The organism is Corynebacterium sp. LK2537 (genome assembly GCF_040946485.1).
GTDB lineage: Bacteria > Actinomycetota > Actinomycetes > Mycobacteriales > Mycobacteriaceae > Corynebacterium.
On record NZ_JAYWLQ010000008.1, the window covers coordinates 1 to 57671 of the forward strand.

51 protein-coding genes, 1 tRNA gene, 1 other RNA gene and 1 pseudogene (1 of these 54 running past the window's edge) are annotated in these 57671 nt (G+C 66.9%); 15 read left to right on the forward strand and 39 right to left on the reverse strand.

The annotated features are described in order from the left end of the window. Positions 1-128: 128 nt before the first annotated feature. From VVS03_RS10000 to VVS03_RS10030, 7 genes are all read right to left on the reverse strand, one after another. Positions 129-1037: an arsenic resistance protein gene (locus VVS03_RS10000; RefSeq protein WP_368534488.1), complete on the reverse strand. Its 909-nt coding sequence runs from the start codon at positions 1035-1037 to the stop codon at positions 129-131. A gap of 111 nt (positions 1038-1148) precedes the next feature. Beyond that, positions 1149-1904, reverse strand: a complete 756-nt coding sequence (locus VVS03_RS10005; RefSeq protein ID WP_368520229.1) for an ABC transporter ATP-binding protein — start codon at positions 1902-1904, stop codon at positions 1149-1151. Then, positions 1901-2953: an iron chelate uptake ABC transporter family permease subunit gene (locus tag VVS03_RS10010; protein WP_368534487.1), complete on the reverse strand. Its 1053-nt coding sequence runs from the start codon at positions 2951-2953 to the stop codon at positions 1901-1903. The genes VVS03_RS10005 and VVS03_RS10010 overlap by 4 nt, the downstream gene beginning before the upstream one ends. After that, on the reverse strand, positions 2943-3920 hold the full coding sequence (locus tag VVS03_RS10015; protein ID WP_290225274.1) for an iron chelate uptake ABC transporter family permease subunit: 978 nt from the start codon (positions 3918-3920) through the stop codon (positions 2943-2945). The genes VVS03_RS10010 and VVS03_RS10015 overlap by 11 nt, the downstream gene beginning before the upstream one ends. 103 nt (positions 3921-4023) lie before the next feature. Then, positions 4024-5052 carry a siderophore ABC transporter substrate-binding protein gene (locus tag VVS03_RS10020; RefSeq protein ID WP_368521504.1) on the reverse strand — a complete coding sequence of 343 codons (1029 nt, stop codon included), beginning with the start codon at positions 5050-5052 and terminating at the stop codon, positions 4024-4026. Positions 5053-5296: 244 nt separating this feature from the next. Continuing rightward, the gene (locus tag VVS03_RS10025) at positions 5297-6712 is read right to left on the reverse strand and encodes an amidohydrolase (RefSeq protein ID WP_368521503.1); all 1416 of its coding nucleotides are present in this window, start codon (positions 6710-6712) and stop codon (positions 5297-5299) included. Continuing rightward, on the reverse strand, positions 6712-8385 hold the full coding sequence (locus tag VVS03_RS10030; protein WP_368521502.1) for an AbgT family transporter: 1674 nt from the start codon (positions 8383-8385) through the stop codon (positions 6712-6714). The genes VVS03_RS10025 and VVS03_RS10030 overlap by 1 nt, the downstream gene beginning before the upstream one ends. A gap of 328 nt (positions 8386-8713) precedes the next feature. On the opposite strand from VVS03_RS10030, the gene VVS03_RS10035 reads away from it, so the two are divergent. Continuing rightward, entirely contained in the window at positions 8714-9238 is a 525-nt protein-coding gene (locus VVS03_RS10035; protein ID WP_368521501.1) for a hypothetical protein, read from the forward strand. 108 nt (positions 9239-9346) lie between these two features. On the opposite strand, the gene ssrA is transcribed toward VVS03_RS10035, so the two are convergent. The 5 genes from ssrA to ftsE all read right to left on the reverse strand — a co-directional run bounded on the left by ssrA (position 9347) and on the right by ftsE (position 12413). Continuing rightward, positions 9347-9724, reverse strand: a transfer-messenger RNA (tmRNA) gene (gene ssrA, locus VVS03_RS10040). A gap of 66 nt (positions 9725-9790) precedes the next feature. Then, the gene (locus VVS03_RS10045; RefSeq protein WP_368521500.1) at positions 9791-10153 is read right to left on the reverse strand and encodes a DUF488 domain-containing protein; all 363 of its coding nucleotides are present in this window, start codon (positions 10151-10153) and stop codon (positions 9791-9793) included. A 62-nt stretch (positions 10154-10215) separates the two neighbouring features. After that, positions 10216-10719, reverse strand: coding sequence for an SsrA-binding protein SmpB (gene smpB / locus VVS03_RS10050; protein WP_070769505.1), 504 nt, complete (start codon positions 10717-10719; stop codon positions 10216-10218). A 97-nt stretch (positions 10720-10816) separates the two neighbouring features. Further along, positions 10817-11719: a permease-like cell division protein FtsX gene (gene ftsX / locus VVS03_RS10055; protein WP_368520220.1), complete on the reverse strand. Its 903-nt coding sequence runs from the start codon at positions 11717-11719 to the stop codon at positions 10817-10819. A gap of 4 nt (positions 11720-11723) precedes the next feature. Continuing rightward, positions 11724-12413, reverse strand: a complete 690-nt coding sequence (ftsE, locus tag VVS03_RS10060; protein ID WP_368520219.1) for a cell division ATP-binding protein FtsE — start codon at positions 12411-12413, stop codon at positions 11724-11726. A gap of 230 nt (positions 12414-12643) precedes the next feature. Between ftsE and VVS03_RS10065 the strand changes: the two genes are divergently transcribed. Next, a complete protein-coding gene (locus VVS03_RS10065) occupies positions 12644-14299 on the forward strand; it encodes an AbgT family transporter (protein ID WP_368520218.1) in 1656 nt (551 codons plus the stop codon). Between the two features lie 121 nt (positions 14300-14420). Here the strand turns inward: VVS03_RS10065 and prfB are convergent, their stop codons facing one another. Continuing rightward, the gene (gene prfB, locus VVS03_RS10070) at positions 14421-15527 is read right to left on the reverse strand and encodes a peptide chain release factor 2 (protein ID WP_368520217.1); all 1107 of its coding nucleotides are present in this window, start codon (positions 15525-15527) and stop codon (positions 14421-14423) included. Positions 15528-15596: 69 nt separating this feature from the next. Between prfB and VVS03_RS10075 the strand changes: the two genes are divergently transcribed. Further along, on the forward strand, positions 15597-16424 hold the full coding sequence (locus tag VVS03_RS10075) for an inositol monophosphatase (protein ID WP_368520216.1): 828 nt from the start codon (positions 15597-15599) through the stop codon (positions 16422-16424). After that, positions 16417-17199 (forward strand): histidinol-phosphatase, encoded by a 783-nt coding sequence (gene hisN / locus VVS03_RS10080; RefSeq protein ID WP_368520215.1) that lies wholly within the window; start codon positions 16417-16419, stop codon positions 17197-17199. The genes VVS03_RS10075 and hisN overlap by 8 nt, the downstream gene beginning before the upstream one ends. Positions 17200-17313: 114 nt before the next feature. Here the strand turns inward: hisN and VVS03_RS10085 are convergent, their stop codons facing one another. From VVS03_RS10085 to VVS03_RS10095, 3 genes are all read right to left on the reverse strand, one after another. Beyond that, positions 17314-18450, reverse strand: a complete 1137-nt coding sequence (locus VVS03_RS10085) for a S1 family peptidase (protein ID WP_368521499.1) — start codon at positions 18448-18450, stop codon at positions 17314-17316. A 155-nt stretch (positions 18451-18605) separates the two neighbouring features. Next, complete coding sequence (locus VVS03_RS10090) at positions 18606-19490, reverse strand: hypothetical protein (protein ID WP_368520213.1); 885 nt, start codon at positions 19488-19490, stop codon at positions 18606-18608. Then, a complete protein-coding gene (locus VVS03_RS10095) occupies positions 19491-19973 on the reverse strand; it encodes a hypothetical protein (RefSeq protein ID WP_368521498.1) in 483 nt (160 codons plus the stop codon). Positions 19974-20084: 111 nt separating this feature from the next. Here VVS03_RS10095 and VVS03_RS10100 point away from each other — a divergent pair. Further along, positions 20085-21111 (forward strand): annotated as a pseudogene (locus VVS03_RS10100) (amidohydrolase). Positions 21112-21129: 18 nt separating this feature from the next. On the opposite strand, the gene galK reads toward VVS03_RS10100, so the two are convergent. The 8 genes from galK to VVS03_RS10140 form a co-directional block, all read right to left on the reverse strand. Then, entirely contained in the window at positions 21130-22386 is a 1257-nt protein-coding gene (galK, locus tag VVS03_RS10105) for a galactokinase (RefSeq protein ID WP_409338186.1), read from the reverse strand. Further along, a complete protein-coding gene (gene galT, locus VVS03_RS10110; protein ID WP_368520211.1) occupies positions 22379-23512 on the reverse strand; it encodes a galactose-1-phosphate uridylyltransferase in 1134 nt (377 codons plus the stop codon). The genes galK and galT overlap by 8 nt, the downstream gene beginning before the upstream one ends. A gap of 72 nt (positions 23513-23584) precedes the next feature. Continuing rightward, complete coding sequence (locus VVS03_RS10115) at positions 23585-23896, reverse strand: hypothetical protein (protein WP_368520210.1); 312 nt, start codon at positions 23894-23896, stop codon at positions 23585-23587. Positions 23897-23919: 23 nt separating this feature from the next. Then, complete coding sequence (locus VVS03_RS10120) at positions 23920-25572, reverse strand: sodium:solute symporter family protein (protein WP_368520244.1); 1653 nt, start codon at positions 25570-25572, stop codon at positions 23920-23922. Between the two features lie 28 nt (positions 25573-25600). Further along, a complete protein-coding gene (locus VVS03_RS10125; RefSeq protein ID WP_368521497.1) occupies positions 25601-26587 on the reverse strand; it encodes an aldose 1-epimerase family protein in 987 nt (328 codons plus the stop codon). 182 nt (positions 26588-26769) lie between these two features. Next, positions 26770-26964: a hypothetical protein gene (locus VVS03_RS10130; protein WP_368534486.1), complete on the reverse strand. Its 195-nt coding sequence runs from the start codon at positions 26962-26964 to the stop codon at positions 26770-26772. Between the two features lie 311 nt (positions 26965-27275). Further along, positions 27276-27352, reverse strand: a tRNA-Met gene (locus tag VVS03_RS10135). Between the two features lie 172 nt (positions 27353-27524). Continuing rightward, on the reverse strand, positions 27525-30497 hold the full coding sequence (locus VVS03_RS10140) for a UPF0182 family protein (RefSeq protein WP_368521495.1): 2973 nt from the start codon (positions 30495-30497) through the stop codon (positions 27525-27527). A 123-nt stretch (positions 30498-30620) separates the two neighbouring features. Here VVS03_RS10140 and VVS03_RS10145 point away from each other — a divergent pair, with 123 nt between their 5' ends. Beyond that, positions 30621-31160 carry a PPA1309 family protein gene (locus VVS03_RS10145; RefSeq protein WP_368521494.1) on the forward strand — a complete coding sequence of 180 codons (540 nt, stop codon included), beginning with the start codon at positions 30621-30623 and terminating at the stop codon, positions 31158-31160. A gap of 77 nt (positions 31161-31237) precedes the next feature. Next, a complete protein-coding gene (locus VVS03_RS10150) occupies positions 31238-31900 on the forward strand; it encodes a beta-N-acetylglucosaminidase (protein ID WP_368521493.1) in 663 nt (220 codons plus the stop codon). Positions 31901-31950: 50 nt separating this feature from the next. On the opposite strand, the gene VVS03_RS10155 is transcribed toward VVS03_RS10150, so the two are convergent. Continuing rightward, the gene (locus tag VVS03_RS10155; RefSeq protein WP_368521492.1) at positions 31951-33021 is read right to left on the reverse strand and encodes a PDZ domain-containing protein; all 1071 of its coding nucleotides are present in this window, start codon (positions 33019-33021) and stop codon (positions 31951-31953) included. A gap of 81 nt (positions 33022-33102) precedes the next feature. Here VVS03_RS10155 and VVS03_RS10160 point away from each other — a divergent pair, with 81 nt between their 5' ends. After that, positions 33103-34584, forward strand: coding sequence for a zinc-dependent metalloprotease (locus tag VVS03_RS10160; protein WP_368521491.1), 1482 nt, complete (start codon positions 33103-33105; stop codon positions 34582-34584). A gap of 37 nt (positions 34585-34621) precedes the next feature. Here the strand turns inward: VVS03_RS10160 and VVS03_RS10165 are convergent, their stop codons facing one another. Beyond that, positions 34622-35173, reverse strand: coding sequence for a M48 family metallopeptidase (locus VVS03_RS10165; protein ID WP_368521490.1), 552 nt, complete (start codon positions 35171-35173; stop codon positions 34622-34624). Positions 35174-35288: 115 nt separating this feature from the next. Here VVS03_RS10165 and VVS03_RS10170 point away from each other — a divergent pair, with 115 nt between their 5' ends. Then, on the forward strand, positions 35289-36203 hold the full coding sequence (locus VVS03_RS10170) for a hypothetical protein (RefSeq protein ID WP_368521489.1): 915 nt from the start codon (positions 35289-35291) through the stop codon (positions 36201-36203). 48 nt (positions 36204-36251) lie between these two features. On the opposite strand, the gene VVS03_RS10175 is transcribed toward VVS03_RS10170, so the two are convergent. From VVS03_RS10175 to VVS03_RS10210, 8 genes are all read right to left on the reverse strand, one after another. Then, positions 36252-38327 (reverse strand): ATP-dependent helicase, encoded by a 2076-nt coding sequence (locus VVS03_RS10175; RefSeq protein WP_368521488.1) that lies wholly within the window; start codon positions 38325-38327, stop codon positions 36252-36254. Beyond that, positions 38311-39111 carry an NAD(+) diphosphatase gene (locus tag VVS03_RS10180; RefSeq protein WP_368521487.1) on the reverse strand — a complete coding sequence of 267 codons (801 nt, stop codon included), beginning with the start codon at positions 39109-39111 and terminating at the stop codon, positions 38311-38313. The genes VVS03_RS10175 and VVS03_RS10180 overlap by 17 nt, the downstream gene beginning before the upstream one ends. Then, positions 39111-40223 carry a TrkA family potassium uptake protein gene (locus tag VVS03_RS10185; protein WP_368520196.1) on the reverse strand — a complete coding sequence of 371 codons (1113 nt, stop codon included), beginning with the start codon at positions 40221-40223 and terminating at the stop codon, positions 39111-39113. The genes VVS03_RS10180 and VVS03_RS10185 overlap by 1 nt, the downstream gene beginning before the upstream one ends. A gap of 125 nt (positions 40224-40348) precedes the next feature. Beyond that, complete coding sequence (locus tag VVS03_RS10190; protein ID WP_368521486.1) at positions 40349-43621, reverse strand: ATP-dependent helicase; 3273 nt, start codon at positions 43619-43621, stop codon at positions 40349-40351. Further along, complete coding sequence (locus VVS03_RS10195) at positions 43608-46838, reverse strand: PD-(D/E)XK nuclease family protein (protein WP_368521485.1); 3231 nt, start codon at positions 46836-46838, stop codon at positions 43608-43610. The genes VVS03_RS10190 and VVS03_RS10195 overlap by 14 nt, the downstream gene beginning before the upstream one ends. 3 nt (positions 46839-46841) lie before the next feature. Further along, positions 46842-47621 carry a TIGR02569 family protein gene (locus tag VVS03_RS10200; protein WP_409338185.1) on the reverse strand — a complete coding sequence of 260 codons (780 nt, stop codon included), beginning with the start codon at positions 47619-47621 and terminating at the stop codon, positions 46842-46844. A gap of 52 nt (positions 47622-47673) precedes the next feature. After that, on the reverse strand, positions 47674-48729 hold the full coding sequence (locus VVS03_RS10205; protein WP_368520193.1) for a DUF3152 domain-containing protein: 1056 nt from the start codon (positions 48727-48729) through the stop codon (positions 47674-47676). 80 nt (positions 48730-48809) lie between these two features. After that, the gene (locus VVS03_RS10210; RefSeq protein WP_368520192.1) at positions 48810-49034 is read right to left on the reverse strand and encodes a DUF3107 domain-containing protein; all 225 of its coding nucleotides are present in this window, start codon (positions 49032-49034) and stop codon (positions 48810-48812) included. Between the two features lie 130 nt (positions 49035-49164). Between VVS03_RS10210 and VVS03_RS10215 the strand changes: the two genes are divergently transcribed. Further along, positions 49165-50511 carry a DEAD/DEAH box helicase gene (locus VVS03_RS10215; protein WP_368534484.1) on the forward strand — a complete coding sequence of 449 codons (1347 nt, stop codon included), beginning with the start codon at positions 49165-49167 and terminating at the stop codon, positions 50509-50511. After that, positions 50508-51761, forward strand: a complete 1254-nt coding sequence (locus tag VVS03_RS10220; protein ID WP_368521484.1) for a hypothetical protein — start codon at positions 50508-50510, stop codon at positions 51759-51761. The genes VVS03_RS10215 and VVS03_RS10220 overlap by 4 nt, the downstream gene beginning before the upstream one ends. On the opposite strand, the gene VVS03_RS10225 is transcribed toward VVS03_RS10220, so the two are convergent. Further along, on the reverse strand, positions 51758-52231 hold the full coding sequence (locus VVS03_RS10225) for a hypothetical protein (protein WP_368520189.1): 474 nt from the start codon (positions 52229-52231) through the stop codon (positions 51758-51760). The two genes, VVS03_RS10220 and VVS03_RS10225, sit on opposite strands and share 4 nt — an antisense overlap. A gap of 602 nt (positions 52232-52833) precedes the next feature. On the opposite strand from VVS03_RS10225, the gene VVS03_RS10230 reads away from it, so the two are divergent. Together VVS03_RS10230 and VVS03_RS11330 are read left to right on the forward strand one after the other, a co-directional pair. Continuing rightward, positions 52834-53094 (forward strand): WhiB family transcriptional regulator, encoded by a 261-nt coding sequence (locus tag VVS03_RS10230; protein ID WP_070769720.1) that lies wholly within the window; start codon positions 52834-52836, stop codon positions 53092-53094. A gap of 84 nt (positions 53095-53178) precedes the next feature. After that, complete coding sequence (locus VVS03_RS11330; protein WP_100227335.1) at positions 53179-53253, forward strand: 50S ribosomal protein bL37; 75 nt, start codon at positions 53179-53181, stop codon at positions 53251-53253. A 143-nt stretch (positions 53254-53396) separates the two neighbouring features. Here VVS03_RS11330 and VVS03_RS10235 read toward each other — a convergent pair whose 3' ends face one another. From VVS03_RS10235 to VVS03_RS10245, 3 genes are read right to left on the reverse strand one after another with little or no spacing between them, the layout of a single operon-like run. Next, complete coding sequence (locus VVS03_RS10235) at positions 53397-53663, reverse strand: anti-sigma factor (RefSeq protein WP_290225173.1); 267 nt, start codon at positions 53661-53663, stop codon at positions 53397-53399. Next, complete coding sequence (locus VVS03_RS10240; protein WP_368520188.1) at positions 53660-54247, reverse strand: sigma-70 family RNA polymerase sigma factor; 588 nt, start codon at positions 54245-54247, stop codon at positions 53660-53662. Before VVS03_RS10240 ends, VVS03_RS10235 begins: the two co-directional genes overlap by 4 nt. 39 nt (positions 54248-54286) lie before the next feature. Next, the gene (locus tag VVS03_RS10245) at positions 54287-54961 is read right to left on the reverse strand and encodes an SOS response-associated peptidase (protein WP_368521483.1); all 675 of its coding nucleotides are present in this window, start codon (positions 54959-54961) and stop codon (positions 54287-54289) included. Between the two features lie 20 nt (positions 54962-54981). On the opposite strand from VVS03_RS10245, the gene aroA reads away from it, so the two are divergent. Both aroA and rsgA read left to right on the forward strand, forming a co-directional pair. Next, a complete protein-coding gene (gene aroA, locus VVS03_RS10250; RefSeq protein ID WP_368521482.1) occupies positions 54982-56274 on the forward strand; it encodes a 3-phosphoshikimate 1-carboxyvinyltransferase in 1293 nt (430 codons plus the stop codon). Beyond that, positions 56267-57274, forward strand: coding sequence for a ribosome small subunit-dependent GTPase A (gene rsgA, locus VVS03_RS10255; RefSeq protein WP_368521481.1), 1008 nt, complete (start codon positions 56267-56269; stop codon positions 57272-57274). Before aroA ends, rsgA begins: the two co-directional genes overlap by 8 nt. Here rsgA and VVS03_RS10260 read toward each other — a convergent pair. Then, positions 57271-57671, reverse strand: partial view of a DUF6912 family protein gene (locus VVS03_RS10260; RefSeq protein WP_368520184.1) — the 3' portion only. The gene runs 115 nt beyond the window's last position; 401 of the gene's 516 nt are visible here — the last part of the coding sequence; its start codon lies beyond the right edge, outside the window; it ends in the stop codon at positions 57271-57273. The two genes, rsgA and VVS03_RS10260, sit on opposite strands and share 4 nt — an antisense overlap.

Sequence of the window (57671 nt, forward strand, 5' to 3'; positions counted from 1 at the left end):
CGTTCAACCTTACTCACAACCGTAAACAAAGTCAAACACCGTCACCACCCGTTAACCTCTCGGCTACCTCGCGGCGACTCGAACTAATATAGCGCGTTCTTCGCCAAGACACCAAATCGCCTTTTGCCTTAATGTTTAGCCGCAGGTAAGCGGGCTATTTTCACTACTGCACTTAACGCCACTAACTCGACCACGGTCTGCATGATGATGGCCACCGGGACGAATGAAAATCCCTCCGGCAGGGCCAGGGCGAAGGGCATGATGACCAGTGAGTTGCGGGTCATCGTCGTCAGCATCAGCGCAATGCGGTCCTGCCTCTGGAAGTTCAGCGCCCGCCCCAGTGCCAGAGCCAGACCGACCGCGGCGAAGATGAGCAACACGTAACAAACAAGTGCCGGAATAAGCCGCGGCAGGTTCTCCCCCAGCCCCGGCGAATGCACCGTCGCAATGACGAAGAGGGTCAGGCACATGACCGGGACCATCCAGTCATCGGTGACTTTGCTTATTTTTTCCTTGGCGCGCGTCTGCTGCACTGCCCAGGCCAGGCCAAAGGGGATGACTATGAGGCCTATGAACGCCTGGAGCATGGGAGCAACCGGGAAGGGCACGTCCCCTCCCCCGATGACAAAGTGCAGGGCGACCGGGATGACGGCCATCTGTACCAAGAAGAGAAACGGGGTGCTGGTCGCGATGGCCGCCACGTTGCCTCCGGCCAGCCGGGTAAAGACCACCACGTAGTCAATGCAGGGCGCGAGCAGCACCATGACCACCGCGGTTTTCACCTCGAGGTCGTTAAGGAAAAGGGTGAGCACAGCGACGATGAGCGGCACGCCGAGGAAGTTGAGGGCCAGGGAGGCGCGCAGGTAGCGCCAGTGCGGGCGGACCTTCTCCAGCGGGATGGCCATGAAGGTGGCGAATAGCAATAGGGCCAGGGCGGGATATTCCAGCCAGCCCAGGGCCAGGCCGCTGAATGCTAGCCCGGCCGCGATTGCCAGGAGGTAGAAAGCCACCTGGTGGCGCTCGAGGAAACTGGTCATGGCCTTCAACCTACTAGCGCGGCCCCTCCCCCGCTGGCGGGGCACCGCCGGTAGTGCTTGCAGCACGTTTTTTCAGGGCCGTTTCCTGTCTAGTATCTGCCGCCCGTGGGGCTAGTAGTAGCAGGCCAGCAACCCGTCGGGGCCGTCGATGACCTGGATCGGGGTGTTGAAGATCGGGGTGAGGATCTCGTCCTTCATGATCTCCTCCGGGCTACCGAAGGCGACGACCTCGCCGCCCTTGACCGCGCAGATATTGTCCGAGTACTTGGCGGCGAAGTTAATGTCGTGGATGACCAGCACGATCGTGCGGCCGAATTCCCGCGCGGCCTGCTTGAGGTGGCGCATCATCTCCACGGAGTGGGAGATGTCCAGGTTGTTGAGCGGCTCGTCCAGCAGGACGTAGTCGGTCTCTTGGCACAGGACCATGGCCACATACGCGCGCTGGCGCTGGCCGCCGGAGAGCTCATCCAGGTAGCGGCCCTCAAACTCGCGCAGGTGGAGGAAGTCGATGTACTTGGAAATGATCTCCTCGTCTTCTTCGGTCAGGCGCCCCTGGGAATACGGGAAGCGGCCGAAGCCCACCAGCTGCCGGACCGTCAGCTTCGTGATGAAGTGGTTTTCCTGCCGCAGGATGGAGACAATGCGGGCTAGATCCTTCGACTTGGTCTTCCCGATGTCGTAGCCGGCGATCTCGATTGTTCCCTCGTCCATCTCCAGCAGGCGGCCGATCATCGTCAGCAGGGTCGATTTGCCGGCGCCGTTCGGTCCGACCAGGGAGGTGATGCCACCGGAGGGGATTTCCAGATCGACGGGACCGATGTTGGTCTCGCCGCTGTAGCTTTTCGCGACGTGTTTTAGGGAAATCACAGGCGACCCTTTCTCAAGATGACGAAGAGGAAGACAGTACCGCCGACCAACTCGATGATGATGGAGACCACGCCTTGGGCGTAGAAGACGTGCTGCATGATGAAATACGCCCCGGTGAGCACGGCAAAGGCAATGGCCACGGCCATCGGGAACAAGAAACGGTGATCGTAGGTCTCGGCAAACTGGTATGCCAGCGTAGCGACTAGGAAGCCTAGGAAGGTCATTGGGCCCACCAGCGCGGTGGTCACCGCCATGAGGATGGAGACCATGATGAGCGTGAAAATGGCGTTGGTCCGGTGGTTCACGCCCAGGTTGGTCGAGGCGTCGCGTCCCAGCGCGAGCACGTTGAGCCGGCGCGAGTTGAGGTACAGCGCGGCCGCGGCAACCAGCATCAGCGGGATGGCAACCGGGTAATAGTCCGAGTCGGCGTTGTTGACGGAGCCGAACAGACGGGCCGTGAGCACGTCGAATTCGGAGGGGGTCAGCATGCGTTGCATGAACGTTGACAACGAGCCCAACCCGCCGCCGATGACCACGCCGACCAGCAGCATCGCGTGCATGTTGTTGGAGCGGTTGGTCAGCAGCCACGAGTAGAGCACCAGCGACAGCAGGACCATGAGCGCGACCTGGACCAGGAACGTCGTGATGTTGCGGGCATTGGTCAGACCGGCCGCGCCGAGGAAGAAGATGGTCGCGGTGTTAATCGCCACGTACAAAGCCTCAAAGCCCATGATCGACGGGGTGAGGATGCGGTTGTTGGTCACGGTGTGGAAGGCCACCGTCGCGGTCGCCTGGCAGATGGCCACCACGACCATGGCGATGACGGCATCGGCGCGGCGCTCGGCGATGAGCCAGAATCCGCGCGTGCCGAAGTCCATCGGGTTATCCCACGCCAGCAACCCGGCGGCGAAGATACCGCCGGTGACCAGCAGCAGGAGCAGGATTACCCAGTACTTGCGGTGCGCGGCGGCGGACTGGAAAGCCCCGACGTCGCGCGCGACGGCAGTAGCCGGGGCGGAAGCAGAAGTAGAAACAGTCTTATTTACCACGGGTCGACCTCACAATCAGGACCACGAACACGACCGCGCCGATGATCCCCAGGATGACGGACACGGGCATCTCGAACGGGGAGATAATGGTGCGCCCCACCAGGTCGCAGACGGTGACCGTCGCGATGCCCAGCAGGCAGACCCACGGCAGGTTGGAGCGCAGGTCGTCGCCGCGGAACAGGCTCACGATGTTCGGGACGATAAGGCCCAAAAACGGCAGGGCGCCGACCACCACGGTGACCACGCCGGTGGCCACGGCGATAAGCCCCGTGCCGATGAGGATCATGCGGTTGTAGTTCAGTCCGACGTTGGTGGCGATCTCCTCGCCCAGCCCGGCCACGGTCAGCTTGTCCGCAAAGAAAAAGACCGCGATGAGCACGACGAGCACCAGCCACAGGACCTCGTATTGCCCCTCGTAGACCGAGGTGAACGAGCCCATAAACCAGATGCCCAGCTGCTGCAGGGAGTCCGTGGTCAGCGCCACGAAGGTGGAGACCGCGCTGACGACCGCGCCCAGCATGATCCCGATGATCGGCACGATCAGGGAAGAGCGCAGGGTCACCCGCCGCAGGAACGCGAAGAAGACCATGGTTCCCACGAAGGAGAAGACTACGGCGACCACCATCTTCTGCAGCACGGTGGAGCTAGGAAACAACACCATGGTAGTCAGCAGACCCAGCCCGGCCCACTCGGTGGTGCCGGTGGTGGTCGGCTCCACGAAACGGTTCTGGGTCAAAAGCTGCATGACCAACCCGCTCATGGCCATGGCGGCACCGGCCAACATCAACGCGATGGTACGCGGGATGCGGGTGGTGTTGAACATCTCCCCGCCATCCTCGTGGCCCAGGATGTCGTACTCGCCCACCGCCAGCGAGAGCGCTAGGAGCAGGAGGATGCCACCTACGCCGAGCAGAAGCTTCCAGTCGAAGAGCTTCGACCGAGAGCGCCTAGGTGTTGTTTCTTGCATAAGGTCCGATTCTTTTGTAGATAGCCGAAAGCCGGATAGGCCCTGCGCGGGTCAAGAAGCGCAGGAGCTATCCGGTTACTTGCGGGAAGTACCGTAGGAAGTACTAAGCATTCTCGAAAGCATCAGCCATTTCGTTCAGGATCTTGGTGTAGGTAATGATGGACTCGTTAGTGTAGGTGTCCTTCGGCGCGACGTAAACATTGCCGTCCTTGACCGCCTGCACGTTCTTCAGAGCCGCGCTGTTTTCCACCAGGTCCTTGCCCGGGGTGTAGTCCGGCTCCTCGGAGTTGATCGCACCGTCGCGGTCCAGGACCAGGATCCAGTCCGGGTTGGATTCCGCGATGGCCTCGACGGAGATGTCGTCGCCCTCGTGGTTGCTGCTACCGTCCTTCACGGTCAGAGCCGGGTCCAGGTCCAGCAGATCGAAGATGGGGCCCAGGGTGCGGCCGACGTGCGGAGCGATGTAGCCGATCTCGCCGCCGGAGGTGTTGACCGCCATGACGGTCTTTTCCGGATCGTAGGCCTGCTTGGCGCGCTCGATGGCGGCGTCCAGGTCGTCGATCAGCTTCTGGGCGTCTTCCTCGTGCTCGAAGACCTCACCCAGCGCAGTGGTGTGGCGCTTGAGCTCTTCGAAGAAGTCCTTGTCCTCGCGCGGCTCGAAGTCCACAACCGGGGTGTCCTCCACCAGCTTTTCGATATCGGCCTGGTGCTGGGAGAAGCGCTGGCCGTTCCAGACCAGGTCCGGCTCGGCGGCGACCAGGGCCTCGAGGTCCGGCTCGCGGTGGCTGCCCAGGTCCGCGGCGACGGTGTCCTTGTTGTAGGTATCCGCCAGGGTATCCGGGACGAGGTTCAGCGGCGCTGCGGAGAGTTCAACGCCCCAGTCGGCCAGGACCGCGAAGGCGCGGTTGTCGGTCACGGCCGGCTTCTCGACCGGCAGGGTCACCGTCTGCTCGCCGTTGTTGTCCTCCAGCTTCAGCTCGCCGGACTCCGAGGCAGCGTTGTCTGCCGCGGTGTTCTCAGCGGAGTTGGAGGAGCTGTCGGCGGAATTGGAGGAATCCTCCGCCGAAGAGCAGGCGGTCAGCAGCAGCGAGGCGGCGGCTACCGAGGCAACCAGGGTGCGACGAATCTTCATGGTTTGTCAATCATCCTTTTCGAAACGAATCCCTTGCGGAATTCCGGGACTATCTTTCCTAGGACAACCTAACTGAAGAAACCCTAACCTGACAAGACTTAGGCACAGCTAAGTTTCAGACAACCCTGTTCACCTGCGATTTACCTGAAATTTTTATAACAGGATCCCCTACCCCCAGGACACACCCCCACTTCGGGCCCCGCGGAGGCGCGGAGGACTGTCCCGCCCTTGCCGCGGCTCCCCATTATTGGGAACCCTCCGCGCGCAGCAGGCTCTCCACCGAGACCGTCCCCGAGGCCGCGAACTCCGCGTGGGCGTCCGCCCGCAGCTGCGGATCCGCGGCGTAGTCAAAGGCGACCTGGGCCAGGCCCACCGCGGAGTCGAGAGCGGCGCGCTCCGCGGACTCGGTGGCCGACCAGTGGGCGAAGGCCTCGGTGTGCAGGGCCACCTCCCGCGGGCTGACCTGCACCATGGGGTGGATGCCCGGCACCAGCTGGGAGACGTTGCCAAAGTCCGTGGAGGCCGCCAGGCTATCCGGGATGATCCCGGCGGGCAGCGGGGCGCGGCCGCGGCGCCGCTGGGTGGCAGACCACCGGGTGGCCAGCGCGGAGTTGTTGCGCACCGGCAGGGACATCGGGTGCGGATCCCAGGCGATCTCCACGCCGACTCCCGCCATCAGGGCCGCACCCCGCGCGATGTCGTCGACCCGGCGGGATAGCTCCAGCAAGGTCTCGGTGCGCAGCGAGCGCGCGTAGACCTCGACCACTGCCCTATCCGGAACCACGCTGGGCCGGGTGCCACCCTCGGCGATGACGGCGTGCAACCTGTCGCTCGGCGGCATCTGCTGGCGGTGCAGGCCCAGGCCCTGGTACATGAGGGAGGCGGCGTCGAGGGCGTTTTTGCCCATGAACGGCTGCGAGCTCGCGTGCGCGGCCGTGCCATGGAAGGTCACGGTCGCCGAGCGCCGCCCGACCCAGACGTGCTCGGCGATGTCGTAGCCGAAGCCGTGGATCATCAGCGCGGCGTCCACCCCGTCCAGGCTCCCGCCGCGGATCATGTACTCCTTGCCGGTGTGCCCCTCCTCCGCCGGGGTGCCCTGCAATTCGATGCACACGGGCGCGGCGGCATCGATAGCCCGCGCCGCCGCCAGGTAGGCGCCCACGCCGGCGGCCGCGATGACGTTGTGCCCGCAGGCGTGCCCGATGCCCGGCAGCGCGTCGTATTCGGCCATGATGACCACCCGCGGGTGGCGCCCGGGCTCGTAGCCGGGCGAGGTGACCTGGCTGGAAAAGGCCGTCTCGACTCCGTAGGCCCCGCGCACCACGCGGTGCCCGTGCTTTTCCAGGAGATCGCACAGCACCTGCTGGCTGCGGTATTCCTCGAAGGCGGTCTCCGGGTGCGCGTGTAGATCGTGGACGATGTGGCGGATATCGGCCGCCAGCTCGGTCTCCTCCACCGCGCGGCGCAGCCGCTCCCAGTAGTCGGGCACCGGGGCGGCCCGGCCTTGCCCGGCCGCTTCCTGCCGCTGCTGGGCGCGCTCGACCGCCGCGTCCACCTCGGCGGAGGTGGCGTCCAAGTAGCTTGTCGATGCCGCCTCCGGGGCTAGCCCCGGGCGCTGCGGCGGGCAGGAATCATGGCAGTTGTCTGAGTGAGCTGTCATTAGGACTCAATCATAATGCTATCGCCCGGCCCCAGCGGGATATCGGCGAAGAACCACATCCCCAGGAGGATGGCCCACACGAGGAAGAAGGGGATGACGAACGGGATAAGGCGCGACATCAGCGTACCCAGGCCCGCCTTGGGCTCGTAGCGCTGCAGCAGGCCCAGCATGACGATCATATAGGGGTTAAGCGGGGTGATGATCTGGGTGGCGGAGTCGCCCACGCGGAAGGCGGCCTGCACGAAGGCGGGCTCGTAGCCCAGCAGCGCAAACATGGGAACGAAGACCGCGGCCATCAGCGTCCACATGGACGAGCCCGAGATAATCAGCAGGTTGAGCAGGGAGGCTAGCACGATGAAGGCCAGGATGGCCGGGAAGCCGGTCAGCCCGATGGATTCCAGGAAGGCCGCGCCCTTGACCGCGGTGAAGGTGCCGATCCCGGTCCAGGCGAACAGGGCGACGAACTGGCCCAGGATGAAGGCCAGGACCAAAAAGCTCAGCATGTCCTTGAGCGCGCCCATCATCATGGTGACCACGTCCGCCATGCCCTTGATGGTCCCGACCACCGCGCCGTAGGTGATGCCGAAGACCCAGAAGTAGGCGCAGATGATGAACACGATGGAATCCAGCAGCGGGGACTTCGGCAGGAAGCCGCCCTCCCCGTTGCGCCACGGCGAGCCCGGGATGAGCACCGCGGCCAGGATCACCGCGGTTAGCACCAGCCCGGCCAGCAGCGAGAGCCACAGCGCCTTGCGCTCCTTCGGCTCCAGGTTCGCGGTCAGGGCGTTGCCCTCGGCGTCGCGGTCGCCGCGCTCCGCCGCGTCCGCGGCGTCCACCGACTCATCCTCCGGCACGTTTTGGGCCCGCATGCGCGGCTCCAGGATCCGGTCGATGATGTAGCCGGCCACCAGGCCGAGCACGACGGAGGAGGCCACGTTGAAGAAGTAGTTCGACAGCGGCGTCACGGTGGAATACCCCGCCCCGGGCAGGGTGTCCATCACCGCGTTGGTAATACCGGCAAACAGCGCGTCCAGGCTGGTGGGCACCAATGCCGTGGAATAGCCCGCGCCCACCGCGGCGAAACCGCCGATGAGGCCGGCGACCGGGTGGCGGCCGGCCGCCTTGAAGACCATGGCGGCCAGCGGCGGGACCACCACGAAGGCGGAGTCGCCCATGACCGAGGCGGTCACGCCGATGACGCCGACTGCGTACGGCAGCAGCGCCGGCCGCGCCGAGCCGAACAGCTGGCGGATCAGTGCCGAGAGCATGCCGGAGCGCTCCGCCACGCCCACGGCCAGCAGGATGGGCAGCACCGTCAGCAGCGGCGGGAAGCCGATGTAGTTCTCGGCCATCGTGGTGGTCAGCCACGCCAGGCCCTCGCCCGTAAACAGCCCGTTGACCTCGGAGACCTCATCCGAGCCCGGCACCTGGACCGCCACGTCCATCCAGGCCATCACGGTGGAGGCCACCCCGGTAATCAAGAACAGGATGACGAAGATGGTAAACGGCTCGGGCAGCTTGTTGCCCACGTACTCCACGCCAGACAGGAACCTATCCAGCAAGCCCCGCTTCCCACCGGATTCCCCGGCGGCACTTACCTCTCCGCCACCGACGTCGTCAGCAACAGCCTTACCGCGCAGGTCTTGGTCGTCATTAGAAATGGGGGTACTCATCGCAGCCCTCCTGCCTGTCTCGGCCCGTGACCTTGCCGTCACGGGATGTGTGCAGCCAGCATAATGTAACTCACAACACATGCACCTGTGTTGCAGATTACAACTTTGTAACGGCCCCACATTCCCGCCAGACTCCCCCACAACCGGACATCCCCACGCCCGCAACCGGACATCCCTCCGCCCGATACTGGACGTTTCCTGTCACCCCTACCCCCAACAATTGGGCAAACGGCCACGGCCGCCACCGCGGGCGCTATAAAAAAGTTGTCTAGACGTCCCTGGCAAGTACGCCATCGACAACCTGAACTAGCTTGAGGAAAGGATTACCATGAAACGATTCGTTGAGGCGAGCCTTCTCGCGTTATCAGTTCTTCTACTTTCAGCCTGCGGGTCGAGTGAATATGATTCCAACCGCGTGAGCACATCAACCTTGTCGTTCGAGCTGCCCGAGGGAGTTAGCGAAGTCGACGACTACGAGCCGACTGACGGGTGGACGGAGTCATACTCCGACAATCCCGACGATCCGACGATCATAATCCGGGTGGGTGACGATCTAGATAGGACCAGCGACGCGGATTCGACACTGGGAGTCATTCGCGGTGAAGCGATGACGAATGGAAGCTACGGTTCTGACTTCTCTGGCGAAGAGGCATCAAAGCTGGAAGTAGAAAATGCCGACATCGGTGTTGAGGCAACGTTCAACACCTCGGCGGGAAGCGAAACAGTCCACGGAGCATGGATGCTGCTGTCGAGTGATGACTCAGACAACGTATCGGGAATCGAAATCATCGGCACGGATATCTCGCCGAGCCAGGTAGACGAAATCCGCGACTCGCTGGAATATAACCCTTAAGACGGCGCCCCACCTCCGCGAGTGGAGATAACCCCCGGGTTGCCGCGTGTCCCCCACACGGCCGCAAAACAAAAGGACGCCCATTTTGTATCAAAATGGGCGTCCTCGTGGTGGAGCTGCCGGGAATTGAACCCGGGTCCTTCGTCATCTTGCCAGGGCTTCTCCGTGCGCAGTTCGCGCGGAATCTCTGCTCGGCCCTCCGGATCGGACGAACACGTCCGGATGATGGGCCCAGTCTCCAGTAGAGGTCCCATCCGGCCCTGAAGACGCAACCGGATGGCAAGTTCCTTAGTCGATGCCAGTTACTAGGTCAGGAACAAAACCTAGGCTGACAGACACGCATTGCTAATTAGGCAGCAAGTGCGTAGTCACGCTGAGAGTTCTTCTCTGCGTTTATTGAGTGCTACGACGCTTAACGGTGGTCTCTAGCCTGCACCGGCACGCTTCCCCTGGCTCAATGTACGAAGTCGAAACCAAATCAACCCCATTGCCTATAGGGCGGGATGCGTCCGCATTCCCTATAGGAAGAATTACTTTACTCGCCGACGTGTGCTAATTCAAGTGCTCGTCCAGCCACTCTTTGAGCACCACCGCGTGGTTTATCTCCCGGTCGTGGGCGGCGAAAAGCAGGCTGAGATCGCCGTCCTTCGCGACGTCGATGAGCTGTTGCAGTTCGTCAGCGTCGGAGTCGTCGAGCTCCGCACGGTAGCGCTGGCTGAATTCCTCGAAGCGTTCGGCGTCGTGGTTGAACCACTTGCGCAGCTCGCTGCTGGGAGCAACGTCCTTGAACCACTCGTCGTAGGCCACATCATCCTTGGCTACCCCGCGCGGCCACATCCGGTCCACCAGTACCCGGGTGCCGGAGGCAAGGCTGGGATCCTTTTTGACGTCGTGAACTTTGCAGGTATAAATCATGCCTTCCAGCCTAGACCTCCTGCGGCGGGTTGGCCCGTGGCGGAAGTCTTAGACGTCAATGCTTAGACGTTAATGCCCTTGACGCGGCGGCCGAGCTCGCGGGAGATCTCCCGGTCCTGGTCGCGACGCTTGATGTCCTCGCGCTTGTCATAGTCCTGCTTGCCCTGTGCCAGGCCGAGTTCCAACTTGGCCCGGCCGTCCTTGAGGTAGACCTTGAGCGGGATGAGTGTCTTGTTGCCGGAGCGCACCTGGCCGTAGAGCTTGTCGATCTCCCGGCGGTGCAGCAGCAGCTTGCGGGTGCGCTTGGGGCTGTGATTGGTCCACGTGCCCATGGAGTACTCCGGGATGTGGAGGTTGCGCAGCCAGACCTCGCCCTTGTCGATGGTGGCAAAGGCGTCGTTCAGAGAAATCTTGCCCTCCCGAAGGGACTTAATCTCCGTGCCCACGAGCGCAATACCGCACTCGTAGGTGTCCAGGATCTTGAAGTCATGGCGGGCACGCCGATTGGTGGCGAGGGTCGAATTGTTGTCGACCGCGCCCTTTTTCTTCTTGCCCTTCTTTGCCATAACCATCAAGCTTAACCGCCCAGGCTAGAGCGAACAAACCCGCCCGACGGCCACGCAACAGGCGGTGGCTTTCGGGCGGGGAAGTGGGGCGCGCGGGCTACTTCTTGACGTAGAGCCGCAGCGTGACTTGGGCGGCTAGGGCGGCAAAGGCCATCGCCACCACGCCGACAATCGGCAGGGCTATCCAGATGTCCTTGGTGTGCAGCGGGGCCAGCAGCTGCGCCTGGTAGAGGCTCTGCAGCGACGGGTCGACCACGTAGGACTTGGTCAGGAACAGGCCGATGCCGGCCACCACCACGCCGATGAGCGTGGACAGGACGGCCTCCAGCACGAACGGGGCCTGGGTGATCCAGCGGGAAGCGCCCACCATGCGCATGATGGACATCTCCGTCGAGCGGTTGTAAGCCGCGATTTGGACCATGTTGGCAATCAGGAAGATGGCCGCCACGGCCTGGACAGCGGCGACCAGGAAGGTCGCGTTACGGATGGAGTCCAGGTTGTCGGTGGCGCGGTCGACCTCCTCGACCTGGTCGACAACGGCGTCGACCTGCGGCAGGCCCCGGATGGCATCGATAGCCGCGGTCTCCGTGGGATCCACCAGGCGCACGTGCAGGGCGGCCGGCAGCGCGTCCGGGGAGGTCTCCTCCACCAGCAGCGGGTCGGTCTCCTGGAAGTACTCCTTGAAGCGCTCGTAGGACTCCTCCTGCGAGCGGAAGGTGACCTTCTCCACGCTGGAGTCGGCCTCCAGCTGGTCCTTGATCTCCTTGCATCCGGCCGAGGTGCAGTCCGTGTCGTTAGCGGAGATCTCTTCATCCAGTTGGACCATGACCTCGACCTGCTCGAGGTAGATGTCCTTAGTGTCCTGGGTCAGGATGGTTACCAAGACACCCGCGACCACCAGGCCCACGGACACGGCCGTGGTGATAATCAGCGCGATGGTCATGGTGATGTTGCGGCCCAACCCCTTGGCGGCCTCGCGGAAGACGAAATTTGTCTGCATGGTCTTAGAAGGCCTCCCCGTAAACGGCGTGGGTTTCGTCGCGCACGAGCTTGCCGTTGCTCAGCTCCAGCACGCGCTGGCGCGCCTCGTTCACGGCGCGAGCGTTGTGCGTCGACATGATGACGGTGGTGCCGCGGCGGTTGATCTTAGACAGCAGGGTCATGATCTCCGTCGCGGTCGCCGGGTCCAGGTTGCCGGTCGGCTCGTCCGCCAGCACCAGCTTCGGACGGTTGACGAAGGCGCGGGCCACGGCCACGCGCTGTTGCTCGCCACCGGAGAGCTCATTCGGCATGCGGTGCGCCTTGGAGCCCAGGCCAACCATCTCGAGGACCTCCGGAACGGCCTTGTCGATCCGGTGCTTCTTTTTACCGATGACCTCCAGCGCGAAAGCCACGTTCTGGTAGACGTTCAGCTTGGGCAGCAGCCGGAAGTCCTGGAAGACGTAGCCGATGGACTGGCGCAAGCGGTTGATCTCGCGGCCTTTCAGGGCGTTGACGTGGAAGTTGTCGAAGTGGATCTGTCCGGAGCTCAAGTTGGTCTCGCGCACCATCAGCTGCAGGAAGGTGGACTTGCCTGAGCCCGAGGGGCCGATAAGAAAGACGAACTCGCCGTCCTCAATGCGGAAAGACACGTCGTCCAGTGCCGGTCGCGTTGAGGTCGGATAGACCTTGGTTACGTTCTCGAAGGCGATCACGTTTGCAACTCTAGCAACAGGAGATAACAATTGAAACTCTTTTACCCGTCGATTGACCAAAAATTATGTGTCCCCAAGCCCGTGTACGCTATAGTGACGCACACCATAAGTTCGAATACCTGCCATGAAATCCGGGCGATCGTCTCGCGCGGCGCCGACCGGCCCCGCCTTGCCGTCGCACCCGGAAAAATCCAAGAGCCCCGGCTCTTCGACACAGAAAGTGCCGTTTTATGACAGAAACCGCTACCGAAGACCAGCCGAAGAAGACAGAATCCCCCGGGGGTTTTCTCGGCACCATCGAAAAGCTGGGCAATAAGCTGCCGGATCCCTTCTGGCTATTCGTCGTCCTCGCCGGAGTCGTCGCCGTCTCCTCCTGGCTCGGCTCCCTGGCGGGCATGAGCGCGGTGGATCCCCAGACCAATGAGACCATCGAGGTCGAGTCCCTGCTCACCCAGGAAAACATCTCGCGCATGGTCACGGATGCCGTCGAGAACTTCACCTCCTTCCCGCCGCTGGGCGTCATCCTCGCCGTCATGCTGGGCGTGGGCGTGGCCGAGCAGTCCGGCCTGCTGTCCGCCCTCGTGCGCGCGATGGTTGCCAAGGTCACCCCGGCGACGCTGACCTTCGCCGTCGCCCTGGCCGGCGTGACCGGCTCGGTGGCCTCCGACGCCATCTACGTCATCCTCATCCCGCTGGGCGCGATGTCCTTCCACGCGCTGGGGCGCTCCCCCATCGTCGGCGCCATGGTGGCCTTTGCCGCCTCCTCGGCCGGGTTTAACGCCTCGCTGATCCTCAACATCACCGACCTGCTGCTGGCGGGCATTTCCACCCCGGCCGCGCAGATGGTCGATCCGGACTACCACGTCAGCCCGCTGGCCAACATCTTCTTCGTCATCCCCTCGGCCATCGTCTTGGCCCTGATCATCACCGCGGTCACCGAGCTGTTTATTAACCGCAAGGCCCGCGAGCTGGTCAACCACGACCACATCAACTACGAGGAGGTCTCCTTCGACAAGGCCGCCGGCGGCCCGGACAAGTCCTCCGCTGACGACACTGAGGATGCCGGCGACGCCGACAGTGACTACGACTTCTCCGAGGACGAGGAAGCCCTGAAGCTGTCCCGCCAGGAGGCCAAGGGCCTGGCGTGGGCCGGCATCGCGCTGCTGATTTTCCTGGCCGGCTTCTTCGCCCTGCTGTTCATCCCGGGCTCGCCGCTGGCCGGCCCCGACGGGGAAGCCATGGAATCTCCGCTCATCTCCGCCATCGCGGTGCCCATCGCCCTGGCCTTCCTGTTGGTGGGCATCGTCTACGGCATCGTCGTCGGCACCATCAAGGACGGCTCCGACGTCCCGAACTTCATGGCCCGGGGCCTGAAGACCCTGCTGCCCATGCTGGTGCTCTTCTTCGCCGTCGCCCAGTTCCTGGCGTGGTTCGAGTGGTCCAACCTGGGCGTGTGGACCGCGATTACCGGCTCCGAGCTCCTCCAGCGCTGGGACCTGCCGCCGATCCTGATGTTCGCCGGGCTGGTCCTGCTGGTCGCCCTGCTCAACCTGCTGATTACCTCCGGTTCGGCGCAGTGGGCGCTGATGGCCCCGGTCATCGTCCCGATGATGATGTACGTCCACGTCTCCCCGGAGGTCTCCCAGATGCTGTTCCGTATCGGTGACTCCCCGACCAACATCATCACCCCGATGTCGCCCTACTTCGCCCTGGCTTTGACCTTCCTGCAGCGCTACTACAAGCGCGCCGGCGTGGGCACCCTGATGTCGCTGGCCCTGCCCTACTCCGTGGCCATGCTGGTCGGCTGGTTCCTGTTCTTCGTCGTCTGGTACCTGCTGGGCATCCCGCTGGGCCCGGGCGCACCCATGCACTACCCGGCCGAATAGCCACCACCGGGAACGAAAACCTCAAACGCCAGCCCCGCGCGGATGTTTTACGCAATCCGCGCGGGGCTGGCATCGTTAGTTCGCGGCCGCTGTGAGCCAGCGGCGCCGCGGTGGTAGGCGGCTAGTCCTCGCTGTCGTCGCGCTGGGCCATGCGCCAGCGGATGCCGGCCTCCAGGAAGCCGTCGAGGTCGCCGTCTAGGACCTTCTGCGGGTCGCCGACCTCGAAGCCGGTGCGCAGGTCCTTGACCATCTGGTACGGGTGCAGGACATAAGAGCGCATCTGGTTACCCCAGGAGGCGTTGCCGCCGGCGCCCAGCGCGTCCAGCTCGGCCTGCTCTTCCTGCCGCTTGCGCTCCAGCAGCTTGGCCTGGAGGACCCGCATGGCCGAGGCCTTGTTCTGGATCTGGGATTTTTCATTCTGGCAGGTCACCACGATCCCGGTGGGGATGTGGGTCAGCCGCACGGCGGAGTCGGTGGTGTTGACCGACTGCCCGCCCGGCCCGGAGGAGCGGTAGACGTCCACGCGCACGTCGGCGTCCGGGATATCGATGGAGTCGGTCTGCTCCACCACGGGCAGCACCTCGACCTCCGCGAAGGAGGTCTGCCGGCGGCCCTGGTTATCGAAGGGGCTGATGCGCACCAGGCGGTGCGCGCCCTGTTCGACCGAGAGTGTGCCGTACATGTACTCGCCGTGCACCACGAAAGTGGCGGACTTGATGCCGGCCTCCTCGGCATAGGAGATGTCGTAGACGTCGACCTTGTGGTCGTTGTGCTCCGCCCACCGGATATACATGCGCATGAGCATCTCCGCCCAGTCGGCGGCATCCACTCCGCCGGCGCCGGAGCGGATGTTGATGACCGCCTCGCGCTCGTCGTATTCGCCCGAGAGCATGGTGGTCACCTCGAGCGCCTCGATAGTCGAGCGCAGCGCAGCCAGCTCCTCGTCCGCCAGCGCGGTGTCGCCTTCTTCCTCGGCGAGCTCGTACATCACCGGCATGTCGTCGAGCCGGCCGCGGAGATCGGCGAGCTTGCGGAGCTTCGCCTGGGCGGCGGAGAGCTCCGAGGTGACCTTCTGCGCGTGCGCCGGATCGTCCCAGAGGCTCGGGTCGCCCGCCTGGGCTTCTAGTTCCCGGACCCGCGCGCTCAGCTCCTCCGGGTTCATCACCTTTTCGATGGTGGTTAGCGTCGTGGACAACTCGTCCAAAGCAGCAGTCTTATCCGGGTGCATAGCGCCCCAGTCTACCGCGCAGGGGTGTTCAATTAGCGATCGCCTGCCACAGGCGCGACAATAGGGGCTATGACTCAGACCCCGAGCTTGCCCGAGATGATCGACGCCATCGCCAAGACCTTCATGGTCGCGCACGCGGATGATTCCGACGCGCACCTGGCCCAGGCACTGGTCTACAACGCCGGCCGCCTGGCCTGGCGCATGCGCGATCAGGGCGTCAATATCGAACAGAAGACCTCCGTGTCCGACGTGGTCACGGAAGCCGACCGCGCCGCCGAGCGCTTCGTCGCCACCGTGCTGCAGGCGCTGCGCGGCGAGGACGGCCTAGTCGGCGAGGAAGGCACCTCCCAGGAGTCGACCTCGGGCCGCACCTGGGTCATCGACCCAGTGGACGGGACCTACAACTTCTCCTCCGGCTCCGACTACTGGTGCTCGGCGCTCGCCCTGCGCGACGCCGAAGGCACGGTGCTGGGCGCGGTCCACCGCCCGGCCATGGGCTACACCTGGTTCGGCGGGCGCGACTACCCCACCTCCCTGGACGGCAAGGAGGTCACCCCGCTGGCCGATGCCCCGGCCGAGCAGCTGTCCCTGGCCACCTACCTGCACCCGACCTCCATCCAGGACCCGGATATCCGCGCCGCCTGGCAGAAGGTGGCCTCCGGCTTCGCCACCGTGCGCATGCTGGGCGCGGGCTCGGTGGATCTGTCCAGCGTGGCGGACGGCACCTGGGGCGCGTGGATGCAGCACACCGTCGCCGAATGGGACTGGCTGCCGGGCAAAGCCCTGGTAGAGGCCGCCGGCGGCGCGACGAAGGAGATTTCGGCCGGCGGCGTGGTATGGTGCCTGGCTGGAAATAAACAGGCAGTGAAAGAAATGGAGCAGATGCTGCGTGGGTAAATACAAAGAGGACTTGGGGCTGGCCCTTGAGGTCGCTGGTCACGCGGACGCAGTGACCATGCACCGTTTCGAGTGCTCGGATCTGGCGGTCAAGTCCAAGCCGGACATGACCCCGGTCACCGACGCCGACCTGGCCTGCGAAAAACTCATTCGCTCGAAGCTGGCCCAGGCCCGCCCCAACGACGACGTCTTGGGCGAGGAATTCGGCGGCGAGGCCAAGTTCTCCGGCCGCCAGTGGGTCATCGATCCCATCGACGGGACCAAGAACTTCGTGCGCGGCGTGCCGGTCTGGGCCACGCTCATCGCGCTGCTGGAGGACGGCGAGCCGGTCGTCTCCGTCGTCTCCGCGCCGGCCCTGCGTCGCCGTTGGTACGCCGCGAAGGGCGGCGGCGCCTTCCGCGTTTTCGGCGGCGAGCCGAAGCGCCTCCACGTCAGCGGCGTGGGCGATCTGGCCGATGCCTCCGTGGGCATTTCTTCCCTGTCCGGCTGGCGGGACCGCGGCCTGCGCGAGAACGTCCTCGAGCTGACCGACGTGACCTGGCGCCTGCGCGGCTACGGCGACTTCTGGAACTACTGCCTCGTGGCCGAGGGCGCGGTGGATATTGCCGCCGAGCCGGAGGTTTCCCTGTGGGACCTGGCCGCCCCCTGCCTGCTGGTCACCGAGGCCGGCGGCAAGTTCACCAGCTTCGAGGGCACAGCCGGCCCGAATAACGGCTCCGCGCTGGCCACCAACGGCCACCTGCACAAGAAGGCACTGGGCTACCTGGCGCCCTAAGCGCGAGCCCACCGCCCGGCTTAACGCCTAAAGATACGACGAGGTCCCCGCCTGAAAATCAGGCGGGGACCTCGTTTGTTGTAGTGAGCGGCTAACCGGGATGGCGGTGCGGCCTTAGTCCTCCGGGAGGCTAAAGCCGGCGCCCACGCCACCGCGGCGGTTCAGATCCGCCAGGATGGCATCCATGTTGGTCGCCGCGGTCGGCACGTGCACGGCGCCCTGCAGCGGGGTGCGGCAAGCACCGTTGAAGCCCGGCGGGTTGATGCCGCCGGTGACGGAGCCGACCAGGCGGCCGCGGTTGAACAGCGGCGCGCCGGAGTCGCCCTGCATGGCGCAGACCTGGGTGAACTGGTACTGTGGGATGGTCGTCAGGGTCATACCGCAGGTATCCCCGGTGGCCAGGCCGCGCTTGCAGCTGATGTCGCCCGGCTTGACCTTGCCGCCCAGGCGGTTGGCGGTCACGCCGTTGTAGGAGCGGGAAACTTCCGCGTTAGCGCCGAACTCCACGACGGAGTAATCCAGCTCGGCGTTCTTGTCCACGATGGTGCCCGACGGGCCGACCTGCCAGGAGTCGGCTGAAGCCACGGACTGCCCCACCTCACCGCAGTGGCCGGCGGTCAGGCCGACCTTGCGGCCGGCGTTGTCCGTGCCGGCGGCGGTCAGGGTGCACATCGACTCATCGTTGACGTAGATGGGAGTACCCGGCCCGTAGAGAGACTTGCCCTCGGTCAGGGCGGCGTTGGACTCCTCCGGCACCTGCGGGGCGTCGAAGTAGGAACCCGGTACGCGGTGCAGGATGAAGTCCTTGGTGGGCTTGCCAGCCATCACCTTGGAGAACATATCGTTGCGCCACTGGTAGTTCGGGTCAACGTTCTGGGGCTTGAACTCGGGCTGCGTTGCCTGCCGGACGGTCTCCTCGAGCCCAATCGGGTTCGGGTTGGTGGCCGGCGCGTCAGCGTAGTCGTGCGTTTGGGGTGCGGTCGCCGCAGCTGCTGCCTGGTCCACTGCCTGCGGGGCCTGCGGCAGGTGGTGGTTAACAGCCTCGGTGACGGCATCAGTCACCTGCGGGTCTACCTCCGGGGTGGAAATTCCCCAGTCGGCCAGATCCGAGCGGACCTGGTCCACAGCCGCCGCGGCATCAAAGCCGGGCTGGGGCGCTTCCTGCGCTCCGGCGGCTGGGGCCGCAAAGAAAAACGCACCTGCGAAAGCCGAGCCCACCAGGACTTTCTTTAGGTGCGGAATGCGAAGCATAAACAGCCTTCTTTCACATCGTGGATCATTAGGGCCCCTTAATCTTGGCACGTAAATTAGTTATAAACATCAGCTTTCCCACACTGTTTCCAAGCCGTTATAGTTTCCAATTTGCGACCTCGACTTTCCCCCGATTGCCCCTCCCGGCGCGTTACCTAGCCACCCCTAACGGAGGGTGACCGTGTTTCATCCTCGCCGGACTCCCAGCGGCGCTTTTCCGCTTCCGACTTGCGGTGATTGCGCACCGCCATGACGCCTAGGACCACGGCGATGACCAGCGGCACCCACACCTTGGTGTACTCTAGGAGGAACTCCAGCCAGGCCGGGATGGTCAGATCCGGGAAGGGGATATCCCAGTCCGGCCACGCGGGCACCGGCAGGGTGATGTCCGGAAGGTCCGGCACCGGCAGGGCAATCGCCGGCAGCTGCCAGTCGGGAAGCTCCCAGTCCGGCAGCTGGTCGAGGAGCCAGCCGATGAGCCGGCTGACTAGCGGGCCTAAGACGATGACTGCGATGGCCCAACCGCTCTTGCCCAGCCCGCTCAGCATGGGATAGAGCACCCGCTTGAAGGAGCTTTCCTCCATCTCCTTTGCCCGCTTCTCCCCGCGGCTGCCCGGCGGCGGGGTGAATTCGACAACCTGCTTGCCCTCGCGAAACTCCACCGCCTTGAGCTCGTCAAAGAAATTGGCGGTGATCTTCACGCACGGTTTCCCGTCCATGGCCGCCAGGTTTCCCGCGGGCGCGGAGTCCCAGCCCCGTTTCTTGCTCAGCGGGATCTTGCCGCTTTGCACCCCGCGCAGGCGCCGGCGGACCTCCCCACCCACGGTGACCTGCAGGCGCACCGGCGGGTTCGCCGCGAAGGTCTGCAGCCTCTCCATGGCCCCGGCGTCCACGGGCAGCGGCGTGCCGGCCGCCACCTCCCCGTTCTCCTCGTCCCGCTCGGCGGGCCAGTCCGGGTAGCGCTCGATAAACTCCGCGTCAAAGCCGCATTCGACCGTAATCCGCCCGTGGGTAGGGTGCTCCAGCGTCCAGGTTTCCACCTATTCCTCCCCCTCCCAGGCAGTCGTCGCGCCCTCCTTGTCCCCGATGGCGCCGCCGGCAAAGGCCAGGACGACCATGACCGGAAGGTAGATCCAGGTCCCGGAATTGAAATACATCTTCATCGCGAGGTAGTACGCCACCCCGACCAGTACGGGGAAGGAATAGGTAAACCGGAAAACCCGGGCATCAACTAGCCCGCCGCCCAGGGCCACGGCCAACAAGAAGACCAGGATCCCCCATCCCGGCACAAAAGTGTGGAGGAGCGGCGGGCCGGCCACAATGAGCAGCCCGACGCCTACCAGCACGACCCACCCGGCCACGCCCCGGCGCGACTTGGGCTTTTCCGACTGGGCAACCGCCGGCTGGGTAACCGCCGGCTGGGTAACCGCCTGCCGGACCGACTGCGGTCCCTGCCCGGCGCGGCGAGGATCCCTCGGCGGTGGCACCTGGCTGTCTTCCCCATTATCTTCCGGCCTGTTCATAGCGCACATAGTAACCGATGCCCCACGCGCTGTCCTCCTCCCCGCGGAGGACTTGTACCCCGGCGGCACGCGGGCGGCGCGATTGATGCATAAACCTTTATCTTGTTTGCCATGACAACTAGCGGAACTGTACCGGAAAACCTGCAGGTCCTCTTCGCCGCCCTAGACGCCACGCGCGCCGAGCGTGAGGAGCTCTACACCTGGTTCCACCAGCACCCGGAGCTGTCCATGCAGGAAGAGCACACGGCCGCGCGAGTCAAGGAAGAGCTACGCGCCTACGGCTGCGAGGTCTTAAGCCTCGCCGGCACCGGCCGGGTGGGCATCCTGCGCAACGGCGACGGCCCGACGGTGCTGTTCCGGGCCGACATGGACGCCCTACCCATCGCGGAGGACTCCGGCCTCGAGTACGCGGTCGCCAAGGAGCGCGGGCTCATGCACGCCTGCGGGCACGACTTCCACACCGCCTGCCTGCTGGGGGCTACCCGCGCCTATGCTGCCCACCCCGAGGCCTGGTCGGGCACGCTCATCGCCTTGTTCCAGCCGGGCGAGGAGGCCGGCGGCGGCGCGCAGAAGATGGTCGACGATGGGCTGGCAGACAAGATCCCGCAGCCAGACGTGGCCCTGGCCCAGCACGTCGGGCCGTTCGCTCCCGACTACGCGATGACCACGCGCCCAGGCGCGCTCATGGCGGAGGCCACCAACTGGAAAATCACCGTCTATGGCCGCGGCGGGCACGGCTCCCAGCCGCACCTGAGCACCGACGCGGTAGTACTCGCCGCCAATATCATCACGCGGCTGCAGACGGTCATCGCCCGGGAATTCGGTCCGCAGCAGATGGGGATCCTGACCGTCGGCTCGGTCCACGCCGGCGCCTCGTCGAATTCCATCGCCGAGTCGGCCCAGCTGGGTATCAACACGCGCGCGATGTCGCCTGAAGCCACCGAGCAGATCGTCGTGGCCCTCAAGCGCATTGTCCGTGCCCTACTGTTACTGGTGCTGGGGCGGTTTCCCGGCCACGGAGGCAGCCCCCGCCAACCACTCCCCGGCGTTCAACCCGGCGCTACAGCCGACCCTGGATACCGGCACCCGTTACGCCATCGCCGGCATCGGCATCTGGCTCGCCCAGGCGCGGGACTAGCCCGGCGCTTCCTGGCGCCTAGCGCAGGCGACGGGCGCCAGCGCCGGGCTCGGCGAGCAGGAAGGACGGCTCCGGGAAGCCGGCATCGGCAGCCGCCGCAGCGATGGCGTGGGCGGTCGCGTCCACCTCGTCGCGCGGGATGAGCGCGATGACCGCGCCGCCGAAGCCGCCGCCGGTCATGCGCGCGCCCACCTCGCCGGCCGCGCTAAAGGCCTGGTCGAGCTCCTGGGTGGTGACCTCGTATTTGTCGCGCAGGCTCACGTGGGAATCGCGCATGAGCACTCGGAAGGTGTCGAAGTCGCCGTCCTGCAGGGCGCGGGCGGCCTCCAGGGTGCGCTGCGTTTCCTCGACCACGTGCGCCACGCGGCGGGCCACGAGATCCGGGTCGAGGGCCTGATCCCCAGCCGCGTTGTCAGCGGCCCAGGAGCGGGCGGCGGCGACGGCATCGCCCGTGGCGGCCTGGATGTCACGAATCGTTCCGTTATCACCGGGGGCGAGGGCGTGCTGCACGTCGTCGATCAGCCCGCGGCGAGAGGCGTACTGCCCGTCGCTTAGGGTGTGCGGGGCGTTCGTGTCCGCGATGAGCAGCACTAGGTCACGCGCCTGGATGTCGAAGGGCACGCGCTCCACCGCGCCGGTGGCAAAATCCAGGACCAGGGCCTTGCCGCGGGCGCACAGCAGGCTCGCGTTCTGATCCAGCCCGCCGGTGGAAGCACCCACCACCTCGTTTTCGGCGCGGATGCAGGCCTGCGCCAGCTCCTTGCGCGCCGCGTCGTCGGGCTGGCGGCCAGCGGCCAGCTCATAAGCCGCCACGGCCACGGAGCACTCCAGCGCCGCGGAGCTGGACAGGCCCGAACCCACCGGTACGTCGGAGACGACCGCGATGTCCAGGCCCGCGCACTCAGCAATCGCGCCGGATTCCAGCCCCGCCCAGACGGTGCCGGCGATGTAGCCGGCCCAGCTGGCCGGGTTGCCGGGGCCTACCTGCGCCAGCGGGATTTCACACCGCGTCGGTTCGGCCTGGCCCGGCTGCACGGAGACCAGGCGCAGCTGCCCGTCGGTCCGCGGGGCCACCGCCACGGCGGTGTTGTGCTCCAGCGCGAACGGGATGGAGGCCCCGCCGGCGTAGTCGATGTGCTCGCCGATGAGGTTGACCCGGCCCGGCGCGGCCCACACCCCGGCCGGCGGGGCGGAAAACTCCTTAGCAAAGAGGTCCTCGGCGGCATCGGCCAGCGCGGCGTCGCTGCGGCGCGGCAGCCAGTCGAGCTTAGTCACGCGGCCAGACCTCCTGGAAGCGGGCGGCGATGGCTTCCGGCGTGGTGTCATTGATCCACACGCCCTGCGCGGATTCGGAGCCCGCCAGGAACTTCATGCGGTTCGGCGAGCGCATGAGCGAAAAAAGCTGCAGGTGCATCCGCACCGTGCCGCAGGTGGCCGGGTCCACCGGCGCCAGGTTCCAGCCGGCGATGTACGGGGTCCGCTCGACTCCCTCGAAGAACTCATCCACCGCGGTATACAGCTTCTTGAGCAACGCGGCCAGGTCGTCGCGCTGGGCGTCGTTGAGATCCCGGAAGTCCCGGGCCGGGGTGTTGGGCATGACCATCGCCTCGACCGGCCACTTGGCCGCGGCCGGAACGAAGGCGGTGAAGTGCTCGGTCTCAGCGATAATCCGGGTGCCGGCGGCGCGCTCGCGCTCTAGCACGTCGGCGAAGAGATCCCCGCCGGTTTCCTGGCGGTACTCCCGCGCGCGGTTGACCATCGCCTTCAGCCGGGGCGAGAGGAACGGGTAGGAATAGATCTGCCCGTGCGGGTGCTGGAGCGTCACGCCGATTTCCTCCCCGCGGTTTTCAAACGGGAAGACCTGCTGGACGCCCTCGATGGCGGCCAGGGCCTCCGTCCGGTGGGCCCAGGCCTCGATGACGGTACGGATGCGGCCAACCGGCAGGTCCTTGAAGGAGGTGTGCGCGTCCTCGGTAAAGCAGACCACCTCGCAGCGCGCGTGGGCCGGCCGGCGCGGGACCAGGCCCATCGAGTCCACGTCGTACTCAAAATCCGGGCCGGCCTCCGCGGTCAGGGAGAAAGACGGGAAGCGGTTTTCAAAGACCACGACGTCGTAGGTCGGCGACGGGACCTCCGTGGGCAAGCCGCCCGGGCGCGACGGCGCCAGCGGGTTCTCGTTGGCCGGCGGCATGAACGTACGGCTCATGCGGTGGGCGGCGAAGGCGACCCAGTCCCCGGTCAGCGGGTCCCGGCGCATCTCCGAGGTCGGCTGCACCTGCGGCAAGTCGCGCGGGTCGGTCAACACGCGCTCGCCCTCGGCGTGCGGGCGGTCATCGAAATAGAAGATGTCCCGGCCGTCTGCGAGCTGGGCTTGCGTGACTGAAACATGTGCTTTCGACATGCGTCGTTCTCCTGACGTTTCCTAAATAAATGCTGCCGCCGGCGGGAGGCTCTCCCCGCCGGGGATCAGTATCTAGTGCTTCGGGTTAGGTTCTGCGTCCGCTGCGGCTTGCGCCGCGGACGCGTCGCTTACCACGATAGGCCGCAGCTTAGCCCAAGCGGCAAAGACCACGGCGGTGCCCAGCAGGGCCAGCCCGGTCCACAGGTTATCCGTGGCCGCCTTGAGCGCCCCGGTTTCCGGATCGATGCCCGGGTCGAGGAAGAAGTAGCAGCCGATGAGCACCACGCCGTAGATTCCCAGCAGTGCCGCGATCACGTTGCGCAGGTCGAAGGCGCCGGTCGGCGAGGTGGAGTCAGGTTTCTGGCTCACGGGTGAAGAAGACATGATGAGTTACTCCCCTTCCCTTTCTAGGCGAAGATGACGTTGAGGACGATGACGAGGACCAGGCAGATAATCCCCAGCGGCACGGTGCGCTGGTACCACGGCAGGGAGGCCTCCGTGTAGTCCTCGAAGTGGCCCTTGGGCGTGACGGAGCTGACGAAGCCCACCAGCTCGTGGTCCGGCTTCGGGGTGGTAAACAGGGTGACCACCACGGAGACAATGATATCGGTGGCAAAGGCGATACCGGCGGCGACGAAGGCGGTGCCCTGGCCCGGCAGGTTGAACAGCGTGGAGGTCGCGTCGGTGAAGTTGGCGGTGTACCAGTAACCGATGGCGGCCAGCGTGCCGGCGGTCAGGCCGGACCAGCCGGCGTGCGGGGTCATCCGCTTCCAGAACATGCCCAGGATGAACGTGGCAAACAGCGGCGCGTTGAAGAAGCCGAAGAGCGTTTGCAGGTAGTCCATGATGTTGCCGAAGTTGCGGGCCAGCAGCGCGGTGAACATCGCGATGACGGTCGCGCCCACGGTCGCCCAGCGGCCGAACCGCAGGTAGTAATCGTCCGAGCGGTCCTTGACCACGTAGGTCTGCCAGATGTCGTAGGAGATGACGGTGTTGAACGCGGAGATATTCGCGGCCATACCCGCCATGAAGGAGGCCAGCAGGCCGGCGATGGCCACGCCCAGCAGGCCGTTGGGCAGCAGGTCACGCATGAGCAGCAGGATGGCGTCGTTCGGCTCGGCGGTGCCCTCCACCAGGTCGGCGACCAGCACGGAGGCGACCATGCCGGGGATGACCACCAGGAAGGGGATGAACATCTTCGGGAAGGCGCCGATAATCGGCGTCTTGCGGGCGGCGGAGATGGAATCCGAGGCCATGGCGCGCTGGACCTCGACGAAGTTGGTGGTCCAGTAGCCAAACGAGAGCACGAAGCCCAGGCCCAGCACGATGCCGACCACGGACCAGAACGGCGAGTCGAAGCCGGAGATGTCCGTGCCCGGCCAGGTGTGGAAGTGGGATTCCTGCGCCACGGCGTCCTTGAGGCCTTCCCAGCCGCCCACGCGGTTCAGGCCGATAATCGTCAGCGGCGCCAGGGTGGCGACGATGACAAAGAACTGGAGGACCTCGTTGTAGATCGCGGCGGACAGCCCGCCCAGGGAGATATACGACAGCACGATGATGCCGGCGATCACCAGGGCCACCCACTGCGGCCAGCCCAGCAGGGCCTCCACGATGGTGGCCAGCAGGAAGAGGTTCACGCCGGCGATGAGCAGCTGCGCGAGCGCAAAGGAGATGGCGTTGACCAGGTGCGCGCCGCTGCCGAAGCGCTTGCGCATGAACTCCGGCACGGAGCGGACCTTGGAGCCGTAGTAGAACGGCATCATGACGATGCCCAGGAAGACCATCGCCGGGACCGCGCCTATCCAGAAGTAGTGCATGGTCTGGAAGCCGTATTCCACACCGTTGGCGGACATGCCGATGATCTCCACCGCGCCCAGGTTCGCGGAGACGAACGCCAGGCCGGTCACCCACGCGGGCAGGCCGCGCCCGGAGAGGAAGAAGTCGATGGAGGAGGACACGCGGGCCTTGGCGGCCCAGCCGATGCCCAGCACGAACGCGAAGTAGACGGCCACCAAGAGGTAGTCGACCCACGAGGCGTCGAGCCGTAGTGCTTGCTGCACACTATCCATAGTGTTGCCTTTCTATTTGTTAAAAAGCGCTGATACGCAGGGCGAAGCTCGCCGGGGCACCCGGTCGCAGCGTGGTGATATCGCACCCGCTGGCCAGCGCGTTCGGCGGCGCGCTCATGGGTTCTACCGCCAGGGCCCGGCGCGGCGGCCCGCTGGGGCCGCCCTCCGATCGGTAATCCGGGAAGTCCGGCGCCGTATAGACCTGGGCCCAGCGCATGCCGGAGCGATCGCCCGGCCCAGGGTCCAACTGCACGCCGTGGCCGTCGGGGCGGGTCAGGCGCGCTACCGGGTGCGCGCCGCGGAAGCAGTGGTCGAGCCACACCTTTCCGGACTCATCCCGGCACTCCCCTGGCGCGCCCGCGGCGGCCAGCGGCACGCCGCTAGCGATGCCGGGGAGCACCTCGTCTGCCGGACGCAACTGCCCGCAGGGCAAATTGCGGCTACCCAGCGGGAGGTTGTCTTCGACGGCCAGCTGGAGGCGGCAGTCATCAATAGCGTCACCGCCGGCCGAAAGGTAGGTGTGCGCCCCCAGGGCGAAGGGCGCGGGGCAACCGTCGGTCTCCGCCCGGTATTCGGCGTCAAGGCCGTCCGTGCCCAGCCGGTAGGTCGCGGTCAGCCGAATCTGCCACGGCCAGCCGGGCTGCGGACCGATGTCCGTGCGCAGCCGCAACGCCGCGCCCGAGTCCCCGTCCGCGACCGACTCGCATTCCCAGAGGCGATCGTGCACGAAGCCGTGGATGGCGTTGTTGCGCTCCGGCTCGGTAATGGGCAGCTGGTACTGCTGGCCCGCCCAGCCAAACCGGCCATCTTCGGTGCGGTTCGGCCAGGGTGCTAGCACCACCCCGCACGCGGCGGGCGCGTCTGCGCCGTCCGGGTAGGTTTCCACCAGGTCGCGGCCGCAGTAGGTCAGCGCCTTGATGCCGCCGCCTACTCCGGCGATCTCCGCGCGGTAGTCACCGGCGACGAGCGCGTATACCGGGTGATTGCCAGTAGCCGAGTCCGACATGTACCTCACCTTGGCCTTTAAGGCCTAGCCTTCAGGGAGCACGCGCCTATGTGCACGTGCTGCGCGAATTTTTTATACGCGCCACCTACTTACGCTATAACTGGGCGGAATATCCACGCAAACGATTGCAATGTGATTTGGGGTTTCCCTACCCCCAGCGGACTACCCTGCCCGCCCCGGGTTTAGCGCACCAGCGCGGTCGCCATCGCTTGCAGGGCGGCTAGCGCCTCCTCCTGGACGCCGGGGTCATCTGCCTGCTCGGCTGCGCGCAGGATAGCCGCGTTCAGCAGGGAGAACTCCAGCTCGGATACGCCCGGGCACAGCTGGTCCACGACGGCGTTGAAGCCGGCGTGGGAGGCTTGGACCTTCTCGTCCACAACGTATCCACATAGAGCTTTCAATCCTTACTCTACAGATGCAGAAATCCAGCATTCATCGACCGGCAATGTCGTCAAAATTGGGGATCGATGACCTGAACCAATCTGGAGCTTCTATCCGTCCGTCAGTGGGATAAAAGGTATTCATACCACGTATTTCGGTTGCGTCAAGCCTGGGAGATTTCTTGGTTGCTCAATGGGCTCTACACAACTGCGGATTATTTTGTCTAAAACAGAACAAATCTGCTTTCCCGCGGTGCTCCTTGAGATCAATTAAGTCCCCCCAGCCGGAGCTGGAGGGACTAAGAAGTTGGTAGCGGGGGCAGGATTCGAACCTACGACCTCTGGGTTATGAGCCCAGCGAGCTACCGAGCTGCTCCACCCCGCGTCGAGATGACTTCTAACATCTGCGCTTGCCACAGTGGGTTTTTATTGTGTCCCCTCTGTGTCGGCGACTCCTGTAACTATACAGACAGTAATGCGCCCACCCAAATCCCCAGCGCACCCGGCATATCGTCCGGGGTGCGGGGACCGGGTGAGCGCGGTCGCGTCGAACCTAGTTACTGGTTCTCGGCGTCCTGGTAGCGCTTGACGGCCTCGTCCAGCTTGTCGAGGGCGCGGCCGTACTCTTCGTGGGAGCCGCCGCGGGCGTCCTCGATACCCTTGAGGGCGTCGTTGATGCCGGAGATGGCATCGCCAGCAGCGCTATCCGCCGGGGCGCTGGCCGGGTCGGAGGTGGAAGCCTCCTGGCCCTTGTCGTCGCCGGAGCTATCCGCGTCCGGCTTGTCGCCCGAGCCGCCGCGGCCGTCGACTTCCTCGATGTCCTGGGCGGCCTCCGGGTCGATGCCGACCTGTTCCAGGGCCTCACTAATCGTCGGGGCGTAGCCCACGCGGCCCTTGTAGGAAATCAGCACGCGCAGCAGCTTCGGGAACGCGGATTCCTGGTCGGCGCGCTTGGAGTAGATCGGCTCCAGGTAGAGGATCTCTCCCCCGCCGACCGGCAGGGCCAGCAGGTTGCCGTTCTCCAGCTCGTTGGTGCCCTCCCACAGGGAACGGTCGCGGGCGACCTGGTCAGAGGACATCATCGCGTCCTGGGCCTGCTTCGGACCCTGGGTCTGCGTGTCCGTCGGCAGCACGCGCACGGTGATCTTGCCGTAGTTCTGCGGGTCGGAGGTCGCCGTCATGTGCGCCGAGAGGAACTGGCGGCGCAGACCACGGTAGGTGGTGGTCAATTGGAAGCTGGCTTCCTCCGACTGCGGATCGCGGGCCATCACGTAGTACGGCGGCTGATCCTTGGCCTGGGCGCCCTCGGCCGCGGACGGGTCTTCCGGCACGGACCAGAAGGCGTCGTTGTTGAAGAACACGCCCGGGTCATCGACGTGGTAGCGGGCCAGCATGTCGCGCTGGACCTTGAACATGTCCTCCGGGTAGCGGAAGTGCTCGCGCAGCTCGTCGGAGATCTCCGATTCCGGCTTCACGACGTCCGGGAAAACACCCTCCCAGGCCTTCAGGACTGGGTCCTCGGTGTCGAACTCGTAGAGGTCCACGGTGCCGTCGTAGGCATCCACCACGGCCTTGACCGAGTTACGGATGTAACCCACCTGGTCGTTGATGAGGCGCTGGGTGGTCCCGTCCGGGTTCAGCGCGTCCTGGGTGGTCTCCGACAGGGTGGTGCGCTGCGAGTACGGCAGGGCCTCCAGCGTGGTGTAGCCGTCGACAATCCACTTGATCTTGCCGTCGATAACGGCCGGGTAGGTCGAGGAGTCCGTGGTCAGCCACGGCGCGACCTTTTCCACGCGCTCGCGCGGGTCACGGTCGTAGAGGATCTTCGACTCGGAGCCCACGCGGTCGGACAGCAGGAAGTTCAGCTCGCGGTACTTCGCCGCGTAGATGGTGCGGTCGACGATGTTGCCAATGTCGACGCCGCCCTGGCCGTCGTAGGTAAAGGTGCTGGAGTCCGTGTCGTACTCGACCGGGCGATCGCCGGTCTGGCCGACGATGGCGTAGTCTAGGCCGTCGTCCGCGGAAGCGATGACCGGGCCGTAGTAGACGCGCGGCTGCTGGACGTTAATACCCAGCTCTTCCTCGGCGTCGCGGACCTCGCCCTCGCGGTCCTCCTCAGCCTCCTGAGTATCCAGCTCGGAGACCGTGAAGACCGGGAAACCACCGCGGGAGGAGCCGGCGTCGCGGGCGACCTCATCGACCTTGTTAGCCTCGGCCGCGATGAAGCCGTTGCCGTGGGTGTAGACCGTGTGGCGGTTCAGCCAGTCCTGCTGGTTTTCCTGCAGGGCGTTCGGGTCCAGCTCACGGGCGGCGACCACGAAGTCGCGCAGCTGCCCGTCGACCTCGTAGCGGTCCATGGCCAGGGTCTCCGGGAAGCCGTAGAAGTTCTTCAGCTGCTGCATCTGGGTGAAGGTCTCACTCAGGATGTCCGGATCCAGCAGACGCAGGTTGTTGATGGTCTCCTCGTCCTTGGCGACCTTGGCGTCCGGGACTTCCTCGGCGCCCCAGTTTTCAACGTAGTCAACGTCATCATCCGTAATCCCGTAGGCAAAGCGCGTGGACGCGATGTTGCGCTCGATGGATTCGGCTTCCTTCATCTGCCGGTTCGGCTGGACGGAGAACTGCTCCATCAGCAGCGGCCAGCCGTTGCCAATGACCAGGGAGGACACCAGCATCAGCACCACGACCAGGCCGGGGATGCGCAGGTCCTTGATCACCACGGCCGCGAAGAAGGCGATGGCGACGAAGACGCCGATGACCATGAGGATGATCTTCGCCGGCAGGTAGGCGTTGATATCGGTGTAGGAGGCACCGGTAAACAGCTCGTTGGTATTGGTCAGCAGGTCGTAGCGGTCCAGCCAGTAGCCGGCGACCTGCAGCAGCATCCAGATGCCGGCGGTCACGGCCAGCTGGACGCGGGCCGGCTTGGAGACCTGGCCCTTCACGCCTGCGGCCTGGTTGCCGAAGCGGATGCCGCCCAGCACGTAGTGGCCGATGAGGGCGATCAGGAAGGCCACCACGGCGAGCACGCTCAGCGAGCTGACCACCAGGCGGACCACCGGCAGGGTGAAGGCGTAGAAGCCCAGGTCGTGGTGGAACTGGGGATCCTGCACGCCGAAGTCGTTGCCGTTGAAGAACAACAGCACGATCCGCCAGGAGCCCTGGAGGATAAAGCCCGCGGCCAGACCGATCAGGATGGGCAGGAACTTCAGGACCGTGTTCATGGTCTTTTCGATCGACTGCCGGTACTGGTAGACCGGGGAATTCAGGTCCCCCATGTCCGCGTCCAGGCTGTCGGGCCTGCCCCGCCAGACGAAGTGGGCTGCCAGGGCCACCACCAGGCCGGAGAAGATCGCCGCGACGAGGAAGAGGACGACGCGGGCGACGACGGCCGTGGTGAAGACGCCGCGGTAGTCAATCGCGCCGAACCACTTCCAGTCCGTGTAGAGCCCGACGAAAATCGGGCCCACGATGACCAGGATCGCAATGATGCCCACGATCCAGCCCAGCACGCGCGGCGGGCGCTTCATAGGGGCAGCGGGTTGGGATAGGTTTGAAACCAACGCCAGCTCCAATCAATTATCGTGCGAATATAGAAAGTTATAGGCTTCCAGTTTAAGCAAGCACTAAAGTGACAACGAATAAGGATGTTCATGAGTTCCCCCAGCAATTCCCAGCCAGCTCTTAACAAAGCCATGCGGGAGGCCGTCGAGTTTGTCCACGCCGAAGGGTGGGACGCCGCCCCTACCCTTTTTGCCCTCGTGCCCACGGATTTAGTGGCCGCGCAGCTCGACGATTTGGGCGCTCACGACGACGCCCCGCTGACGCTCATCGTGCAAGATAACCTTCCCGAAAACTTGGAGCCAGGTTCCGAGGAACTGGCCGACTACGTCTCCCGGCTGGCGTGGCCGCACGACGTGGCAGGCGTGGTCCTGGCCCAGGAGATCAAGTTCCGCGACGCCGCCGCGGGGGAAGGCGCCCCGGCCCGCCCGGCGCGGCTGTATTCCGGCGTACTGCGCGAGGAGGGCGTGGAGCTGACCCTGCTGCAGCTGCGCCCCACCGAGGAAGAGCTGGAAGCCGCCGGCCCCTTCGCCCAAGACGACATCCAGCTGCGCGGCGGCCCCGACGTGGCGCCGGGGGTGCTCGCGGCCCTGCGCTATGGCTTGGAGCAGGACCCGGATGAGGTAGTTTAAGCTGTAAGCAACGGGGCTGTGCTTTACCCGGCCCCGCTTGGTCCCCTATCGCGATGTTCTTTGAGGAGATTGATCCCGTGCGTCTTGCCAACCGTTTCCGCCGGGTGAGCCTGGCCGCCGCTACCGGACTGTGCGCGCTGAGCCTGGCCGCCTGTGGCCAATCCGAAGAGGAGCCCCAACCGGATCCCGCCCCGGCCGCCAGCGAAACGGACAAGGCCCCGGAGACCGAAACCTCCGAGGCCCAGGAGTCCACCGAGTCTCAGGCTCCGGCCACCAGCTCCGCGGAATCCGCCTCGGAGTCCGCGGCCGACGAGTCTGAGCCGGCCGATAGTTCGGCCGCCAAGTCCTCGCAGGCCACCGGCGACGAAAAGCTCGAGGAGTCCGTCGCGCACGTCTACGAGATCTTCTCCAGCCTGGCGCCGCGCTCCCTGTTCGCCCAGTTCGACAGCTGCGACGATGTGGGCATGCGCGACTCCTACAACTGCACCGGCGCCGAGATCGGCTCCATCCAGTTCTACAAGTCCTCCTCCCAGGCCGCCCAGGCCACCCAGGTGCTGACCGGCCTGCGCAACGGGCACGTGGTCAAGGACGAGGGCGATATCCTGGTCGGCTGGTCCACCCTGGGCACCGACACCATCCTGTCCGTCGTGGACAACGACAAGGGCCTGGTCATGAAGCAGCTGGCCCCCTCCGACGTGGAAGAGCCCGAGGAGCTCCTCGCGGAGATGGGCGTCCTCTAAACCGCCCCCGCCGCGGCAGCACCCGCGGCCTTTGCCCTGCCTGCCCGGCGCTACTGCGCCGGGCAGGTTTTTACGTCGCGGCCGGCGTCGAAGTCGTCCATGGCCGCGATGGCATCATCTAGCGTGTCGACGCTGGCGATGACCATGTCGCCGTGGTCGCGGCTGGTGGCCTCCGCGCAGTTGCCCGACGGCGCCAGGAAAAGCTCGGCGCCGGCCTCTTCGGCGGCATCCACCTTGTGCACGATCCCGCCGATGGGCCCGACCTTCGCGTCCGGGCCGATGGTGCCCGTGCCGGCCACGAAGTGCCCGCCGGTCAGATCCCCGGGCGAGAGCTTATCGATGACGGCGAGGCTGAACATCATGCCGGCCGACGGGCCGCCGATGTCCTGCAGGTTGTAGTTGACCTTGATGTCCTCGGCTGGCTGGGTGGTCATCAGGATGCCCAGCAGGGGCACGTCCTCGTCGTGGGGCGAGGCAGCCAGCGTTACCTTTTCCTCGCGTTCCTTGCCGTCGCGCTCGACGGTCAGGGTGACCTCGTCGCCCGGCGCGTGGGACTGGATGCGCTTTTGCAGCTCCTGCGGCTCGCCGACCGCTTCCCCGTCCAGCGCCTTGATCACGTCCTCGCGCTCCAGGGCGCCCTGGGCCACAGAGTCCTCGGTGAGATCCGCGACGACGATTTCCACCGGCTTGTCCAGATAGTCCATGGCCGCGATGGTGGCGGCGGACTCGGAGTCGGTAAACGCCTGCTTGTTGGCCTCTTCCATCTGCTCCGGCGACATGTTCTTCGGGATGACCGTCTCGATGGGCACGATGGTGTCGTCGCTGGTCAGCCAGCGGCCCAGCATTTGCATCAGGCTCATCTGCGTGCGCACCGAGACGGTGGTCATGTTCAGGTGACCGGCCGGATCATCGGTGTTCGGGGCGTCGACCTCGACGACGGGCTTGCCGTCGACCTCGTCCAGCGTGTTCACGGTCGGCCCGGGGCCCTCGGCAGCATAAGGCACCGCGAGGTTGATATCGGTTCCGGGGATTTCGGTGACACTGACCGCGGCGCCGAGCAGGACCACTGGGATTGCGCCCCACACGAGCGTGCGCCGGCGGCGCGAGGATGAAGAGGTCATGGCCACACAGCCTACCGTGTTCGCTATCAGCGTTTAAGTTGGCATGGTGGCAGCCTTAGCGCGGACGGTAGATTGGGGACTATGACTAACGGATTCGGCTTTTCTTTCCCCAATAATGATGACGACGACGATAACAGCGATCGCCGCGACCAGAACCCGTTTGGCGCCTTCGGATTTAGCGGAGCCGGGGGCGGCGGATTAGGCGATATGCTCAACCAGTTCGGGCAGATGCTGTCCGGCATGGGCTCGTCTATGAACTCGCCGGAAAACTCCGGCCCGGTTAATTACGCCATGGCTGAGCGCATCGCCCGCCAGCAGATTTCCAGCGACAAGCCCGTCGGTGACAAGGACACCCAGGCCGTCGAGCAGTCCCTGCGCCTGGCCGAGCTGTGGCTGGATGATTCCACGGACCTGCCGACTGCGAGCTCCACCGTGGCGGCGTGGAATTCCACCGAGTGGTTAGAAAACACCCTGCCGATGTGGAAGCGCATGGTCACTCCCGTGGCCGAGCACATGAACGAGGCGCAATTAGAGTCCATGCCGGAGCAGGCCCGGGAGATGATGGGCCCGCTGTCGCAGATGATGAACCAGATGTCGGGCATGAACTTCGGCATGCAGCTCGGCCGCGCGCTGGGCGACCTGGCCCAGCAGGCGCTGACCGGCTCCGATCTCGGCCTGCCCGTCGCCCCGTCCGGGGTGACCGCCATGCTGCCGCACAACATCCAGCACATCGCCCGCGACCTGGACATCCCGGCCCAGGAGGTCATGGTCTATATCGCCGCGCGGGAGGCCGCCCGCCAGCGCCTGTTTACCCACGTGCCGTGGCTGGTCGAGCGCCTGGTCTCCTCCGTGGAGGAATACGCCCTGGGCCTGGTCATTGACACCTCCCACATCGAGGAGGCCACCCGCGAGCTCAACCTGGAGTCCGGCGATCCGCAGGCCATCCAGGACGCGATGAGCAAGCTGCAGGGCATGGATCTCTCCCCGCGCATTTCCTCGCGCAACGCCGCGGCCGTCTCCCGCTTGGAGACCCTGCTGGCCCTGGTCGAGGGCTGGGTCGAGCACGTCGTCACCGAGGCCATGCAGGACCGCATCCCGTCGACCTCGGCGATGAACGAGGCCTGGGCCCGCCGGCGCACCTCCGGCGGCTCCGCCGAGAAGGCGTTTTCCCGCGTGGTCGGCATCGAGCTGGCCGCCCCGAAGGTCCGGGAGGCCGCCGAGCTGTGGCGCCGCTCCACCGTGGCCGTGGGCGTGACCAAGCGCGACGGCGCCTGGGAGCACCCCGACCTGCTGCCCACCGCCGAGCAGCTGGACAACCCGGCCTCCTTCATCGACGCCCTGCTGGACGACGCGCCGAGCGACGACTTCGACGCCGAGTTCGCCAAGCTGGAAGAGATGCTGCGCAACGAGGACACCAAGGGCGAAGACGACGCCGACAAGACCGACGCCGACAAATCCGCCGACGGGGACTCCGCCGAGGACGACACCACGGGCGGTGGCAACGACGCCAGCAACGATGGTGACGACAGCAAGGGCGAGGACGACTCCCCGAAGGACAACTAAGCCGGTGTAGGCCGCTAGGCCTGCCCCGCGGTGGCTCCTAGCTTTCGTTTATTTCGCTAGCCCCGCCGCCGAAGCGCTGATAGGCCTCCAAATAGCCTTGCGCGCGCTCGGCGTGTGGGGCTTTGTTGGCCCACATCCAGAACGCTTCCCCGTGGTTGGGGATGAAGGTGTGCACCAGCTCGTGGATGATGACCGAGTCCAGCACGTATTCGGGCACCCGCTGCAGCCGGTGGGAGATCCGAATGGCGCCCGTGGTCAGGGTGCAGCTGCCCCAGCGGGTGTTCTGGTTGGTCACCCAGCGGATAGAACCCACCTGGGCCTGGCCGTACAGGTAGGTCTGGTTGAGGTACTCGGCGCGCTCGGCCAGCTTTTCGTCGCTGGCGTGCGGGGAGGCTTCCTTCTTGGCCAGCTGCCGGCGCATATCGGCCACGGCCTTGTCCTCCTGGGCCTGCGACATCCAGGCCGGGATCCGGACTTGGAGGACGCCGTCCACCACGCGGGCCTCGACGGTGCGCTTGCGCCGGGCCGAGCGGATAACCCGCACCGGCATGGTGGCGGCTGACTCCCCCGGCTGCTGTGGTCTCGACATGACAGCCCATCCTAGCTGTGTTCCAATGGGGACACGCGCTCAAAGGCCCATGCCGCCACGGGCGCTACGCAAAGGGGTGAATAGACGCCGTCGCGGCGAGGGGGACAAACCACAGGTGGATAACGAAGACACGACTAACGCCATGCCCGATGAGGGCGCGGCCTTTTTCGCCGAGCCGGAGGACCCAGACCCGCCGGCCGGTGCGGGCGAGAGCTTCCGCTTCGCGCCCGGGGTGGGGTTTTATGCGCGGGATGCGGGCACGCTGCAGTTCGGGCTGGATGCCACCCGCGCCGGCCTGATTGGCACCGGCCAGCCCATGCGCCTGGCGCGGGCGCTGGCTCACCTCCCGGATCCCTTCACGCGCGCCGACTGGGAGGACCTGGCCGGCCTGCCGCCGAGTGCCTCCCGCAGCCTGCTGGACGACCTGCTCAAATACGGCATCGTGCGCGCCCAGGGGCTCGGCCCGGCGGTGGTGGTGCTCGGCCGCACGCGGCTGGCGGGGCTGGTCACGGAGACGCTGCGCGCGCACGGGTGCCGGGTGCGCAACCCCTTCGACCGGGAGACGATGAGCTCCTACCTGGCGCACACCGCCCCGCACACCCCCATCGTGCTCGTCGACGAGCTGGCCGAGGCCCTCTACTGGGCACCCCTGCTGGCCCGGTACCGCGCCAAGGCCTTTACCTGGCTGCCGGTCAGCGCCATCGACTCGCGCGGGATCATCGGGCCGCTGCACTACCGCGGCGAAGGACCTTGCCCGCTGTGCTTCGACCTGGTGCGCAGCGACATGGACCCATCCTGGCCCACCGTCATCGCCCAGTACGGGCAGCACACGAAGGTCCACGACTTCGCGGTCTACCACGCGATTACCGCCCACACGCTGGTGGCAGTCGGTGCGGTCACCGGCACCCCTACCCCGCCGGGGGTTCCCGCCGCCCGGGCCATGCCCGGTTCACTTATCGACGTGGACGTCTACGGGCAGACCACGCACCGCATCCTCGAGCCGCACCCGCACTGCCCCGCCTGCTTCTAGGGTGTGGTGTTTAGCTCGCGAGCATTGCTTTGCTCGCGAGCGTGCTACTTAGCCGGCCACGTGGCTAGAGACCAGGCTCAAGATTTCCGCGCCGAATTTTTCCATCTTGCTCGGCCCCACGCCGGACACGCTGAGCAGGGCGGCCTCGTCGGTGGGTAGTTGCTCCGCGATGGCCAGCAGCGTGGCGTCGGAGAAAATCACGTACGCCGGCACCTGGGCCTCGGCCGCGACGTCCTTGCGCCAGGCCCGCAGGCGGGCAAAGAGCTCCTCGTCGACGTCGGAGGCGCAGAACTCGTGGCGGCCCAGCGACTTCTCCGCCGGGGTGGCCAGCGGCCGCCCGCACACGCGGCAGGACGAGCGGCGCCGCGAACGCCGCGACGGCGCGTCAGCGACCTGGTTCTGGACGATCCCATCCAAAAAGCGGGTGCGCTCCCGGCTGGCGCGAGCGCCGGTGGTCTTCGCACGCGCCCAGGAACACAGCAGGTGCTCGCGGGCGCGGGTGATCCCGACGTAGAACACGCGGCGTTCTTCCTCGATGTCCTCGGCATTGCCGGACTTGATGGCGTGGTTGAGCGGCAACAGTTTTTCGCTCAAGCCCACCAGGAAGACCGCGTCCCACTCCAGGCCCTTGGCGGCGTGGAAGGTGGCCAGGGTAACGCCCTCCATGACCGGGTTCTGCTTGTTGCGGGCGCGCTCCTGCAGCTGGGCGACCACCCCGGGCAGGTCGATGCCCGGCCGGTTGTCCACCAGCTGCCGGATGAGATCCACCAGGGCGCTTAGGGACTGCCAGCGCTCGCGAGCCTGGGCGCCATCCGGCTCGCGCTCGGAAAGCCCCAGCGGCGCGAAGGCCGCCCGGGCCACCGCCACTGGGTCGGCCGGCAGGTCGTCGCGGCGGGTCGCGCGCACCAGCTCGCGCACGCCCTCGCGGATCTCAGCGCGGTTGAAAAAGCCCTCCCCGCCGCGGACCTGGTAGACCACCCCGGCATCCGCCAGCGCCTGCTCGAAGGGCTCCGACTGGGAGTTGATGCGGTAGAGCACCGCGATCTCCTTGGCGGGCACGCCGTCGTTGAGCAGGCTCAAGATCTTGCCGGCGACCTCCTGGGCCTCGGTCTCCTCGGACTCGTAGTCCTGGAACTGCGGCTCCGGGCCGGGCTCGCGCATGCCCTGTAGCTCCAGGCGGGTGCCGGCGGCCCGCCCGCTGGCCTGGCCGATGACCCGGTTGGCCAGGTCGGTAACCTGCGGCGTCGAGCGGTAGTCGCGCTGCAGCTTGACCACCGTAGCGTTCGGGTACTTGCGCGAGAAGTTCAGCAGGTTGTCCGGGCTCGCGCCGGTAAAGGAGTAAATGGTCTGGTTGGCGTCGCCGACCACCGTGAGATCGTCGCGCTCGCCCAGCCAGGCGTCCAGCACGCGCTGCTGCAGCGGGGTGACGTCCTGGTACTCGTCCACCACGAAGCTGCGGTACTGCGAGCGGAACTCCTCCGCCACCGCCGGGACGTTTTCCAGCGCCCCGGCCACGTGCAGCAGCAGGTCCTCGAAGTCCAGCAGGACGCCGTCCGGGCGGGTCTTTAAGTCCTCGTAGGCCTGGTAGACCGCCGCGACCTTGTCCGGGCTCACCGGGGCCTTGCGGCCCAGCTTGGCGATGTGTTCGGCGTACGTGCCCGGGGTGAGAAGGCAGGACTTGGCCCACTTGATCTCTTCTTTGAGATCCCCCACAGTCTCCTTGGTGTTTTCCACGCCCACCCGGTTGACGGCGCGGCCAACCAGGGAGAACTGCTTGTCCACCATGGCCCAGGGCAGGTCCCCGGCCACCTGCGGCCAGAAGTATTTCAGCTGCCGGCGGGCCGCGGAGTGGAAAGTACGCGCCTGCACGCCGCCGATACCCATGGACTCAAGCCGGTCGCGCATCTCCCCGGCGGCCTTGGTGGTAAAGGACACCGCCAGCACGCGATGCGGGCTGACGAAGCCCTGTTCCACCAGGTGCGCGATGCGGTAGGTGATGGTGCGGGTCTTGCCGGTGCCGGCGCCGGCGAGGATGCACACCGGCCCGCGCGGGGCCGTGGCCGCGACCCGCTGGTCCTCGTCCAGCTGGCTGAGGTCGAGACTGAACTTAGCGTCTGGTGCCACGGGCGTACCACTCCATCATCATCGTGTGTGCAATAGAACCTGGCGCGGCCAGCGGCAACGACAGCAACTGGTCCCGCCCGACCCAGCGGATTTCGGCCAGCTCCCCGTCGGTCGCAGCCGCCGGGTCCGGGTCCGGGTGCGCGGCGGTGGCACTAAAGCCCACCATCAGTGAGCCGCTGGCCGGCCACGGCTGGGATCCCCAATAGGTTATCTTATGCACCCGACGGCCGGTCTCCTCCCACACCTCCCTTTCGAAGGCGTGTTCTAGGCTCTCGCCGACGTCGACGTAGCCCGCGATGAGCGAGAAATACCCCGGCCGCATCCGGTTGCGGGCGACCAGGATTTCCTCCTTCTCTGGGTGGTGGACCATCCCGATGACCGCCGGATCCAGGCGCGGGTAGACCGTCTGCGTGTCCTGACCCGGCGCGCGCCCGGCGATGCCGCCGGCGCCGAATTCCAGCTCCTGCCCGCTGCGCGGGTGGAAGCGGAACTCGCGGCGGTAGCGCAGCAGACCAATCGCGCGCAGCGACCACGCAACCAGTTGGCGGGTCTCGGCGCTGGTGTGGGGGTCGCGGGCCAGGGCGGCCAGCTCGCGCGGGCCCAGCCAGCCCGCCGCCCCGGGGATGGTCTCCACCCCGGCCGACGGCGCGGGCTGCGCGTAGACCAGCGGGCTATAGGAGACCGTGACGTAAACCTCCGCGGCCGCCGGCAGGGCATCGATGACCACCGGCAGCCCGTCGCCGCTGGCGGGGACCTGCCCGCGCGCGGAGACGTAGATAAGCACTAGTCGTTGTCCTCCGTGACCTCGGCGGGCTCCTCCGTGTCGTGCTTGATGTAGAGCAGCCGGTCGCCGGGCCGCAGGGCATTCGCGTCGGCGGTGTCTACGCGGTGGATCTCGTTGTCGCGCAGCACGGCCAGAACGATGTCCATGATGTGGCGCGGGTTGGAGCCGACCTCGTATTCGCGCACGGGGCGCTCGGCCACGGAAAAGCCCTCGTTCGGGGAGAGCAGGTCCTCCATCATGGACACGACCGTCGGGGTGACGGTGGCCAGCCCCAGCAGGCGGCCGGCGGTCTCGGCGGAGGTGACCACGGAATCCGCGCCGGACTGGCGCAGCAGGTGGCGGTTTTCGGACTCGCGCACCGAGGCCACGATCTTGGCGTGCGGGGACAGCTCGCGCACCGACAGGGTGCACAGCACGGCGGTATCATCCGTGGACGGGGTGACCACCACGGACTTGGCGTGTTCCACGCCCGCGATTTTCAGCACGTCCTGGCGGGTGCCGTTGCCGTAGATGGTGACCAGCCCGTGGTGCTCCGCGTGGGAGAGTGCCGCGCGGTTGGTGTCGATGACCACGATGTGGGAGGCCGGGACATCGTCAGCCAGCAGGGCCGCGACGGCCCCGGCACCCTTGGTGCCATAGCCGATGACGACGGTGTGGTTATGCAACTTTTTCCTCCAACGCTGGATTTCGTAGGTCTTTCGAGTCTTTTCAGTCAGCACCGACAAGGTCGCGCCGACCAACAAGACCAGGAAGATCAGGCGGGCCGGGGTAATAAGAACGAGGTTTAAGAAGCGGGACTCCGGGCTGACCGGCACGATATCGCCGTAACCCACGGTGGTTAGCGACACGGCCGAATAATACGCCGCATCCAGAAGCGACATGTTCTCCTCGCTGTAACCGTCCCGGTCGAAGTAGACCACCAGGGTCACAAAGACCACGATCACCAGCGCGAGGACAATACGCCGCATCAGCTGTTTCCACGGGTTGGTCTCATCCTTGCGGGGCACGCGGATGATGTCGATGAGGCCGTGCGCTGGCAGCGCGGACAGCTCGTGTCCGGGGTGGAACCGCTGGGTAATACGCCGCTTGAAGCGGCGCGCGGGAGTCGGCATGAGCTCGACGGCCTCCTTCGTGTGTCAAACCAGGGGCGCGGGCCGGGCAGGAACCTGCCCACGCAATGCAATACCCTAGTGCGATTGCCGCAATATTACCGAACTCCCGCGGGGCCCACCCGCCCTCACTCGGGGTGCACCGCCCCGCTGAGCAGCCGCACCAGGGCCGGCCCGTCCGGCAGGTGGCGCGGTTCCAGCGTGTAGTTATCCGCCACGTAGTGGAAGGCCGCACGCACGCTGTGTGCCCCGGTCAGCCGGCGCCAGGCCTCGGCGTAGACGGCCAGCTGGATCTGGGCGGCCTGCATGTCCGCGCCCTGCGGCGGCCGGCCCGTCTTCCAGTCCACCACCAGCCAGCTGCCGTCCGGCTCGCGGAAGACCGCGTCGATGCGCCCGCGCACCACCGCACCACCGATGGTGACCTCGAACGGGGCCTCGACGTGCTCCGGGGTGCGGTTGGCCCAGTCGCTGTCGAGGAATTTCTCCTTCAGCGTGACCAGGTCCGCGGCCGGGACCGGCTCATCGATGCCGGGCAGTTCGTCCTCGCTCAGCAGCGCCTGGCCGCCGAAGCGCTCCTCCAGCCAGGCGTGGAAGGCGGTGCCGCGCTTGGCATAAGAATTCGGTTTAAACGGCACCGGGCGGCGCTGCCGGCGGGCGAACTGCACGGGATCCGCGCGCAGGGCCACCAGATCCGAGGCGGTCAGCTCTCCCGGCAGGGCCACTTCCACCACGGGTGCTTGCAGGCCGCGGTATTCCTCAATGAGCGCGCTGGCTTCCGCCTCCCACTGGGCGAAGGCCTCGCCCTCGCTTAGCTCCGGCAGCTGGTCCATCGCCGCGGCCACCCGCCGCGCGCCGTCTTTGGCGCCCGGGCGCTGCGGCAGGACCGGGAAGCCGGCGGCCGGGGCCTGCTCGGCGTCGGTGTCCTCGAAGCCCTCGTCCCAGTGCACGACCGCGTCCGGGAACTTATCCCGCAGCAGCTCCAGCTGCTCGTAGACGCCTTCGTCGCGCTTGCCGGTGTAACTGCCGGTAACGGTCAGCGTGGATTCGCTGCGCGTCATGGCCACGTAGAAAAGGCGCGCCGCCTCCTGGGCCAGGTGTTCCTTCTTCTCCTGCTTGTAGGCCTCGCAGCCCTTCTCGAAGTCGCTGCGGGTGGCTTCCTTGACCTCGCCCTTGGCGTTCGGCTCCGGCTCGACGACCTCGATATAGTCCTCGTCGCCGGGCACGATGGCCGCCTGGGACAGGAAGGTCCCGCCGCGGGTCTGGTAGGAATTCTTGTCCGCGCGCACCACGCAGACGTGCTCCCACTCCAGGCCCTTGGCCTTGTGCGCGGTCAGGATCTGCACCCGGTTGTTGACCTTCGGGACCTCGCCCGGCTCCAGCGCGTTCTCGTGCTCCTTAGCCAGCTCCAGGTAGTCCAGCAGCGCGCCGAGGCCGTCGACCGGCAGGGATTCCACCACGCCGGCGAAGGCGTCCAGGTGCGTGGCCCCGCCCGCCGTGCCGCGGGCCAGGACCTCGGTGCGCAGGTTGAACACCGCCTCGATGTCGGCGAAGAGATCGCCCAGCGGCTTGGAAAGGCTATAGGTGCGCAGGTAGCGCAGCCGGGAGGACAGCTCCTCGATGCGTGCGAGCCCCTCCGGCGTGTAGCGCTCGCGCTCGCCCAGGTCCGCGACCGCGTCCGCCAGGCCCAGCACCTGCTCCGGGGCCTGGGCTGTGATGTCGTCCAGCTCCGCGCGCAGCACCGCCTCCGGATCGGCAGGGTCCAGCGGCTCCTCCGGCGCCTGGCCTGCTGGCTGGTCTGCGCTTTGGTCGGTGGTCTGGGCCGGGTCCTCCTCGCCGGGGTGGCGCAGGCGGCCGGCCAGGTTGGCCGCGCGCTTGCCCAGGGACTGGATGTCCTTCAGGCCGATGCCGCAGGCGGGCCCGGCCAGCACGCGCAGGGCCGCGGTGTTGTTCTGCGGCCGGATGAGCATGGTGGCCAGCGCCACCAGGTCCTGGACTTCCGGCTCGTAGAGCAGCCCGCCCAGGCCGGCGATTTCATAGGGCACCCCGGCTTCTTCCAGAGCTCGGGCCACGGGTTGGGCCTGCTTGTTGGTGCGCACCAGCACCGCGGCGCTGAAGTCGCGTTCGGCTTCCTGGGCCGCCACGTATTTCTCGCGCAGGTGCTCGGCCACGAACTCCATCTCAGCGTCCTCGTTGGCGAAAAAGCCCAGGGAGACCTCGCCGTCGCCGGCGTGATCGTGCGCGCGCAGCGGGTCCACCGGCCGCGGGCCGCCGGCGAAGACCGCGTCGGCCACGGCGTTGGCCATCTCCAGCACCTTGCGCGGGTTGCGCCAGGAAATCGTCAGCTGGTCCTTGTCCGCGGGCTCGCCGTTTTCTTGCGGGAAGTCCGTGACGAAGGCGGCGAGGTTTTCCGCGGTGGCACCGCGCCAGCCGTAGATGGACTGCATGGGATCGCCCACCGCCGTCACGGACAAGCCCGGATGGGGCTCGCCGCCGAAGAGCGCGCGCAGCAGCACACGCTGGGAGTGGGAGGTGTCCTGGTATTCGTCCAGCAGCACCACGCGGAAGCGGGAGCGCTGGGCCGCGCCGACTGCCGGGTGCGCGGCGGCCAGCTTCGCGGCCACGGCCATCTGCTCGCCGAAGGTGACCACGGCCTTTTCCCGCTGCGCTTGCTGCAGGGCCTCGACCAGCTCCAGGTAGTCCACGCGAACCTGCTGGGTGTCCAGGTAGCCTTCCAACTTCTTGGAATACTCGCCCTTGGTGCGCGGGCCCTTGGGCAGGTCGTCGACCTCGGCGCGGAAGTCCTGGGCGTGCTGGCGGATATCGTCCGGGTCGGCCAGCACGTTGTCCATGGCGGAGACCAATTTCACCAGCTGCTCCGTGACGGTGCCGACCTGGCTGGTGCTGGACAGGCGCCCGGTGTAGTTGGTGACCACCTCGTGGGCCAGGGCGAAGCGCTCGGCGTCGGTGATGATCCGCGCGCCCGGCTCCACCGGCACCAAGAGCCCGTACTCGCGGACCAGGTCCCCGGCGTAGGAGTCGTAGGTGGCCACCTTCGGCGCGATGGTCTCCAGGGCGTCGGCCACCGGCGAGCCCGGCGGGAACATGCCGGTCTCCCGCAGCTGCACCAGCGCCCGGCGGATGCGGTTTTCCAGCTGTAGGGCGGCCTTCTTGGTAAACGTCAGCCCCAGGATCTCCTCGGGCCGGACCACCCCGTTGGCCACCAGGGAGACCACCCGGGAGGCCATGGTCTCCGTCTTGCCGGCGCCGGCGCCGGCTACCACCAACTTCGGCCCCAGCGGGCTGTCGATGACCTGGGCCTGCTCCGCGCTGGGCGGGAATTTCTTGCCCAGCGACGCGGCCAGCACGGCCGGGCTCAAGTGGGGGTAATTAGCCTTCGACATCGGTGGTCATCCTTCCCTCCGGCTGCACCGGGCAGATGGGCTTAATCCGGCAGAACGTACAACTATCGCTAATGCGCGCGGTCACGGTCGGCCCGCGCTGCTCGGCCACCAGGTCGGGCAGCTGCGCGGCGAATTCCTCTAGGGCCTCAGCGCCCCAGGCGCTCTGGTAGCGCCCCGGCACCGACTTGTTCGACGAGGCCGGGTAGAACAGCACCCCGCCCTCGCGCGGCAGGCCGTCGCCGCTGGCGACCTTGACCCCGCTGGGGTTGTGGGCGCTGGCGTCCTCGGTGACCACCTCGCCCTGGGACAGGGCCAGCTGGTAGGTCGCCAGCTGGGGGTTGTCCTCCGCGGCCTGGACCGAGGGTACGGAGCTGCCCGTCTTGAGATCCACCACGCGGTAGCCTTCGGCGGACTTGTCCAGGCGGTCGATGCGCCCGGAGATGCGCACGCCGTTGTCCAGCCGCACGTCGACGGGCACCTCGGTGCCCACGGCAGTGAAGTTCACGTTCGCCTCCGCGACCCAGCTCTGGGTGCGCTGCAGCAGTTCCGCGAAGGACTCCGCCTCCGAGGCGCGCTTCCAGGCCGGCGAGTTCTGGATGCTGCTAAAGGCGGCCAGCGACAGCTCGTGGGCCAGGGCGGGGCTCAGCCCCCGGCCGATGGCCTCCAGGAAGGCGTGCGCCAGGCTGCCGCGCAGCATGGCCATCTGGTTGTCTGGTTCCTCCTCCAGGCTGGACAGGACCGCGTGCAGCGGGCACTGCATGAGCGCTTCCACCTTGGACGGCGACAGCGCCGGCCGCGGGTTAAGCTCCGGGCTGCTGGCCACCTCGCGGGCGGCCCACCACTGCTGCGGCTCGGCGCCCGGGACCCCGGCCGCGGCCAGCCGCGCGAGCTGCCGGGCGGCCTGCTCGCGGGCGGACTCGGTCTGCTCGGCGTCGCTGACCACCCGGCGCAGCGCCGCCACGAAGACCGGCACGGACAGCACCGAGACCTGCAGCGGATCCACCTCTGCCCCGTCTGGCAGCCCCGGCGCGCTCGGCGCCGGGGCTGTGGTGGGCAGGGCGCTGGGCACGGGCTGCGGGTGGGACTCGGCGGCCGGTTCGGGGACGGTCAGGCCCAGTTCCTTGGGCCACACGCTAGCGCGCAGGCGGCGGGTGGCCGCGCGGCGGGCGAACAGGGCCGGGAAGTTGATGGCCGGGGTCGCGAAATCCGCGATGAACCGGGAGGGTTCCTGGACCTGTTCGGCATCGGGGGCATCGATAGCCACGACCAGCAGGCGGGACGTGTGCCGGGTGGTGGCCACGTGGAAGAGGCGGCGCTCCTCGTGCAGGCGCTCGCGCAGGTGGCTGACCGGTACGTCCGGGTCAATGCCCTCGTCCACCAGGTCGACCAGGTCCGCCTGGTCGAAGATGGTGCCGGTCTCCCCCAGCGACGGCCACTCGGTCTCCTGGGCGCCGACCACGACCACGGTGTCGAACTCGCGCCCCACCGCGCCGTGGGCGGTCAGGATGTTGACCGCCTGCGGGGTGGCGTTGCGCCTGTCGCGCACGCCGGTGGGCAGTTCCTGCTCGGTGATGTGGCGGACGAAGGTCTCCAGGCCGGCGCCCGGGTAGCGCTCCACGAAGTCGCCGGCGGCGTCGAAGAGCGCCATCATGGCGTCCAGGTCCCGGTCCGCCTGGGAGCCGGTCGCGCCGCCGCGCAGGGCGGCCGCCTGCAGGCGCTCGGCCAGGCCCGTGGCGTTCCACATGGCCCACAGGATCTCCTCCACGCTGGCGCCGGCTGCGGCCTGCTCCACGCCCGCGCCCAGCACGCCGCGGACGCGCTCGAGCACGGCGACTTCCCGCTCGGTCAGCAGGTCGCCGAAGTCCGGCAGCGGGCCGGTGAGCAGCTCCCGCAGGGTCTCCAGGCCGCGCTGGGCCGGATTCCAGCGCCGCAGGCCGCGGATGAGCCGGCGCAGGGTGACCGGGTCCGCGCCGCCGACGGGCCCGGTCATGAGCTCCTCCAGCTGCGCGGTGCGCAGGGGCTGGTAGACCGCCTCGAGTGCTTGGACCATGGCCGCCACGAGGCGCTGCTCGGCCAGCACCACGTCCGTGGGATTGAGGTGTACGGGCACGCCGGCGGCCAGCAGGCCCCGGCGCAGCGGGGTGATATCCGCGACCGAGCGCACGATGACGGCGATATCGCGCCAGTCCACCCCATCGCTTAGGTGGCGGCGGCGGATGGCGTCGGCCACGGAGGCCTGCAGCTGGGCCGCGGTGGACACGATGTCCAGGCAGGCCGGCTCCGGCCGCCGCTGCGAGGCGCCCAGGTCGATGTGGTGCTCGGCGTCCAGCTCGTCGAAGAAACGGGTGTTGGCGCCGCGGAAGGCGAAGACCGCCTGCTCCGGGTCGCCGCCCACCACGGCGAGCTTCGCCTGCGCGATGATGAGGCTAAGCAGCTCGCCGGAGGCCGGCGCCAAGAGCTGCGCGTCGTCGACCACGATGGTGTGCCACTGGCCGAAATCCAGCTGCCCGGCGCGCAGGAGCACCTGGCTGACCAGCTCCGCGGCCGAGTAGGAATGCGCGCCGCTGAGTGCCATGACCTGTTCGTATTCCTCCAGGAAGTCCCCGGCGGCAATCCACATGGGGCGGGAGTGCTCGCGGCCTTTTTCGCGCAGGGATTCCGGCGACTGGCCGCGCTCGATGGCGCGCAGCAGGAAGTCGCGCAGCTGCCGGGCAAAGCCCACCATGCCCAGCGCCGGGCGGATTTCCTCCGGCCAGCTGGCCCCGCCGCCGGCGGCGTGGCCTTCCAGCAGCTCGCGGATGACAGCGTCTTGTTCCGCGCCGGTGATAAGGCGCAGGTCTTCGTCGCTGGCCTGGCGCAGGAGCGAGAAAGCCAGCGAGTGTACCGAACGCACGAGCGCCGCCGAGGAGGCGTAGTCGCCCAGGTGCGCCGAGATTTCGCGCCGCAGCGCCGCCGCGGATTCCTTGGAAAAGCTGACCACCAGCACCCCGGCCGGGTCCGCCCCGGAGCGCAGCACGTTCAGGACGGTGTCCACCAGAAAGCTGCTCACCCCGGCCCCGGCCTGGCCGGTCACCTTCCATACCCCGCGCTCCGGCAGGGGGTGCGGCCACTCGCGGGTGCCGGCGGGCTTCTCACCGGCCACGAGGCGCACCTCGGGCGAGGGCGGGAGGACTACGCCGCTGCGGGCGGTGTCATGGGGGTCATAGCGTCCGGTCATGCCCTAAAGTTTGGCACACACGCGGGACACGAGCATCTGCTCCACCCGCTGGATCTCCGAACGTACGTTCACGCGCGATTCCTCGTGCAGGGAGTTCACGTGGCGCCGGTAGGCCGCCGCGCGCAGCAGCAGCTGGTCGAGTCCCTCGATGTGGTCGAAGCGATCGCAGATAGCGTCATCCACGGCGCGGTTAATCAGCCCGTCGACAATCACCAGGGCCGTGGTGTAGCCCTTCGGCCGGGGCGCGGCGGTGGGCACGACTTCCACGAGGGCCGGCGGATTGTGGCCGGAATACAGCGTGGTGGCCAGCAGGTCCGCGTGCCCGACCACCCGCGGCAGGCCGGAAAGGTCCGCGTAGTACTCGCTGGTTTCCTCCCAGGCCGCGCGCTCGGCCTGAGCGAAGACGTCCGTGCGGCTTTCCGCGGTGCCGGCGAAAGGCGCCGAATAATCCGCCAGCTCGGCCTCCAGGCGCCCGGCCAGCAGCGCCGTCTCATCGACGCGCTTTTCCAGGTCCCCGGCCACGAACTGGGTCGCCTTCCAGCCGGCGACGGTGTAGCGCCCGTCCGTGGTCAGCAGGGGGCGGGCCACCCGCGCCCCCGGCACGCTGAGCTTCTCGCGCACCCGGGCCGACCAGGTCGCCGTGTCAGAGGCGAGCGCGTAGACCACGTCGCCCACGCGCAGGCCGTTGTCCCAGGCATAGCCCAGCTGCTCGGGCTGGCCCACGGCCGGACGGCCGCTGCTACGGAATGCGCTTAAGACATGCTCCGGAGGGTTAGAAATCACGTCCGGCTCCTTCACTCGGTTCGGGTTGGGGTTACGTCTCTAGTTGAGGTGTTTAGTCGTTACGGGCCTTGCCGTGGCCCGGGTCGTGGGGGTCTTCCACCCCCGGGACCGGGTAGGGCCACGGGTTGGGCTCGCAGGTGACGTCCTCGTCCGGGTAGACCTCGTCCGGGGCCTCGGCGTGCAGGGCCTTGTTGTTGAGCGAGATGGTCTGCTGCATCATCACCGGCGCCAGCTTGCCCTCGCCGCCGCAGGCCTGGTGCTCGGCGTAGCCGATGGCGTGGCCGAACTCGTGGTTGATGAGGTACTGGCGGTAGTTGCCCACGTCGCCCTCGAAGGCGCGGGAGCCACGTACCCAGCGCGACTCGTTGACCACCACGGTCGAGTCCCCGGTGATCGTGGTGTGACAGGAGGTCTCCATGCCCAGCTGCGCGCCGCAGAGCTCCGCGGTGGTCTCCAGGGAGGTCAGCTGGAAGCGGGTGTCCGGGTCCTCGTCGGCGCCCACGTGGACGAATTTGAAGGCCGGATCGTTGGTCCAGCCGCGCGGGTCGGACAGGGTGGCGTCCACCATGCTGGCGAAGGCGGCGTCGCCGCCGTAGCTGGAGGTGTCAATGCCGTTTTCGATCTCCACCGAGTAGCGCACGGTGCGCACCTCGCCCTCCCCGACGTCGAGGCCTGGCGTGCCGACCTCGCGGTAGGTCTTGTCGCCGGCGCGGGTGAATTCGCCGCCCGGCGGCAGCTGGTCGATAGCGCCTTGGACGTCGCCGGCATCCGCCGGGTCGGGGCCGACGGCCGTGGCGTCATGGCCGGCCGTGGCGCTGTCCTGCTCCTGGGCGCGCGGGGAGCCGGCCTCCTCGCTGGGGCCGGTGAAGATGTCGATGAGCACCCAGACGGTGATGATCGCCAGGACCGGGATGGCCACCACGCGCCACCAGCCGTAGTCCGCGGCGAAGCGGCGCACCGCCCCGCCGGCGCCCCGGCTGCTGTCCTCGGCGCCGTGGCGGGCGGGTTCGGACAGGCTGGAATCCCCGGCCCAGCTGCGCTGGTCGTTCTCACCGCGCGGCTCGGCGCGGCGGTGGTGCCGGGGTTGTGGAAATTCCGAGTTCTCCATGGCCCTTAAGGTTACCCGGTGCCCGCCGGCCCGCCGCAAGCGGGCGGCCGGGCCGAAGGCCCCGGGCAGCGGTGGGAAACCTAGGCGCCGGCGAAGCCGACGGCGTGCGGCTTAACCGCGCCGATCTCGACGTAGACGACGCGATCGGTGCGCACCAGGTACTTGCGGCCCTTCTCGTCGGCCAGCTCCAGGGTGGAGTTGTCCGCCAGGGCGGCGTTGATGCGCTGGGCCAGCTCGTCCTGGGTGCCTTCGGCGTTGATGACCAGTTCCCGGGCCGTATCCGCGAAACCAAACTTGATATCCATGGGGTGAAAACCCGCCTTTCTGCGTCTTCTTCGTCTGCGGCGCACCGCGGTGCGCCAATTCCTGTTGTCTGAGCGCGAAGCCAAACAATCTAATGGCCCCCACTATAACCGTGACGGTTAGTATCGAGGTGTGTCTGACTCGCAAACGCCTTCCACCGTACCGCCGACCCCGACGTTTTCTCGCCTAGGTGTGGCCGCCGAGATCTGCGATGCCCTGGCCGCCCAGGGTATTACCCGCACCTTCGCCATCCAGGAGCTCGCGCTGCCGCTGGCGCTCAAGGGCGCCGACATCATCGGCCAGGCGCGCACCGGGATGGGCAAGACCTTAGGCTTCGGGGTTCCTCTACTCGACCGGGTCTTCGACGACGCGGCCCTGCCGGAGTGCGACGGCACCCCGCACGCCCTGGTCGTAGTCCCCACCCGCGAGTTGGCCCAGCAGGTCGGCGAGGATCTGCGGGCGGCGGCGGCCAACCTGCCGGTGCGCGTGGTTACCGTCTTCGGCGGGCGGCCCTATGCCGAGCAGATCGCTGAGCTGGAACGCGGCGCGGACGTCGTGGTCGGCACCCCGGGCCGCCTGCTGGATCTGCACTCCCAGCACCACCTGCGCTTAGACGCAGTGGCCATCCTGGTCCTGGACGAGGCCGACGAGATGCTGGACCTGGGCTTTCTGCCCGATATCGAAAAGCTCGCGGCCGCGGTGGCCGGCAGCCTGCAGCAGACGATGTTGTTCTCGGCCACCATGCCGGGCGCCATCTTGTCGTTGGCCCGCGGCTTCATGGACAAGCCGGTGCACATCCGCGCCGAGTCCGGCGAGTCCGACCAGACCCACGCCTCGACGAAGAAGATCAGCTTCCTGGCCCACCGCATGGACAAGCTAGCCGTGCTCTCCCGCGCGCTGCAGGCCCGTGGGCGGGGCCGGACCATCATCTTTACCCGCACCAAGCGCTCGGCCGCCCAGGTGGCCGAGGACCTGGCCCAGCGCGGCTTCGCCGTGGCCGCCGTGCACGGGGACATGGGCCAGGCCGCCCGCGAGCGCTCCCTGGAAGCCTTCCGCTCCGGCGCGGTCTCGACGCTGGTGGCCACGGACGTGGCCGCACGCGGCATCGACATCGACGACGTCACCCACGTCATCAACTACCAGGTCCCGGACGATCCGCAGACGTTTGTCCACCGCATCGGCCGCACCGGGCGCGCCGGCCACACCGGCACCGCCGTCACCCTGGTCGGCTACGACGAGCAGGCCAAGTGGGAGGCTATCGATGCCGAGCTAGATCTCGGCCAGCACGACCTGCCCACCTGGTTTAGCACCTCCCCGGAGCTGGCCGAGGCCCTGGACTTTCCCGCCGAGGCCGGCGAGTCGGTCGGCCCGGCCCGCGCCGTGGTGGGCGGGGACCGCAAGCGCCCCGGGCGTGAGCGCGGCTCCGGACGCCCGCGCCGCCCGCGGACTCATGCCCGAGGCCGGGGCCGGAAGCGATGAGCCGCGCGGTAGTGCTGCGCGCTTCCCGCCGCGACTGGGTGCTTACCGCGGTCATCGCGGTGGTCTGCGTCGTCGCCGTGGTCGGCGCCTATTTTTCCGGCTCCCTGCGGGCCGCGGATCTGCAGCCGGCCGACGAGGCGGTCCCGGAACTGCCCGCCACGCTGGCGGAGATCCCCGCGCAGCTAACCCCAGCCTTCGAGCTGGCCAACGGCGCTGCCCCGCGGACCTCGGCCGGGGTCCAGCCCATCGCCACCAACGGGCTGATCATCGCCGCCGACGGGGACACCGTCCGCGCCGTCGATGCCGACGGCCACGACGTCTGGTCCTATACCCGCACCGATGCCCCGCTGTGCAGCCTGGCCACCGCCTGGGACAAGGTGGTGGCTACCTATCGCACCTCGGTCGGTTGCGGTGACACCGTGGCTATCGATGCCACCACGGGCCAGTACTCGGACACCCGCAGCGCGCTGAACTCGGAGGAGACCGTGCCGGTGGCCTCCAACGACCGGGTGGGCACCGCCTCCACCGACCGCGTCGAGCTGTGGCGCTCCGACATGGTGCGCACGGTGGAGTACGGCGAGATCCCCGCCCCGCAGGAGGCCAACACGCAGCCGCACCCGGAGTGCACTATCAACTCGGCGCTGACCCGCACCGAGCTACTCGTCGTCTCGGAGACCTGCCCGGACGCCGCCAACCGCGACTTCCTGCGCTTCCAGACCACGGAGCCGGAGGATTCCCGCGAGCCGGACGTTTCCGCCACCGCCGAGGTCGAGGCCGCCTCTGCCCGGCTGGTCGCCGTCGGCCAGTCCGCGGCCACCGTCTACGCGGAAGGTGAGACCCCCGAGCTTATTTCCTTGAGCGACGACGGCACCGTCACGCACCGGCAGGCAGTGCCCTCCTCGCCGGCGGTGAGCGAGTCCCCCACGCTGTTTCAGCCCGCCACCGCGGACCTGCCGCACCACATGACCTGGTTCGACGGCGCCCGCCTGTACCTTTTCAGCCCCAACGAGCTCAAGGTCACCCGGGTCATCGACGGCGCGCTCGGCACCGGGACCGCCATCGGCGACCGCCTGCTAGTGCCCACCGCAGACGGCATAGCCGTCTACGACTGGAAGACCGGCCAGACGGAGCGCACCGTGCCGGTCGACCGCGGCTCCTACCGCGGCCCGGTCCACCTGACCGTCGCCGGCACCAACCTGGTCGAGGCCCGCGGCGGGCAGCTCGTGGCCCTGCAGGCCGCGCCGGCTTAGAAGTTCTGCTGGAACCATTCCTGCGAGATGGGGTTGACCATCAGCAGGTAGATGCCCGCCAGGGCGGCGACCAGCGTGGCGATGCCGAGGGCGATGGCCCCGCCGGAAAACATCTGGAAGGAGCTGGCGGCCAGGATGAACTGCACCAGCAGCACCGCGCCACGCCCCCACCGGCGGCCGCGGGTCATGGCGATAGCGCCCACGATAACGAAGCCGAAGACGATGAAGATGAAGATCGCGGTGCCCAGGCCCAGGTAGTCGGTCGCGGCGGTCTCGGAGACCAGCGACGGGTTTTCCGGGTGGGTGACTTCGTGCACGATCAAAAAGATGCCGAAGATGATGACGGCGATGGACTGGACGATGCCGATCCCCGCGCCCAGGCGGACCGTGGCCGGGGCACCCAGACCGCCGGCGCGGCCTACCGAGTTGCGGGCGGCAGAAGCAACGGATGTCGATTTCTTAGAGCTCACGGAGCTTAGTCTACGTTTTCCCGCCCGCGCGCCTCCACTCACCGTCGCGCTGGGCGCCGCACGGCCCGTTTACCCGCCGTAATGTTAACCGCGTTGTCTAGGGCACTGAGCGGGCGCCCGGTCCACCGCGCTCGGGTGTGGTCCGCCGATCCGGATTTGACCTAGGCATACCTTAGGTATTTAGCAGACAAAAACTGTCCGCGCAGGCCAGCGCGCTACCACTACCTGTCAGCTGCCTGAAATTCGGCAGAAGCTCCCCAAGCCACCGACATATAATTCGGTGATGTTGGCCACAATTTAGCCTTTAACCCTAGCGAAGTCTTTGTAAACGTGTCATTATCTTCAGGTAGCAAAAAAGACGAGCTGCTTAACCAGCTCCAAACTCTGCGCCAACGCAGAGTGAACGCCAGGTAAACCATGGCGGCAAGCGGAGGACTGACCTCGAGACCAGACACCCCGCGTTGCAGACCGGTCCTGGCACGCAAACCCCATGACATTAGGGCTTGGCTCTGATTTTCGGTGCGCCATTTTTGGTTGCTCCCGAATTCGGTTCCAAGTACCGGTGTTAAACGCTGTCGAAAATTTGTTAGGAGATATCAATCATGGATTGGCGCCACGAAGCAATTTGCCGCGACGAGGACCCCGAGCTGTTCTTCCCGGTCGGTAACTCCGGCCCCGCCCTCACCCAGATCGCCAAGGCCAAGCTGGTCTGCAACCGCTGCCCCGTTTCCTCCCAGTGCCTGAAGTGGGCCCTGGAGTCCGGCCAGGACGCCGGCGTCTGGGGCGGCCTGTCCGAGGAGGAGCGCCGCGCCCTGAAGCGCCGCCGCAACCGCGGCCGCGGACGCGCCCGCGTCTCCGCCTAAGGTAGGGCAATTTCGCCCCCGGCGTTGCCTGCCGCTACAGTTATTACCAGTTCATCTAACCGCTCTCTGCAAAGGAGTACCACCATGAGCAAGCGTGGCCGTAAGCGTAAGGATCGCCGGAAGAAGTCCGCTAACCGCGGCAAGCGTCCTAACGCATAATCACAGCTAAAAACACCGAGCCCGCCGCAGCGGGGATAACGCCTCCAAGCGTTAGGCCCCGTCGCGGCGGGCTTGTTGTCTCTTGGCCTCCCCCGCCGGCGCACCGAGACGCGGACAGCGCCGGCGCGGGGAGGCTTTGTTATTTACTGGTAGCGGATGGAGCGGATCTGGACGGTGATCCGCTGCCGCAAGGTCTCTGGGGCGTGGGTGGCCTTGTCGCAGGTGCGCACCAGCCGGCGCACGATCTGCTCGGTCTCCAGGCGCTCCATGCACACGTTGCACTCGGCGATGCGCGCCTGCACGGCCGCGCGCTGCTGCGGGCTCAGCGACTCGTCCAGCAGCTGGCACAGCAGTGCCTCTATCTCCTGCGAAGAGCAGTTACAAGCCCCGCGGTGGTTGCAGTTGCTCACTTGTCTGCCTCCATATCTGGGTGGTTTAGCCCGATGCCGTGCTCACGTGCTACATCCTTCAACGCTTTTCGCAGCAGTTTTCTTCCCCGGTGCAGCCGCGACATGACCGTCCCTAAGGGGATATCCATCACTTCCGCGACTTCCTTGTAGGCCAGCCCCACCACGTCGGAGTAGTAGACCACCATGCGGTAGTCCTCCGGCAGGTCGTTCATCGCCTCCGAAATCGTGGTATCCGGCATGGCCTTGAGCGCGGCGACCTCCGCGGACTCCAGGCCCGTCGAGTCGTGCCCGGAGGTCGTGTACAGCTGGAAGTCGGTCAGCTCGTCCGCCGAGGACTGCGTGGGGCGGCGCTGCGCCTTGCGATAAGAGTTGATGTACGTGTTGGTCATGATCCGGTACAGCCACGCCTTCAGGTTGGTGCCCTGCATGAAGGAATCGAAATTCTTATACGCCTTCAGGTAGGTCTCCTGGATCAGGTCCTCGGCGTCCTGCGGGTTGCGCGTCATGCGCATCGCTCCCCCGTAGAGCTGATCCAGAAGCGGCATGGCCTGTTCCTCGAACGAGGCGGCCCGGTCTTTCGCCATTAACGTACTCCTTTAAATGAGCTTTCTGCCATAACCATCCTAGGCCCCGGCCCCTTGGGGCAGAAGTTCCGGGTAATCGTTGCGGATATTGCCCACTTCCTTCGCCGCCTGGTCCACCTGCCAGCCGGTGACCGGGCTGGGGTGCAAAAGCTCGGCGGCCTCTTCCGGGCTACCCTCCACCCACTGCCGGATTTCCTCCGGCGCCAAAAAGCGCGGCAGGCGGTCGTGCAGCCAGGCCATCTCCTCGGTGGCCGCGGTAGTCACGATGGTCGCCGAGAGCTGGTCCAGCCCCGTGGCCCACAGGCCGGCCGCCCACATCATCTTCCCTTCGCCCAGCCGCACGTAGTAGGGCATCTTGCCGTTACCGTCGTCGTGCCACTCGTAGTAGCCGTCCATGGGGATGAGGCAGCGCCCGGAGCCGGTCCGGCCGGTGAAGGCGTCCCGAAACGACGGCTTCTTCTTCACCGTCTCCGCGCGGGCGTTAAACAGCGGCGGGCCGTCTAAGTCCTTCTTCCAGTGCGGCAGCAGGGCCCAGCGCCCGGGATCGACCTGCGCGTAGGCCTCCTGGATGCGCACCACGGGCACCTTCTGGGTCGGTGCGATGTTGTACCGCGGCCCCGGCAGGCCGGCGGGCGCGGAAACTTCCTCGATTCCGGCCAGCGCACCGACGGAATCGAGCAACGACTCGCTGAACAAGACAAAACGACCACACATGAACCTCTATTATGGCCTATATGGCAGATTTTTGGTTAGCCCCGCATCCCACCGGCCCCCTGCGCTGGGAGCAGCGCGTGCCCGGCTCTAAGTCCATGACCAACCGGGCCCTAGTCCTGGCCGCGCTTGCCGATGCCCCCTCGGTCATCACCCAAACACTCATCGCCCGCGACACCGAGCTGATGATTGCCGCCCTGCGCGAGCTCGGCGCCGAGATCGAGGTGAAAGACGCCACCACCGGCCCGGAGATCCACGTGACCCCGGGCGAGCTGCACGGCGGGCACATCGACTGCGGCCTGGCCGGCACCCTGATGCGCTTTTTGCCGCCGGTGGCGGCCCTGGCCGGCGAGCCGGTCGCCTTCGACGGCGACGAGCAGGCCCGCGTGCGCCCCATGGGCGCCATCCTGGGCGCCCTGCGCGACCTGGGCGTCACCGTCGAGACCGCCGACGACTGCCTGCCCTTTAGCATCTCCGCCGAGCACACGCCCGCCGGCGGTAAGGTCACCATCGACGCCTCCCAGTCCTCCCAGTTCGTCTCCGGCCTGCTGCTGGCCGCCCCGCGCTTTGAAAACGGCATCACCGTCCACCACGTCGGCGGCGAAATCCCCTCGCGCCCGCACATCGAGATGACCCTGGCCATGCTGCGCGAGGCCGGCGTGACCGTCGACGAGGACGGGGACACCTGGACCGTCCACCCCGGCCCCATCAACGGCCGCGAGTGGAGCATCGAGCCGGATCTGTCCAACGCCACCCCGTTCCTGGCCGCCGCGGCCGTGGCCGGCGGGCGCGTGACCGTGCGCGACTGGCCGGCCGTGACCACCCAGGCCGGGGATCTCATCCGCGACGTGCTCTTCCGCATGTCCGTGACCGTCGAGCAGGCCCACGGGCAGGTCACCGTCGTGGGCTCCCCCGGCGCCCGCCTGCGCGGCATCGACTACGACATGTCCGCCCTCGGCGAGCTGACCCCCACCGTGGCCGCCCTCTGCGCGCTGGCCGATAGCCCCTCCCGGCTGACCGGCATCGCCCACCTGCGCGGCCACGAGACCGACCGACTCAGCGCCCTAGCCACGGAGCTCAACGGCCTGGGCGGCAACGTCCGCGAGCTGCCCGACGGGCTGGAAATCACCCCGGCGCCCCTGCACGCGGGCCGCTGGCACACCTACGCCGACCACCGCATGGCCACCGCCGGGGCGATCCTGGGCCTGGCCGTTGAGGGCATCGAGGTCGAGGACATCGCCACCACCGCGAAGACCCTCCCGGGATTTGCCGAGCTGTGGGAGACCATGGTCTCCGAAGGCAGCGCGCATGCCTAGGCGCCACTACGACGAGTCCGACGTCCACGTCCGCCCCGGCAAGGGCTCGCGGCCGCGCACGAAGGACCGGCCCAAGCACAAGGACGCCAAGTTCGGCATGGTCATTACCAAGGACCGTGGCCGCTGGGGCGTGGCCTTAGACGACGGCCCCGTGGTCACCTGCATGCGCGCCCGCGAGCTGGGCCGCACCGCCATCGAGGTCGGCGACCGCGTCGGCGTCGTGGGCGATACCTCGGGCCGTAAGGACACGCTGGCGCGCATCGTCAAGCTCGCCGAGCGCACCTCCGTGCTGCGCCGCACCGCCGACGACACCGACCCCTACGAGCGGATCGTGGTGGCCAACGCCGACCAGATGCTGATTGTCACCGCGGTAGCCGATCCGCCGCCGCGCTCCGGCTTCGTCGAGCGCGCCCTGGTGGCCGCCTTCGTGGGCAATGTTCACCCCATCCTGTGCCTGACCAAGACGGACCTGGCCGACCCGGCCCCCTTCGCCGCGGAATTCGCCGACCTGGACATCAGCGTGGTCTACGCCGGCGTCGAGGACGGCCTGGAGCAGGTCAGCGACGCCATCACCGGGCACATCACCGCGCTCATCGGCCATTCCGGGGTGGGCAAGTCCACGCTGGTCAACCGGCTGGTGCCCGACGCCGACCGGGAGACCGGCGAGGTCTCCGCCGTGGGCAAGGGCCGGCACACCTCCACCCAGTCCGTGGCGCTGCCGCTTCCCGACGATAACGGCTGGATCATCGACACCCCCGGCATCCGCTCCTTCGGGCTGGCACACGTCGATGCCGACACCGTCTTAGGCGTCTTCGAGGATCTCGCCGAGGCCACCGAGTCCTGCCCGCGCGGGTGCACGCACGCCGGTCCCCCGGCCGATCCCGAGTGCGGGCTCGACGATCCCGCCCTCATCCCCCCGGATTCGGCCTCGGCCCGGCGCGCGGCCGCGGTGCGCAAGCTGCTGGCCGCGCTGCGCACCAACGTCGACTGGGAAAACTAGAGCAGCTCCACCAGGAAGGGCAGCTCGCTCGGGTCGTAGAAGGCCATGAAGTTGTCGAGGGCGTCGCCCACGGCCAGCTCGGCGTCCTCGTCGCCCAGGTCCGCGGTGTCGATGGCCTCGATGGCCTTGGCGGTCGCGGTCTCCGATTCCGCGATGTCGACGTGGATGGCGGCCAGCTGCTCGGTGGTAATCAGCGCCGGCTCCAGCTTCACCACGGGCTCGCCCATCTCCGGCTGCGGGGTGACCGCCTCGGCGGGCACGTCCACGGAGATGACCACGCGCCGGTGCGGGAAGTGCTCCTCGTCGCCGATGGCCAGCAGCCGCAGCGACGCCATGGAGGCCTCCAGGAAGGCCGAGTAGGCGATTTCTTCCTCGTCGCCGGCGGTGTAGAACTCAC

Excerpts from the sequence above, each read along its gene's own strand:
- VVS03_RS10190 (WP_368521486.1), bottom strand. The coding sequence starts at position 43,621 with ATGTCGAAGGCTAATTACCCCCACTTGAGCCCGGCCGTGCTGGCCGCG.
- VVS03_RS10115 (WP_368520210.1), bottom strand. The coding sequence starts at position 23,896 with ATGTCTTCTTCACCCGTGAGCCAGAAACCTGACTCCACCTCGCCGACC.
- ftsX (WP_368520220.1), bottom strand. The coding sequence starts at position 11,719 with ATGCAGACAAATTTCGTCTTCCGCGAGGCCGCCAAGGGGTTGGGCCGC.
- rsgA (WP_368521481.1), top strand. The coding sequence starts at position 56,267 with ATGCCTAGGCGCCACTACGACGAGTCCGACGTCCACGTCCGCCCCGGC.
- VVS03_RS10125 (WP_368521497.1), bottom strand. The coding sequence starts at position 26,587 with ATGTCGGACTCGGCTACTGGCAATCACCCGGTATACGCGCTCGTCGCC.
- VVS03_RS10155 (WP_368521492.1), bottom strand. The coding sequence starts at position 33,021 with ATGACCTCTTCATCCTCGCGCCGCCGGCGCACGCTCGTGTGGGGCGCA.
- VVS03_RS10240 (WP_368520188.1), bottom strand. The coding sequence starts at position 54,247 with ATGGCGAAAGACCGGGCCGCCTCGTTCGAGGAACAGGCCATGCCGCTT.
- VVS03_RS10085 (WP_368521499.1), bottom strand. The coding sequence starts at position 18,450 with ATGCTTCGCATTCCGCACCTAAAGAAAGTCCTGGTGGGCTCGGCTTTC.
- VVS03_RS10140 (WP_368521495.1), bottom strand. The coding sequence starts at position 30,497 with ATGAAGCGCCCGCCGCGCGTGCTGGGCTGGATCGTGGGCATCATTGCG.
- VVS03_RS10035 (WP_368521501.1), top strand. The coding sequence starts at position 8,714 with ATGAAACGATTCGTTGAGGCGAGCCTTCTCGCGTTATCAGTTCTTCTA.
- VVS03_RS10195 (WP_368521485.1), bottom strand. The coding sequence starts at position 46,838 with ATGACCGGACGCTATGACCCCCATGACACCGCCCGCAGCGGCGTAGTC.
- VVS03_RS10245 (WP_368521483.1), bottom strand. The coding sequence starts at position 54,961 with ATGTGTGGTCGTTTTGTCTTGTTCAGCGAGTCGTTGCTCGATTCCGTC.
- aroA (WP_368521482.1), top strand. The coding sequence starts at position 54,982 with ATGGCAGATTTTTGGTTAGCCCCGCATCCCACCGGCCCCCTGCGCTGG.
- VVS03_RS10220 (WP_368521484.1), top strand. The coding sequence starts at position 50,508 with ATGAGCCGCGCGGTAGTGCTGCGCGCTTCCCGCCGCGACTGGGTGCTT.
- VVS03_RS10095 (WP_368521498.1), bottom strand. The coding sequence starts at position 19,973 with ATGAACAGGCCGGAAGATAATGGGGAAGACAGCCAGGTGCCACCGCCG.
- VVS03_RS10065 (WP_368520218.1), top strand. The coding sequence starts at position 12,644 with ATGACAGAAACCGCTACCGAAGACCAGCCGAAGAAGACAGAATCCCCC.
- VVS03_RS10165 (WP_368521490.1), bottom strand. The coding sequence starts at position 35,173 with ATGTCGAGACCACAGCAGCCGGGGGAGTCAGCCGCCACCATGCCGGTG.
- VVS03_RS10210 (WP_368520192.1), bottom strand. The coding sequence starts at position 49,034 with ATGGATATCAAGTTTGGTTTCGCGGATACGGCCCGGGAACTGGTCATC.
- VVS03_RS10185 (WP_368520196.1), bottom strand. The coding sequence starts at position 40,223 with ATGCCGACTCCCGCGCGCCGCTTCAAGCGGCGTATTACCCAGCGGTTC.
- galT (WP_368520211.1), bottom strand. The coding sequence starts at position 23,512 with ATGTCGAAAGCACATGTTTCAGTCACGCAAGCCCAGCTCGCAGACGGC.
- VVS03_RS10145 (WP_368521494.1), top strand. The coding sequence starts at position 30,621 with ATGAGTTCCCCCAGCAATTCCCAGCCAGCTCTTAACAAAGCCATGCGG.
- VVS03_RS10000 (WP_368534488.1), bottom strand. The coding sequence starts at position 1,037 with ATGACCAGTTTCCTCGAGCGCCACCAGGTGGCTTTCTACCTCCTGGCA.
- smpB (WP_070769505.1), bottom strand. The coding sequence starts at position 10,719 with ATGGCAAAGAAGGGCAAGAAGAAAAAGGGCGCGGTCGACAACAATTCG.
- VVS03_RS10075 (WP_368520216.1), top strand. The coding sequence starts at position 15,597 with ATGACTCAGACCCCGAGCTTGCCCGAGATGATCGACGCCATCGCCAAG.
- VVS03_RS10020 (WP_368521504.1), bottom strand. The coding sequence starts at position 5,052 with ATGAAGATTCGTCGCACCCTGGTTGCCTCGGTAGCCGCCGCCTCGCTG.
- VVS03_RS10030 (WP_368521502.1), bottom strand. The coding sequence starts at position 8,385 with ATGAGTACCCCCATTTCTAATGACGACCAAGACCTGCGCGGTAAGGCT.
- VVS03_RS10045 (WP_368521500.1), bottom strand. The coding sequence starts at position 10,153 with ATGATTTATACCTGCAAAGTTCACGACGTCAAAAAGGATCCCAGCCTT.
- VVS03_RS10230 (WP_070769720.1), top strand. The coding sequence starts at position 52,834 with ATGGATTGGCGCCACGAAGCAATTTGCCGCGACGAGGACCCCGAGCTG.
- VVS03_RS10205 (WP_368520193.1), bottom strand. The coding sequence starts at position 48,729 with ATGGAGAACTCGGAATTTCCACAACCCCGGCACCACCGCCGCGCCGAG.
- VVS03_RS10025 (WP_368521503.1), bottom strand. The coding sequence starts at position 6,712 with ATGACAGCTCACTCAGACAACTGCCATGATTCCTGCCCGCCGCAGCGC.
- prfB (WP_368520217.1), bottom strand. The coding sequence starts at position 15,527 with ATGCACCCGGATAAGACTGCTGCTTTGGACGAGTTGTCCACGACGCTA.
- VVS03_RS10160 (WP_368521491.1), top strand. The coding sequence starts at position 33,103 with ATGACTAACGGATTCGGCTTTTCTTTCCCCAATAATGATGACGACGAC.
- VVS03_RS10015 (WP_290225274.1), bottom strand. The coding sequence starts at position 3,920 with ATGCAAGAAACAACACCTAGGCGCTCTCGGTCGAAGCTCTTCGACTGG.